56 protein-coding genes, 2 tRNA genes and 1 other RNA gene (1 of these 59 running past the window's edge) are annotated in these 55,568 nt (G+C 60.4%); 38 read left to right on the plus strand and 21 right to left on the minus strand.

What is annotated here, in order from left to right; all coding sequences use genetic code 11:
* Nucleotides 1-201: hypothetical protein (locus O4H31_RS07005; RefSeq protein WP_269344160.1), on the plus strand; the 201-nt coding region annotated here is incomplete at its 5' end.
* Nucleotides 202-320: 119 nt separating this feature from the next.
* Here O4H31_RS07005 and O4H31_RS07010 read toward each other — a convergent pair.
* A complete protein-coding gene (locus O4H31_RS07010) occupies nt 321-623 on the minus strand; it encodes a helix-turn-helix domain-containing protein (protein WP_269344162.1) in 303 nt (100 codons plus the stop codon).
* Between the two features lie 577 nt (nt 624-1,200).
* Between O4H31_RS07010 and O4H31_RS07015 the strand changes: the two genes are divergently transcribed.
* Nucleotides 1,201-1,425 (plus strand): hypothetical protein, encoded by a 225-nt coding sequence (locus tag O4H31_RS07015; protein WP_269344164.1) that lies wholly within the window; start codon nt 1,201-1,203, stop codon nt 1,423-1,425.
* A gap of 333 nt (nt 1,426-1,758) precedes the next feature.
* Here O4H31_RS07015 and O4H31_RS07020 read toward each other — a convergent pair.
* Nucleotides 1,759-1,835, minus strand: a tRNA-Ile gene (locus O4H31_RS07020).
* Between the two features lie 128 nt (nt 1,836-1,963).
* Between O4H31_RS07020 and purM the strand changes: the two genes are divergently transcribed.
* From purM to rnd, 3 genes are all read left to right on the plus strand, one after another.
* On the plus strand, nt 1,964-3,010 hold the full coding sequence (gene purM, locus O4H31_RS07025; protein ID WP_259985528.1) for a phosphoribosylformylglycinamidine cyclo-ligase: 1,047 nt from the start codon (nt 1,964-1,966) through the stop codon (nt 3,008-3,010).
* Entirely contained in the window at nt 3,007-3,603 is a 597-nt protein-coding gene (purN, locus tag O4H31_RS07030) for a phosphoribosylglycinamide formyltransferase (RefSeq protein WP_269344168.1), read from the plus strand. Before purM ends, purN begins: the two co-directional genes overlap by 4 nt.
* Nucleotides 3,604-3,682: 79 nt before the next feature.
* On the plus strand, nt 3,683-4,840 hold the full coding sequence (gene rnd, locus O4H31_RS07035) for a ribonuclease D (RefSeq protein ID WP_269344169.1): 1,158 nt from the start codon (nt 3,683-3,685) through the stop codon (nt 4,838-4,840).
* 57 nt (nt 4,841-4,897) lie between these two features.
* Here rnd and O4H31_RS07040 read toward each other — a convergent pair whose 3' ends face one another.
* Nucleotides 4,898-5,416: a hypothetical protein gene (locus tag O4H31_RS07040; protein ID WP_269344170.1), complete on the minus strand. Its 519-nt coding sequence runs from the start codon at nt 5,414-5,416 to the stop codon at nt 4,898-4,900.
* A 126-nt stretch (nt 5,417-5,542) separates the two neighbouring features.
* Here O4H31_RS07040 and O4H31_RS07045 point away from each other — a divergent pair, with 126 nt between their 5' ends.
* The gene (locus O4H31_RS07045) at nt 5,543-5,953 is read left to right on the plus strand and encodes a SufE family protein (RefSeq protein ID WP_067629069.1); all 411 of its coding nucleotides are present in this window, start codon (nt 5,543-5,545) and stop codon (nt 5,951-5,953) included.
* Nucleotides 5,954-5,956: 3 nt separating this feature from the next.
* Here O4H31_RS07045 and O4H31_RS07050 read toward each other — a convergent pair whose 3' ends face one another.
* Nucleotides 5,957-6,601, minus strand: coding sequence for a DUF1638 domain-containing protein (locus O4H31_RS07050; RefSeq protein ID WP_269344173.1), 645 nt, complete (start codon nt 6,599-6,601; stop codon nt 5,957-5,959).
* Nucleotides 6,602-6,656: 55 nt separating this feature from the next.
* Nucleotides 6,657-7,355, minus strand: a complete 699-nt coding sequence (locus O4H31_RS07055) for a corrinoid protein (RefSeq protein WP_093926142.1) — start codon at nt 7,353-7,355, stop codon at nt 6,657-6,659.
* A gap of 201 nt (nt 7,356-7,556) precedes the next feature.
* On the opposite strand from O4H31_RS07055, the gene O4H31_RS07060 reads away from it, so the two are divergent.
* A complete protein-coding gene (locus O4H31_RS07060) occupies nt 7,557-8,633 on the plus strand; it encodes a PA0069 family radical SAM protein (protein WP_269344178.1) in 1,077 nt (358 codons plus the stop codon).
* Between the two features lie 3 nt (nt 8,634-8,636).
* Here the strand turns inward: O4H31_RS07060 and bmt are convergent, their stop codons facing one another.
* Together bmt and O4H31_RS07070 are read right to left on the minus strand one after the other, a co-directional pair.
* Nucleotides 8,637-9,650: a betaine--homocysteine S-methyltransferase gene (gene bmt / locus O4H31_RS07065; RefSeq protein ID WP_243260555.1), complete on the minus strand. Its 1,014-nt coding sequence runs from the start codon at nt 9,648-9,650 to the stop codon at nt 8,637-8,639.
* A gap of 132 nt (nt 9,651-9,782) precedes the next feature.
* On the minus strand, nt 9,783-10,100 hold the full coding sequence (locus O4H31_RS07070; RefSeq protein WP_269344182.1) for a DUF1476 domain-containing protein: 318 nt from the start codon (nt 10,098-10,100) through the stop codon (nt 9,783-9,785).
* A gap of 167 nt (nt 10,101-10,267) precedes the next feature.
* Here O4H31_RS07070 and purC point away from each other — a divergent pair, with 167 nt between their 5' ends.
* The 5 genes from purC to O4H31_RS07095 all read left to right on the plus strand — a co-directional run bounded on the left by purC (nt 10,268) and on the right by O4H31_RS07095 (nt 15,112).
* On the plus strand, nt 10,268-11,029 hold the full coding sequence (gene purC, locus O4H31_RS07075; protein ID WP_269344183.1) for a phosphoribosylaminoimidazolesuccinocarboxamide synthase: 762 nt from the start codon (nt 10,268-10,270) through the stop codon (nt 11,027-11,029).
* Between the two features lie 48 nt (nt 11,030-11,077).
* A complete protein-coding gene (gene purS, locus O4H31_RS07080) occupies nt 11,078-11,308 on the plus strand; it encodes a phosphoribosylformylglycinamidine synthase subunit PurS (RefSeq protein ID WP_269344186.1) in 231 nt (76 codons plus the stop codon).
* Nucleotides 11,308-11,976, plus strand: coding sequence for a phosphoribosylformylglycinamidine synthase subunit PurQ (gene purQ / locus O4H31_RS07085; protein WP_269344188.1), 669 nt, complete (start codon nt 11,308-11,310; stop codon nt 11,974-11,976). Before purS ends, purQ begins: the two co-directional genes overlap by 1 nt.
* Before the next feature lie 69 nt (nt 11,977-12,045).
* Nucleotides 12,046-13,773 (plus strand): sensor histidine kinase, encoded by a 1,728-nt coding sequence (locus tag O4H31_RS07090; protein ID WP_269344190.1) that lies wholly within the window; start codon nt 12,046-12,048, stop codon nt 13,771-13,773.
* Nucleotides 13,774-13,777: 4 nt separating this feature from the next.
* Complete coding sequence (locus O4H31_RS07095; protein WP_067624654.1) at nt 13,778-15,112, plus strand: sigma-54-dependent transcriptional regulator; 1,335 nt, start codon at nt 13,778-13,780, stop codon at nt 15,110-15,112.
* 23 nt (nt 15,113-15,135) lie between these two features.
* On the opposite strand, the gene O4H31_RS07100 is transcribed toward O4H31_RS07095, so the two are convergent.
* Entirely contained in the window at nt 15,136-15,426 is a 291-nt protein-coding gene (locus O4H31_RS07100; protein ID WP_269344196.1) for a hypothetical protein, read from the minus strand.
* A 547-nt stretch (nt 15,427-15,973) separates the two neighbouring features.
* On the opposite strand from O4H31_RS07100, the gene O4H31_RS07105 reads away from it, so the two are divergent.
* Entirely contained in the window at nt 15,974-18,868 is a 2,895-nt protein-coding gene (locus O4H31_RS07105) for an Rne/Rng family ribonuclease (protein ID WP_269344197.1), read from the plus strand.
* A 92-nt stretch (nt 18,869-18,960) separates the two neighbouring features.
* On the opposite strand, the gene O4H31_RS07110 is transcribed toward O4H31_RS07105, so the two are convergent.
* Nucleotides 18,961-19,188 carry a sulfurtransferase TusA family protein gene (locus tag O4H31_RS07110; protein ID WP_067624663.1) on the minus strand — a complete coding sequence of 76 codons (228 nt, stop codon included), beginning with the start codon at nt 19,186-19,188 and terminating at the stop codon, nt 18,961-18,963.
* 91 nt (nt 19,189-19,279) lie between these two features.
* Here O4H31_RS07110 and O4H31_RS07115 point away from each other — a divergent pair, with 91 nt between their 5' ends.
* From O4H31_RS07115 to O4H31_RS07130, 4 genes are all read left to right on the plus strand, one after another.
* Nucleotides 19,280-20,032 (plus strand): cytochrome c biogenesis CcdA family protein, encoded by a 753-nt coding sequence (locus tag O4H31_RS07115; RefSeq protein WP_269344201.1) that lies wholly within the window; start codon nt 19,280-19,282, stop codon nt 20,030-20,032.
* A 53-nt stretch (nt 20,033-20,085) separates the two neighbouring features.
* Nucleotides 20,086-21,315, plus strand: coding sequence for a hypothetical protein (locus O4H31_RS07120; protein WP_269344203.1), 1,230 nt, complete (start codon nt 20,086-20,088; stop codon nt 21,313-21,315).
* Nucleotides 21,312-22,664, plus strand: coding sequence for a cytochrome P450 (locus O4H31_RS07125; protein WP_269344205.1), 1,353 nt, complete (start codon nt 21,312-21,314; stop codon nt 22,662-22,664). Before O4H31_RS07120 ends, O4H31_RS07125 begins: the two co-directional genes overlap by 4 nt.
* 68 nt (nt 22,665-22,732) lie before the next feature.
* Nucleotides 22,733-23,626, plus strand: a complete 894-nt coding sequence (locus O4H31_RS07130) for a fructose bisphosphate aldolase (protein ID WP_269344207.1) — start codon at nt 22,733-22,735, stop codon at nt 23,624-23,626.
* 285 nt (nt 23,627-23,911) lie between these two features.
* Here O4H31_RS07130 and O4H31_RS07140 read toward each other — a convergent pair whose 3' ends face one another.
* The 7 genes from O4H31_RS07140 to O4H31_RS07170 all read right to left on the minus strand — a co-directional run bounded on the left by O4H31_RS07140 (nt 23,912) and on the right by O4H31_RS07170 (nt 28,884).
* Nucleotides 23,912-24,145, minus strand: a complete 234-nt coding sequence (locus O4H31_RS07140; protein WP_093926155.1) for a ribbon-helix-helix domain-containing protein — start codon at nt 24,143-24,145, stop codon at nt 23,912-23,914.
* Nucleotides 24,142-24,318, minus strand: coding sequence for a DUF4169 family protein (locus tag O4H31_RS07145; RefSeq protein ID WP_269344213.1), 177 nt, complete (start codon nt 24,316-24,318; stop codon nt 24,142-24,144). Before O4H31_RS07145 ends, O4H31_RS07140 begins: the two co-directional genes overlap by 4 nt.
* Nucleotides 24,315-25,706 carry a class II fumarate hydratase gene (gene fumC, locus O4H31_RS07150; protein ID WP_269344215.1) on the minus strand — a complete coding sequence of 464 codons (1,392 nt, stop codon included), beginning with the start codon at nt 25,704-25,706 and terminating at the stop codon, nt 24,315-24,317. The genes O4H31_RS07145 and fumC overlap by 4 nt, the downstream gene beginning before the upstream one ends.
* A 95-nt stretch (nt 25,707-25,801) precedes the next feature.
* The gene (locus O4H31_RS07155) at nt 25,802-26,281 is read right to left on the minus strand and encodes an SspB family protein (RefSeq protein ID WP_269344217.1); all 480 of its coding nucleotides are present in this window, start codon (nt 26,279-26,281) and stop codon (nt 25,802-25,804) included.
* A gap of 73 nt (nt 26,282-26,354) precedes the next feature.
* Nucleotides 26,355-27,599: a chromate efflux transporter gene (gene chrA, locus O4H31_RS07160; protein WP_269344220.1), complete on the minus strand. Its 1,245-nt coding sequence runs from the start codon at nt 27,597-27,599 to the stop codon at nt 26,355-26,357.
* A gap of 119 nt (nt 27,600-27,718) precedes the next feature.
* Nucleotides 27,719-28,066, minus strand: a transfer-messenger RNA (tmRNA) gene (ssrA, locus tag O4H31_RS07165).
* Between the two features lie 71 nt (nt 28,067-28,137).
* Nucleotides 28,138-28,884, minus strand: a complete 747-nt coding sequence (locus O4H31_RS07170) for a FadR/GntR family transcriptional regulator (RefSeq protein WP_269344222.1) — start codon at nt 28,882-28,884, stop codon at nt 28,138-28,140.
* 77 nt (nt 28,885-28,961) lie between these two features.
* Here O4H31_RS07170 and O4H31_RS07175 point away from each other — a divergent pair, with 77 nt between their 5' ends.
* The 16 genes from O4H31_RS07175 (at nt 28,962) to O4H31_RS07250 (ending at nt 45,299) form a co-directional block, all read left to right on the plus strand.
* Nucleotides 28,962-29,750 (plus strand): DUF2182 domain-containing protein, encoded by a 789-nt coding sequence (locus tag O4H31_RS07175; RefSeq protein ID WP_269344248.1) that lies wholly within the window; start codon nt 28,962-28,964, stop codon nt 29,748-29,750.
* 1 nt (nt 29,751) lies between these two features.
* Nucleotides 29,752-30,384, plus strand: a complete 633-nt coding sequence (locus tag O4H31_RS07180) for a DUF1326 domain-containing protein (RefSeq protein WP_269344250.1) — start codon at nt 29,752-29,754, stop codon at nt 30,382-30,384.
* Nucleotides 30,381-30,881 (plus strand): DinB family protein, encoded by a 501-nt coding sequence (locus tag O4H31_RS07185; protein WP_269344252.1) that lies wholly within the window; start codon nt 30,381-30,383, stop codon nt 30,879-30,881. The genes O4H31_RS07180 and O4H31_RS07185 overlap by 4 nt, the downstream gene beginning before the upstream one ends.
* Nucleotides 30,881-31,984 (plus strand): dimethylsulfoniopropionate demethylase, encoded by a 1,104-nt coding sequence (locus O4H31_RS07190; protein WP_269344254.1) that lies wholly within the window; start codon nt 30,881-30,883, stop codon nt 31,982-31,984. The genes O4H31_RS07185 and O4H31_RS07190 overlap by 1 nt, the downstream gene beginning before the upstream one ends.
* A 36-nt stretch (nt 31,985-32,020) precedes the next feature.
* Nucleotides 32,021-33,007, plus strand: a complete 987-nt coding sequence (acuI, locus tag O4H31_RS07195; RefSeq protein WP_269344257.1) for an acryloyl-CoA reductase — start codon at nt 32,021-32,023, stop codon at nt 33,005-33,007.
* A gap of 67 nt (nt 33,008-33,074) precedes the next feature.
* On the plus strand, nt 33,075-33,500 hold the full coding sequence (locus O4H31_RS07200; RefSeq protein WP_269344259.1) for an HIT family protein: 426 nt from the start codon (nt 33,075-33,077) through the stop codon (nt 33,498-33,500).
* Nucleotides 33,501-33,675: 175 nt separating this feature from the next.
* The gene (locus tag O4H31_RS07205) at nt 33,676-35,313 is read left to right on the plus strand and encodes a BCCT family transporter (RefSeq protein ID WP_206054257.1); all 1,638 of its coding nucleotides are present in this window, start codon (nt 33,676-33,678) and stop codon (nt 35,311-35,313) included.
* Between the two features lie 98 nt (nt 35,314-35,411).
* Nucleotides 35,412-36,635 (plus strand): aminotransferase class V-fold PLP-dependent enzyme, encoded by a 1,224-nt coding sequence (locus O4H31_RS07210; protein WP_269344262.1) that lies wholly within the window; start codon nt 35,412-35,414, stop codon nt 36,633-36,635.
* A 61-nt stretch (nt 36,636-36,696) separates the two neighbouring features.
* Nucleotides 36,697-38,118, plus strand: coding sequence for a cryptochrome/photolyase family protein (locus O4H31_RS07215; protein WP_269344263.1), 1,422 nt, complete (start codon nt 36,697-36,699; stop codon nt 38,116-38,118).
* 62 nt (nt 38,119-38,180) lie between these two features.
* Nucleotides 38,181-39,392, plus strand: coding sequence for an SAM-dependent methyltransferase (locus tag O4H31_RS07220; protein WP_269344264.1), 1,212 nt, complete (start codon nt 38,181-38,183; stop codon nt 39,390-39,392).
* A 35-nt stretch (nt 39,393-39,427) separates the two neighbouring features.
* A complete protein-coding gene (locus O4H31_RS07225; RefSeq protein ID WP_269344266.1) occupies nt 39,428-39,868 on the plus strand; it encodes a TrgA family protein in 441 nt (146 codons plus the stop codon).
* 5 nt (nt 39,869-39,873) lie between these two features.
* Nucleotides 39,874-41,007, plus strand: coding sequence for an NUDIX domain-containing protein (locus O4H31_RS07230; protein WP_269344268.1), 1,134 nt, complete (start codon nt 39,874-39,876; stop codon nt 41,005-41,007).
* Nucleotides 41,008-41,020: 13 nt separating this feature from the next.
* On the plus strand, nt 41,021-42,055 hold the full coding sequence (locus O4H31_RS07235) for a cysteine synthase A (protein WP_269344270.1): 1,035 nt from the start codon (nt 41,021-41,023) through the stop codon (nt 42,053-42,055).
* Nucleotides 42,052-44,418: a DUF3772 domain-containing protein gene (locus tag O4H31_RS07240; RefSeq protein WP_269344272.1), complete on the plus strand. Its 2,367-nt coding sequence runs from the start codon at nt 42,052-42,054 to the stop codon at nt 44,416-44,418. Before O4H31_RS07235 ends, O4H31_RS07240 begins: the two co-directional genes overlap by 4 nt.
* A complete protein-coding gene (locus tag O4H31_RS07245) occupies nt 44,415-45,137 on the plus strand; it encodes an alanyl-tRNA editing protein (RefSeq protein WP_269344276.1) in 723 nt (240 codons plus the stop codon). The genes O4H31_RS07240 and O4H31_RS07245 overlap by 4 nt, the downstream gene beginning before the upstream one ends.
* Before the next feature lie 72 nt (nt 45,138-45,209).
* A tRNA-Ser gene (locus tag O4H31_RS07250) sits at nt 45,210-45,299 on the plus strand.
* Between the two features lie 113 nt (nt 45,300-45,412).
* Here the strand turns inward: O4H31_RS07250 and O4H31_RS07255 are convergent.
* The 4 genes from O4H31_RS07255 to O4H31_RS07270 form a co-directional block, all read right to left on the minus strand.
* Nucleotides 45,413-45,703 (minus strand): hypothetical protein, encoded by a 291-nt coding sequence (locus O4H31_RS07255; protein WP_269344278.1) that lies wholly within the window; start codon nt 45,701-45,703, stop codon nt 45,413-45,415.
* 436 nt (nt 45,704-46,139) lie between these two features.
* Nucleotides 46,140-46,736 (minus strand): L,D-transpeptidase, encoded by a 597-nt coding sequence (locus O4H31_RS07260; RefSeq protein ID WP_416153209.1) that lies wholly within the window; start codon nt 46,734-46,736, stop codon nt 46,140-46,142.
* A gap of 111 nt (nt 46,737-46,847) precedes the next feature.
* Nucleotides 46,848-48,485 (minus strand): FAD/NAD(P)-binding protein, encoded by a 1,638-nt coding sequence (locus O4H31_RS07265; protein ID WP_269344280.1) that lies wholly within the window; start codon nt 48,483-48,485, stop codon nt 46,848-46,850.
* Between the two features lie 140 nt (nt 48,486-48,625).
* Complete coding sequence (locus O4H31_RS07270) at nt 48,626-49,195, minus strand: YcbK family protein (RefSeq protein WP_120351067.1); 570 nt, start codon at nt 49,193-49,195, stop codon at nt 48,626-48,628.
* Between the two features lie 331 nt (nt 49,196-49,526).
* Here O4H31_RS07270 and O4H31_RS07275 point away from each other — a divergent pair, with 331 nt between their 5' ends.
* Genes O4H31_RS07275 through O4H31_RS07290 form a run of 4 tightly spaced genes read left to right on the plus strand, consistent with a single transcriptional unit; the run spans nt 49,527 to nt 53,772 of the window.
* On the plus strand, nt 49,527-51,143 hold the full coding sequence (locus tag O4H31_RS07275) for a L,D-transpeptidase family protein (protein WP_269344285.1): 1,617 nt from the start codon (nt 49,527-49,529) through the stop codon (nt 51,141-51,143).
* 34 nt (nt 51,144-51,177) lie between these two features.
* A complete protein-coding gene (gene lpxD / locus O4H31_RS07280) occupies nt 51,178-52,269 on the plus strand; it encodes a UDP-3-O-(3-hydroxymyristoyl)glucosamine N-acyltransferase (protein ID WP_269344287.1) in 1,092 nt (363 codons plus the stop codon).
* A 32-nt stretch (nt 52,270-52,301) separates the two neighbouring features.
* Nucleotides 52,302-52,559 (plus strand): acyl carrier protein, encoded by a 258-nt coding sequence (locus O4H31_RS07285; RefSeq protein ID WP_067628645.1) that lies wholly within the window; start codon nt 52,302-52,304, stop codon nt 52,557-52,559.
* Between the two features lie 4 nt (nt 52,560-52,563).
* Nucleotides 52,564-53,772, plus strand: a complete 1,209-nt coding sequence (locus tag O4H31_RS07290; protein WP_269344290.1) for a beta-ketoacyl-[acyl-carrier-protein] synthase family protein — start codon at nt 52,564-52,566, stop codon at nt 53,770-53,772.
* 74 nt (nt 53,773-53,846) lie between these two features.
* Here O4H31_RS07290 and O4H31_RS07295 read toward each other — a convergent pair whose 3' ends face one another.
* The gene (locus O4H31_RS07295) at nt 53,847-54,497 is read right to left on the minus strand and encodes an invasion associated locus B family protein (protein ID WP_269344292.1); all 651 of its coding nucleotides are present in this window, start codon (nt 54,495-54,497) and stop codon (nt 53,847-53,849) included.
* Between the two features lie 467 nt (nt 54,498-54,964).
* Here O4H31_RS07295 and O4H31_RS07300 point away from each other — a divergent pair, with 467 nt between their 5' ends.
* Nucleotides 54,965-55,568: the 5' portion of a helicase HerA-like domain-containing protein gene (locus tag O4H31_RS07300; RefSeq protein WP_269344294.1), read on the plus strand. The gene runs 938 nt beyond the window's last position; the window shows 604 of its 1,542 coding nt (coding positions 1-604); its start codon is at nt 54,965-54,967; its stop codon lies beyond the right edge, outside the window.

Here is a 55,568-nt window from a genome sequence, read left to right on the forward strand (position 1 = left end):
CGCGCCGAGCCCTGCCTGGTGCTCCTTCAGGATGCCAATAATCTGTTCTTCGCTGAAACGGCTTCTCTTCATCTTTTGTCTCCTCAATTGGAGAACAGGCTAACCTCAAATCGAGGACATTTCAGGGGAGCAGGTCATTGTTTCTATCCGAGCATGGCTTTTACGGTAACGAACCGCATGCAATTGGCCGTCTCGAATTAGTTTTCGTATTGTGTTGGGTGAACAGCACCAACGCCTCCCGAGTTGCGCTGGTGTAATCGACGAAGGTGTATTGACGTCGCCAGGTCTTGGGTTGCTCGGTCTGCTCAAATCACGAATTTTCATTTATTCGGCATGAAACGTCGCTCAAAATTATCAACAGAATGTTGTGGAATTCGCAGAAGGCGACCGACGCGAAAGGCCTGTAGCTCTCCAGAAATGATAGCGTTTCTAATGGTGTTGCTACAGCAGTTCCAACGCTCAGCAAGCTGTTTGGGAGTGTAAATAACCATTCTAAATTCTCCTTTTAATTCCGTACATCTTTGGTGGTATGAGGGATTGGGGCTCAAGGATCTGTTGCCTTGATTTTTTCGAAGAACTGGTTCTTCAGCTTCAAAAATAGCCTTAAATTTACGACCAGCCATCTATTCCGGCCAGGCAACCCGATTATGCTATTTCCCAGTAATTTTGCTTGTGGGTACTTTGCCTAACTTTTCCCATCTCGATCTGACGTTATGAAGAAATTACAATCATATATTTTTCAATTCAAGATTTTTATTGTGAAAAATCAATAGTTTATTTACTTTGGTTTTGCGAGAAACGGCCAATATGGATAGATTTGCCATGTTTTGAATAGGATTTTTAGGACTGATAAAGGCCTTGGCGCGGGTAGACGTGGAATCTTAAGCAATGCCTGATTTTGAAACTTCAAACGCTTAAGCTTGCTGGCACAAGCCCCAGGACTCCTGCGTATGGTTCTTCGTGATCTCAAGCTCTCTGCCTAAGGCCCTCGTATCGATTATTGCGCCTAACGAAATTTTTTTCTGGTAAAATCGATTTCGCCATTTGAAGAAAGCGCCAATATCTACCTTGGATGTGGTTGGATACGAGGATACTCAATCCGCCGTCTTTTTTCTTGTCAGCCGTGGCGACGCCAGTTGTCGCCCAATCCGACGCGGCTATCGAGCATAGTGCTCCGGACTCTCAAATTCGAGGTTCGCAATGAACTTAACGACCATCATACATCCTGAATTATCCGTGACGTCCTTTTCTCATACTGAAAACGCACTTTACAGACTGAGCGTATGGCTTGATTGTGAGCGCGAGTTGCTTGGACGCGTAATCACTAATTTGGAGCTGCGGCAGGCTCTCGGCGCACTTGCTGCGCTTGATCAGTTACATATCGAGCCTGATGCGACGGATCAGGACCTGATCGACTTTTTTTAGCATGCTCAAAGCTACCTGAAGACCATTCTTGATGCTCTGCTTGCATTGCCATTCGCCTGTCAGGTTTTAAAGCCGTCTTACCAATCAGGTTCAGCGCCTATTGAAACGCAAGTGTTGTGGAGCTCGGCTCGTATTCACGAGGTTCTTTTTTCCGTTAAAAGTGCTGTAACGCTTTAGAATCGGTAGGATGTGGACCAAAAAACTAAGGTCCACATCTTATACGTAAGGTGTATCCTGACTTTACGAACTCCCAGATTCGAGCGCTAAAACTTAGAACTGGTTCAATGAACCAAATTCCAGTTTCGGGAGTTTAGGCTAAGTCATTGAAAAGTATGGTAGGCCCGGCAGGACTTGAACCCGCAACCAAAGCGTTATGAGCGCTCTGCTCTAACCAATTGAGCTACAGGCCCGCCATGGGCGTTTGGGTATGACGCCGCAGCCCGAGCGTCAAGACATTAGCTGCACCAAATGATTGCAGTGACCCGCACAATACTCTAACTCCGCGCGCAAGGGAAAATGCGCGCCGGGGGCCATGACCATGACAAAATCCGACAACGGAATCACCTATGCCGAAGCAGGCGTGGATATTGACGCAGGCAACGCGCTTGTAGAGCGGATCAAACCGGCGGCGAAATCCACCGCCCGGCCCGGCGTTATGTCTGGCCTCGGCGGCTTTGGCGCGCTGTTCGATCTGAAAGGCGCAGGTTTCACCGATCCGGTGCTGGTTGCCGCGACGGACGGCGTAGGCACCAAGCTGCGCATTGCCATCGACACCGGCAATGTGGACAGCATCGGCATTGATCTGGTCGCTATGTGCGTCAACGATCTGGTTTGTCAGGGGGCCGAGCCGCTTTTCTTCCTCGATTACTTCGCCACCGGAAAGCTGGAGCTCGACAGTGCCGCGCGGATCATCGAAGGCATCGCCAAGGGCTGCGCCGATTCCGGTTGCGCCTTGATCGGCGGCGAGACGGCTGAAATGCCGGGCATGTATCACGCGGGTGATTTTGACCTCGCCGGTTTCTCGGTCGGCGCGATGGAGCGCGGGACCGAGCTGCCGCGCGATGTGAAAGAGGGCGACGTGCTCTTGGGCCTGCCGAGCGATGGGGTGCATTCCAACGGCTATAGCCTCGTGCGCAAGATCGTTGAGCGCAGCGGTCTGGGCTGGGGCGACGATTGCCCATGGGGCGAAGGTGATCTGGGCAGTGCACTGCTGACGCCCACGAAGCTCTACGTCAAAGGCGCTGTGGCGGCCCTGCGTGCCGATGCCGTGTCGGCGCTGGCGCATATCACGGGCGGTGGCCTCACTGAAAACCTGCCGCGCGTATTGCCCGTGGGGCTGGCGGCCGAGATTGACCTCAACGCATGGGACCTGCCGCCGGTCTTCAAATGGCTGGCCGCCGAAGGGGGCATGGCCGAGGCCGAGATGCTCAAGACCTTCAACGCCGGGATTGGCATGGTTGCCGTCGTCTCTGCTGATAAGGTCGAGGCTGCGAAGGCCGCCTTTGCCGAGGATGGCCACGCCGCCATCGAGATCGGGCGCATCACCACCGGCAATGGCGTCACCTACTCAGGCGCGCTGCTTTGACCAAGCGGGTTGCGATTTTCGTCTCGGGCGGTGGCTCCAACATGCGGGCGCTGGTCGAGGATATGACCGGCGACCATGCAGGCCGCCCCTGTTTGGTGCTGTCCAACAACGCAGACGCGGGCGGAATCGCTTGGGCGCAGGGGCAGGGGATCGCGACCGAAGTGGTCGATCACCGCCCCTTCGGCAAGGACCGCCCGGCGTTTGAGGCGGCGCTCACTGCCGCGCTTGAGGCCCATGCGCCCGACATCATCTGCCTTGCCGGATTCATGCGCAAACTGACCGAAGGATTCACCGATGCTTGGGCCGGGCGGATGATCAACATCCACCCCTCGCTACTGCCGAAATACCGCGGGCTGCACACCCATGCCCGCGCGCTGGAGGCGGGCGATACCGAACACGGCTGTACCGTGCATGAAGTCACTGCGGCTTTGGATGATGGTCCGATCCTTGGCCAAGCGCGCATTCCGGTTCTGCCGGACGACACGGCAGAGACCTTGGCCCAACGGGTGCTGGTGCAAGAACATCGCCTTTATCCCGCCGTGCTGCGCCGTTTCGCCGCCGGTGAGCGTCAGCCGGTCATGCTGACGGGCTGACGCTGGTCAAAGCTTCCCTTGTGATGTACCTCTTTGACAAAGCCCGATGACCGGGCGTGCAACTTGTCAAAGAGCATTTATGAAAACCATCACCACGACCGCCGACCTCGCGCAATTCTGTGAAGAGGCTGCGCGCCATGATTACGTGACCGTCGACACGGAATTCCTGCGTGAGCGGACCTATTATTCCAAGCTCTGCCTCGTCCAACTTGCCATGCCCGGAACCGACGACAGCAACGCCGTGCTGGTCGATCCCTTAGCCGAAGGCATCTCGCTTGAGCCGCTCTATGATCTGTTCCGCGACACATCGGTGATCAAAGTGTTCCACGCGGCACGGCAGGATCTTGAGATCTTCTACGTCGATGCCAAGGTCTTTCCTGAGCCGCTGTTCGACACTCAGGTGGCCGCGATGGTCTGCGGCTTTGGCGAACAGGTGGGCTATGAGACCTTAGTGCGCAAGATCGCGCATGAGTCGTTGGACAAGACCTCGCGCTTTACCGATTGGTCCCGCCGTCCGTTGACCGACGCACAGAAGACCTATGCGCTGGCCGACGTAACCCATCTGCGGCAGATTTACGAATTTCTGGCGCGCAAGCTTGAACAGACTGGCCGCGCCCGTTGGGTGGCCGAGGAGCTTGAGACACTGCTCAGCCCCGATACCTATGTAACCCAACCGCAGGATGCCTGGAAGCGAGTGAAGACCCGGACCAATTCGCCGAAGTTTCTGGCGATCGTCCGCGAATTGGCCGCCTTTCGTGAGGATTACGCCCGCACCCGCAACATCCCGCGCAATCGCGTATTCAAGGATGACGCGCTGGTCGAATTGGCGAGCCTTAAGCCGTCAAATGGCGAGGAGCTGAACCGCGCCCGTCTATTGCTGCGCGAAGCCCGCAAGGGGGAAATCGCCGAAGGCATTTTGAAAGCCGTGGCCGCAGGCGTGGCTTGCAAAGCCGCCGACATGCCGCAACCCGACCGCAAGCGCGACAAGCTGCAGGTGAACCCTGCGCTGGCCGATCTCCTGCGGGTTTTGCTCAAGGCCAAGACCGAAAGCGCAGGCGTCGCGGCCAAGCTCATCGCCTCGGCCAGTGATCTGGATATGTTGTCGGCGGGAGAGCGCGACGTGCCGGCCCTGCGCGGCTGGCGGCATGAGGTCTTTGGCGCCGATGCGCTGCTGCTCTGCGAGGGCAAGATTGCTTTGGCCGCCGATGGGACGGATGTGAAAGCAGTTAAAGTCTGAAACGAAAAGAGCCGCCCGATTGGGGCGGCTCTTTCTTATGGTGCGTGGCTTGGCCGCTTAGCGGCGAGAGACCAGCGCATTCATCTGCCCTTCGACGCGAATCTCGCGCACCCCGGCCAGCATTTGATCTGTCAGACGACGGCCCGCGATGACCTCACGGGTGGGGCGGCTGCCTTGCGGGGTCGCTTTGTCGGGGCGTACCCCTTCCAGACGGTAAGTCAGAACTCCGTCAACAGGCGTCTCATCAATCGTCGCTGGGGTTAGCTGCACTGCATATATGCCCTGCCGCGCGGCAAGGCCCGTGGCGCGTAGGATCGCACCGCCCGGCACAGGCTCAATCGTCAGGTCGGTGATCTGCTCGAAAGGGCGCCCCTCATAAGTGTCGACCTCAACCGCGCGCCGGGCGAACAGCCCGCTCCGCTGTGGAATCAACGGGTTGTTGCTCTCTTCCGACGCGGACGGGGCCGAACGCGCGGGGCCGAACCAATTCAGCGGGTTGATGCGGCTGTCACGGACCGTGCCACAGGCGGATACCAAAAGGGTCGAGGCCAAAAGAGCGAGGAGTGTCTTGCGCATGGGATCCGCCGTTAAGTTAACTTGTCTTGTGCTACCCCATCACGCCACCCATGGGAAGGGGGTGGACCTTTGCCCATCGGCATCCTACCTGTCAGGCAATGGAATTCACCCGAAGAGAGTGCACAGATGGCCACGCCTGCCTTTGAAGAACTGGTCGAGGATTTCGAGTTTCTGGATGATTGGGAAGACCGCTATCGCCATGTGATCGACCTTGGCAAAGCGATGGACCCGCTCCCCGAGCCGCTGCGCGTGCCGGCCACCAAGGTCGACGGCTGCGCCTCTCAGGTCTGGCTTCATGCACAGTTTGACGGCGGCAAGTTGCATTTTGACGGCGCAAGCGACGCGATGATCGTGTCTGGGCTGATTGCGGTTTTGCGTAAGCTTTACAACGGTTTGACGCCAGTCGAAGTGGGCGCTGTCGATGCCAAGGCGGAACTGGCGCGGCTGGGATTGAATGACCACCTCTCGGCGCAACGCTCCAACGGGTTGCGCGCGATGATCGAGCGGGTGCGCGAGACGGCCGCTCAGGAAGCCTGACGGTTAAAGGTCGCGCAAGGCGGTCTGCAAATCCCCGTAGCCCGTGAAGCGCCGCTCGAACGTAAGTCCGAGCCGGGCGGCGCAATCCCGCGCCTTTTCGGTCAGCGCCGGGTCGTCAGTCTGCGCCTGATAGACGAGTTTTTCATAATTGCCGAAATACATATCGCGCAGCTCTGGATGCCGGTCGAGGCCCATGGGCTTGATGATGAACGCCTCAAACTGCCGCACCAGAAAATCGGTGAGGTAGAAGGTGGTGATCTCATCTTCCGAGGTTTTGGCGAAACTCTCGTTGCCCTGAAAAAAGCTGTAGCAATGCGGCCCGGCCACCATCTGAACGCCCATCTCATCGCAGGCCCGTTCGAGCCCGCCGCCCGTCCCGCAATCGGCGTAAACGACGAAAAAATCGTCATAGTCCGCACGGTGTTTGGCGACCGTGTCGCACACCGCTTGGGTGATCTTTTCCGGGTAGAGGTGATATTTCGCGGGCAGGCAGGTGAGATCCAGATGGCTCCAGCCGTTCGCGGCCTTCAGATCCAGTATCTCACGGGCCAGCGCGCCACAGGCGATCAGCAGAATGCGGCCCGCGCGGGTGGGCGCGAGCCCCTCTTGGGTGAGGGTCCGATCATCTGGCAGATTGCTGTCGCTCATGGCGTCACCATCGCATGTCACCGATGCCAAAGCCAAGTGGAGCGGTGCCAGCAGCCTAGGCGTTGGCGGAGTTATGTTTCCGACCCATCCAGTCTTTGGCCGTTTCCACTGCTACGGCGGCATCGCGGCAATAGGCGTCGGCCCCAATGGCCTTGCCGAACTCTTCGTTCAGCGGCGCGCCACCGACCAGAACGATATAGTCATCGCGCTTGCCCTGTTCGATCAATGTGTCGATCACGACCTTCATATAGGGCATGGTCGTGGTCAGCAGAGCGGACATGCCCAAGATGTCGGCTTTTTCCGCTTCCAATGCTTCGAGATAGGCTTCGACCGCGTTGTTGATCCCAAGGTCTACGACTTCGAAACCCGCGCCTTCCATCATCATCCCGACGAGGTTTTTGCCGATGTCGTGAATGTCGCCTTTGACGGTGCCGATCACCATCTTGCCCACACGCGGCGCGCCGGTTTCAGCAAGCAGCGGCTTGAGAATGGCCATGCCGCCCTTCATCGCATTGGCGGCCAGCAGCACTTCGGGCACAAAGAGGATACCGTCGCGGAAATCCGCGCCCACGATGGTCATCCCGCCGACCAGCGCTTTGGTCAGAACCTCATAGGGTTCCCAACCGCGGTCGAGCAGGATTTGCACCCCTTCTTCGATCTCTTCCTTAAGACCGTCATAGAGGTCATCGAACATCTGCTGGACCAGTTCTTCGTCGTCCAACTCGGCCAGGATGATATCGTCTTCTTCTGACATGGTGTTTCCTTCTGCTGGGCGTGCAGGTGCATGACACTTGGGCCCTTGTCTCACGGAATGTTAGCGCCGAGGTCGCGGTTTGCGACATCGGGCGCGCCTTGCGCGACGCCTTGGGGGCAAACTACTGCTTTTTGCGGTGTAAGGACAAGGGTTTGCGCAAGTTTACTTGCTGATGTTCGCGCAATGTTCTAACCTTCTTTCATGGATAGGGAAGACCAGCGATTCCGCGTGCTTGGCCGCGCGGCAGGCAGCAATGATGCAGGCCGGTTTGAGCGTCACGCCCGCGTGGCCGAAGATGACGGATGGGCCCGGGAAGAAGTGCTTCCGGTGCTGCGAACCAGCACAAGCATCGAAGTGCCGCGCCGGGTGATTACCTACAACCGCTCGCCGGATTTGCCCTTTGACCGGTCGATCAACCCGTACCGCGGCTGCGAACATGGATGCGTCTATTGTTTCGCGCGGCCCAGTCACGCTTACCTTGGCCTGTCGCCGGGGCTGGATTTTGAAACGCAGTTGATCGCCCGCCCCGAAGCGCCGCAGGTGCTGGCGCGAGAACTGCGCGCGAAACGCTATGAGGTCGCCCCCATCGCCATCGGAACCAACACCGACCCGTATCAGCCAATCGAAAACACCCACGGCATCATGCGCGAGTGTCTTGAGGTGCTGTCTGAATTCAATCACCCGGTGGCAATCGTGACCAAGGGCAGCCTGATCGAGCGGGACATTGATATTTTAAGCGACATGGCCAAACGCAGCCTCGCCGCAGTGGGAATTTCGGTGACAACGCTCGACGCCCGCCTCAGCCGATTGATGGAGCCGCGCGCGCCAGCGCCGCAGCGGCGATTGCAGGTGATCCGGAAGCTTTCAGAGGCCGGAATTCCGGTGCGGATCATGGCGTCCCCGATGGTTCCGGCGCTGACCGACCCGGAGTTGGAGGCGATCCTGACCGCAGGGCGCGATGCTGGGGCGCGGCACGCCAGTTGGATCATGCTGCGCCTGCCGCGCGAGGTTTCGCCGCTGGTGCAGGAGTGGCTCGCCACCCATTATCCCGACCGGGCCGAGCGGATCATGGCGCGCTTGCGCGATATGCATGGCGGCAAAGAATATGACGCAGGCTGGCACAAACGGATGCGGGGCGAGGGGCCCTATGCGCAGATGGTGGCGCAGCGCTTTGATCTGGCAGCCAAACGTCTGGGGCTGACCCGCGCGGGCGTGCCGCTGCGCTGCGATCTGTTTCGACCGCCCCCCGAAAGGGGCGATCAATTGAGCTTGCTTTGAGGCTCAGCCCCGGCGGCGGCCGCGGCGCGGCGCGCGCACCGGACCTTGACCATCGGTGCCGTCGCTTTCGGACGAGAAATCACCGATCTCTTCGCGGATCTGCTCAAGCGTCGGGGCCGGGCCTTTCTCCGTGCTGTCGAGCGCTTCGCGCATCGCCACCAAATGCTCGGGAAGGGTGCCACAGCAGCCACCGATGATGCTCGCACCGGCGTCCCGCGCCATGGTCGCATAACGCGCCATCAACTCGGGCGTGCCGTCGTAGTGGATATGGCCTTCGACGTATTTTGGGATGCCCGCATTGCCTTTGGAGATAATCGGCAGCGTGCCGTTCTTTGCGGCGAAGCCAAGCACGGTGCGCAGCAGGTCAGACGCACCTGTGCCGCAGTTGGCACCATAAGCCAGCGGCGTGTTGTCCAGCCCATGCACCATATCGACCATCCCTTCGGAGGTCAGGCCCATCATCGTGCGGCCCGCGGTGTCGAAGCTCATCGTGCCGCACCACGGCAGGCCCGCCAGCGCGAAGCCTTCAGCAGCGGCGCGGTATTCTTCGGGGGCGCTGATCGTCTCCAGCCAGCCGATGTCGGCGCCACCGGCCTTTAGGCCATCGGCGGTCTCATGGAACATCTCAACGGCGAGGGAGTGGGTCAGGGTGCCCACCGGCTCCATAATCTCACCCGTAGGGCCGACAGAGCCCGCGACGATGACTTTCCGCTCAGCGGTATCGGCCACCTCACGCGCTAGTTCGGCAGAAACACGGCTCAGCTCATGCACCCGCTTTTCGGCACCGTGCAGTTTAAGCCGCGAGGCATTGGCCCCAAAAGAGTTGGTCAGGAACAGATCACTGCCCGAATCCACTGCAAACCGGTAAAGCTTGATGATCTTCTTAGGCTCATCGGTGTTCCACATCTCAGGCGCGTCGCCCGACATCAGCCCCATGTTGAACAGATTGGTGCCCGTGGCCCCATCCGCGAGCAATGTGCCCTTTTCAGCCAAAAGATCGGTGAATGCGTTGCTCATGAGGGCTCCTGTAGGGTCTGGGAATTTCGCCTGATGTCATGATGGGTTCATGGGGGCAATCTCATAATATTCATCTTCATTATGAGGGCAGGCGGGGAGGGTCACCCCGGCGCGTGGCCGGGGTGGAATGGGTCAGGTGGTCTCGTTCAGCAGTTGTGCTTTGGCTTCGGCCATCAGGGTCTGCATCTTGCCGCGGATCGTCGCTTCATCAGCGCGGTCGCCCAAGTCGCCAGAGACTTTGCGGTAAACATCCTCTTCGCCCGCCTCTTCGAAGTCGGATTTCACGACCTCTTTGGCATAATCGTCGGCGTCGCTGCCCGATTTGCCTAAAAGTTCAGCAGCCCAGAGGCCCAACAGTTTGTTTCGGCGCGCCTCGGCGCGGAATTGCATCTCTGCATCGTGGGCGAACTTGCTTTCAAAGGCATTGGCACGGTCGTCGAACTTGCTCATAGCGGGTCTCCGATTGCTGGTGTTACCCTATTCATATGCGGTCGCCCCCGCCTTCCCACAAGTGGCGCGTCAAAGGTGACGGGCCATGCTTGCAGCAGCGGGGTGGTTGCACTAAGAGAAGCGCAAGCGGCGGGGATGTTCCCGGCCCCCTGTTGGAAAGGATGCCCATGGCCCGGCGCAACAAGATCTACGAAGGCAAGGCAAAGATCCTCTATGAAGGTCCTGAGCCCGGCACCATCGTGCAATATTTCAAAGACGATGCGACGGCCTTTAACGCCGAAAAAAAAGCCACGATCGAAGGCAAGGGCGTGTTGAACAACCGCCTGTCTGAGTTCTTTATGACCGGGCTGAACAACATCGGCGTACCGACGCATTTCATCAAACGCCTGAACATGCGCGAACAGCTCGTGCGGCAGGTTGAGATCATTCCGTTGGAAGTGATCGTGCGCAACTATGCGGCGGGCTCCATGTCCAAGCGTCTTGGCATCGAAGAAGGCACGCAACTGCCGCGCCCGATTGTCGAATATTGCTACAAAGACGACGCACTTGGTGATCCGCTGGTCACCGAAGAGCATATCGCCGCCTTTGGCTGGGCAACTCAGCAAGATATGGACGATATCCTGAGCCTCGCGCTGCGGGTCAATGACTTCATGTCGGGCGTGATGATGGCCGTCGGTATCAAGCTGGTGGACTTCAAGATCGAGATTGGCCGCGTTTACGATGGTGACTTCCAGCGTCTGATCGTCGCCGATGAGATCAGCCCCGACAGCTGCCGCCTGTGGGACATCGAGACGGGCAAGAAGCTCGATAAAGACGTGTTCCGCCGCGATCTGGGCTCGCTCACCGATGCCTATACCGAAGTGGCCAAACGTCTCGGCGTCATGCCCAAGAACAATGCGCCGGTGTCCAAGCCGACGTTGATCAACTAACGCGGCTTCGCCGTTCAATTTGCAGATGTTACAGAGGGGTGTCGCGCCATGAAAGCACGGGTGCATGTGATGCTGAAGAACGGGGTTCTCGACCCTCAGGGCGAAGCTGTCCGCCACGCGCTCGGAGCCTTGGGCTTTGACGGGGTGAACGGCGTGCGTCAGGGCAAGGTGATCGAGCTTGACCTCGCCGAGGGCACGACCGAGGCCGAGGTGACCGCCATGTGCGAAAAGCTCTTGGCCAATACGGTGATCGAATCCTATTCGGTGGAGCTGGCCTGATGCACGCAGCGGTAGTCGTCTTTCCCGGGTCCAATTGCGACCGCGACCTTGCCGTGGCTTTTAAAGCTGCGGGCGCCCAGGTTTCCTTGGTCTGGCACAAGGACAGCGAACTGCCGCAAGGCGTTGATATCGTGGGTATCCCCGGCGGGTTCTCCTATGGGGATTACCTGCGCTGTGGGGCCATTGCCGCAAATTCGCCGATCTGCCGCTCTGTGGCGGCCCATGCAGAGCGCGGCGGCTATGTGCTGGGCATTTGCAACGGTTTTCAGGTGCTGACCGAAACCGGCCTGCTGCCCGGCGCGCTGTTGCGCAATGCAGGGCTGAAGTACATCTGCAAGACTGTGGGCCTCAAGGTCGAGACCACGGCCAGCGACTACACCAACGGCTACAGCGCCGGTCAGGTGATCAACATTCCGATCGCGCACCACGATGGCAATTACTTTGCCGACGATGAGACCATCGCGAAACTGCGCGGCGAAGATCGTGTGGCTTTCAGCTATGCCGAGAACCCAAACGGGGCGCGCGACGATATTGCGGGCATTCTGTCGGAAAACCGCCGTGTGCTGGGCATGATGCCGCATCCTGAGCGGGCGGCGGAAGCGGCTCATGGCAATACGGATGGGGCGGCGCTCTTCCGCGCATTGACCGGCGCGCTGCAGACCGCTTGACTTGAGTGCATCGCACGTAGCGCGTAGATTGCCGCGATGAGTGATGCATCCGGTTCCGAAGGCAATAGCATGGCCGTATCCTGGCGGGTGCGGTTTGCCATTGCATTGCTGATGATCCTCGCCGTGGTGACGATCTCGATCACCAACAAGCTGCTGACCGACCGTTTTACCGAAAGCACCCGCAATCGCGCTGAACTGCGCATCGCGCTTTACAGCGGCAATCTGCTGGCCGAGTTGCGGCAAAACGCGATTGTGCCACAGCTTTTGGCGCGCGACCCCACGTTGATCGGTGCGCTGCAATCGGCGGACTATTCCTTTTCGACACAGCGGCTTATCTCTTTCGTTGAGGAAATCGGCGCGGCCTCTTTGATGCTTTATGACATCGACGGGCGCACGGTGGCGGCGACAGACCGTAACCGCCTCGGCTCCGCGCATAAGTCTGAACCCTATTTCGTCGATGCCATCCGCTCAAACGCGACGATCTTTTCGACCATTGAGCGTGAGCAGGGCGGCTATCGCTTCCTCTATTCACGGCGCATGCAGTCTGGTGGGACCACGCTTGGGGTGATCGCCGTTGAGGTTGATCTGCAAAAGTTTGAACGGGCTTGGGCCGGGATCTCGGACGCGGTCATCGTGATGGACAGCACGGGCGAGATTATCCTCGCCACCGAGTCGCGTTGGCGCGGGCTGACAGAGCCTGAAGCGTTGGCCAACCACACGCCCCAAAGCGCCATTGAACGCGCCATTCAGGCCACCACCGATTGGACCGCGCTGCCGCCCGATGCCTATCTGCAGGGCGAGGCGGTGATGCGGCTGGAAAACCGGATACCGTTCCGCGGCTGGCGAATGAGCAGCTACACCACCTATGCCTCGGTCCGCGAAAAGGTGAACGGGGTGCTGGCCTTGGAAGTGATGGGCTTTGCGATCCTGCTGGCGCTGGCCTTCTATTTCCTCAGCCGCCGCACGGCGGGGCGGCTCGCGATCTTCCAGCGGGAATCGGCCAAGCTCAGGGCGTTGAACCTCGCACTTCAACGGGAGATCGCTGAGCGCAAACGGGTGCAACAGACCCTCGCCGTCGCCGAACAAACCCTTGAACAATCGTCAAAGCTTGCTGCCTTGGGCGAAATGTCCGCCGCCGTCAGCCATGAGTTGAACCAACCGCTTGCTGCTATGAAGACCTATCTGGCAGGCGCGCGGCTGCTTTTGAAACGAAACCGGCAGGATGAGGCGCTTTCCTCCTTCGGGCGCATTGACGATCTGATTGAACGGATGGGCGCAATCACCCGGCAGCTTAAATCTTATGCCCGCAAGGGGCAGGAGGCTTTCTCTCCGGTTGATATGGGCGCGGCGCTGGCATCCTCTCTGTCGATGATGGAGCCGCAGTTGCGCCAGCGACAGGTCCAGATCAGCCGCATCCTGCCCGATAATCCCGTCATGGTGATGGGAGATCGTATGCGGATCGAACAAGTTATGGTAAACCTGTTAAGAAACGCATTGGACGCAACAAAATCGGAACGAAACCCTCAGGTGGACATTATACTATCAGCGGGGGAGACGGCGACATTAACCGTGCGCGACAATGGCCCGGGGATTGAGGACTTGGACGCGCTGTTCGAACCTTTCTACACGACCAAACAGCCCGGCGATGGTGTTGGACTGGGTCTTGCCATTTCATCAGGGATCGTCAACGACCTTGGGGGACGGCTTATGGCGCGCAACGGACAAAACGGTGGCGCTGTATTTGAGATGCAACTGCCTATATTGGCAGATGAAACGAAGATTGAAGCGGCGGAGTGAACGCATGGCTCAGGCAATGAAAATCGCAATTGTAGACGACGAACAGGACATGCGGCAGTCGATCAGCCAGTGGCTGGCCCTTTCGGGGTATGACACGGAAACCTTCGGCAGCGCCGAAGACGCGCTGAAGACTTTGGGGCCGGATTATCCGGGCATCGTCATCTCCGACATCAAGATGCCGGGCATGGACGGGATGCAATTCTTGAAAAAGCTGATGGGCAGCGACTCGGCTTTGCCGGTCATCATGATCACCGGTCATGGCGACGTGCCGATGGCGGTTGAGGCGATGCGCGTCGGCGCGTTCGACTTTCTTGAAAAACCTTTTAACCCCGACCGGATGAGCGAACTGGCTAAAAAGGCCACCAATGCGCGGCGGCTGGTGATGGACAACCGCGCCCTGCGGCGTGAGCTGTCGGACGGCGGCCAGCTGATGAAAAAGCTCATCGGCCAATCGCCCGTCATGGAACGCCTGCGCGAAGATATCCTCGATCTGGGGCAGGCCGATGGGCATGTGCTGATCGACGGAGAAACCGGGACCGGTAAGACCCTCGTGGCCCATGCGCTGCACGCGGTCGGCAGCCGCGCGGGCAAGAAATTTGTCCTCGTCTCCTGTGGTGCTCTGGAGGAAGACGCGCTCGCCAAGCGGTTGTTCGGCCCGATGCAGCCCGAAGACGCGCAACTGCCCGCCATCGAAGAGGCGCGCGGCGGGACACTGGTGCTGGAAGACATCGAAGCCCTGTCCGAAAGCCTGCAGGCGCGGTTGTTGAGCGCCATCAACGAACAAGGCACCCCGGCAGAGACACGAATCGTCGCCATCTCGAACCTGCAAGAAGCTGGGCGCACCTCGGAAGATGCGCTGCGCTCGGACCTGTTTTATCGTTTGGCAGCGCTCCGTATCACCGTACCGCCGCTGCGCCAACGTGGTGAGGATATTCTGACGCTCTTCACCCGTCTGAGCGATCAGTTCGCGGATGAATACGGCTGCGAGGCGCCTCAGGTCAGTGCACAAGAGGCGGCACAGTTGTTGCAAGCGCCATGGCCCGGTAACGTGCGCCAACTCATTAACGTGGCCGAACGCGCCGTGCTGCAATCGCGCCGCGGCTCGGGCACCATCGCCTCCCTCTTAATGAGCGACCATGACGAGATGCAGCCGGTGATGACCACCGAAGGCAAACCGCTCAAGGAATATGTCGAGGCGTTCGAGCGCATGTTGATCGACAACACCATGCGCCGCCACAAGGGCTCTATTGCCAGCGTGATGGACGAGCTTTGCCTGCCGCGCCGGACGCTGAACGAGAAGATGGCGAAATACGGGTTGCAGCGGTCAGATTACCTCTGACCACGCCCCTTAAGCAGCGCGGCTTAACCGCTGCGCTGCTCTGCAATCTCGACCGCTTTGCCATCCGGATCGGTGATACAGGACCAACTCGCGCCGCCGGGTACGTCAACGATATGGCGATAAAGCTCCACCACAGGGCGTGTCGTATTGACGGCGACACCCGCCTCGCCGGTTTGCTGGGTCACCGCGGCCACACAGCTTTTCTGCCCGCGCAACTCGGCCAGCGCCGCCGGATTATCGGCCACGGCGATCTCATCACAGGCGGCGAGACCCAGTAGGGTCAGACACAGCGCGGGGCGCAGGAATATTTGCATGAAGCGGTCCTTTGAAACTCTGGGCCGCGGGGGCGGCAAAGCAATTCTATGGTGCCGCCCAGCGATCCTTGCGGCGACAGTCTGAATGTTTCCAAGCCCATGCGCCTTGTCAACCGACCCGAGTTAAACCGCATTTGACTGTTGCTCATTCGATTGACCATTGTGTTTCACCCCTTAAAGCCCTTAACTAGCCGGATAAGTCCTGTAACGCCCGACTGGCGTATGGTGACTTTTGACAGTTTCGCTGCTGCGCCAGCCCGACACCGGGGGGTCAGCAGACCGATTGGGCCGGAAACGGCCGAAGAACCGCTGATATTCGCGAGGGTTAGCCCAACCGAAGCACAGCTAATTAATGGATGGGAGAGGCGCAAAGGCCCTCGCATCGGAGAAGAACCGCGATGACGCGCGCAGATGCTCAGAGCAGACAGATGGGGGCCATTCGTGGCCCTGCTGTTGCCGCGTCCTCCATCGCCCTGACAAGTCACACCTCCCAGCCCGATGCCCCGCCAGGGGCCTTCCGTGCGCGGGTGCTGTGCATAATGGATCTATGTCTAAGAAAATGCTTATCGATGCCACCCACGCCGAGGAAACTCGCGTTGTGGTCGTGGACGGAAACAAGGTCGAAGAATTCGATTTTGAATCAGAAAACAAACGCCAGCTTGCCGGCAATATTTATCTAGCCAAAGTTACACGGGTCGAACCGTCGCTTCAGGCGGCCTTTGTAGATTATGGCGGCAACCGTCATGGCTTCCTCGCTTTCTCGGAAATTCACCCCGATTATTACCAGATTCCCGTGGCCGACCGTCAGGCGCTGCTGGAGGAAGAACGCGCCTATGCCGAAGCGCAGGCCGCCAAAGACGACGAAGACGAAAAGCCCAAGCGGACCCGCTCCCGGTCGCGCAGCCGGTCGAAAAGCCAAGCGGCTGAGACCAACAGTGATGATGCCGTGGTCACAGCAGAAGTCGCTGACGACAACAGCGATCAAATCGCGGGTATGGAAACCGTCGATCTCGACAGCGAAGAGGGCAGCTCGCCCATGGAGCGAGTCGCGGAAACGCCGGTCGAAGAGCCTGAGAACGGCGAAGCCGATACCGAGGTTGCCAAGGACGATGAAACGGCTGTGGCTACGTCCGATGACGCTGACGCCAGCGACGCCCAGGCCGACGATGCCGACAGCGAAGACGACAAAGGCAGCGATGCCACGGCGAAAGACGATTCCATCGAATCCGTCGCCGACGAAGATGACAGCGAAGACATTCGCCCCGTGCGCAAACCGCGCCCGCGCCGCTACAAGATTCAAGAGGTCATCAAGGTCCGCCAGATCCTGCTGGTGCAGGTCGTCAAAGAAGAGCGCGGCAACAAGGGTGCTGCGCTGACCACCTACCTCAGCCTTGCAGGTCGCTACTGCGTGCTGATGCCCAACACCGCCCGTGGCGGAGGCATCTCGCGCAAGATCACCAATGCGGCTGACCGTAAGAAACTTAAAGAAATCGCGACTGAGATCGAAGTGCCCAAGGGTGCTGGTCTGATTGTCCGGACTGCGGGCGCGAAACGCACCAAGGCCGAGATCAAGCGCGATTACGAATACCTCCAGCGCCTCTGGGAACAGATCCGCGAGCTGACGCTGAAGTCCATCGCGCCCGCCAAGATCTACGAGGAAGGCGACCTGATCAAACGCTCGATCCGCGACCTCTATAACCGCGAGATTGACGAGATTCACGTTGAGGGCGAGCGCGGCTACCGCATTGCCAAGGACTTCATGAAAATGATCATGCCGTCCCACGCCAAAAACGTGAAGCTCTACAACGAAAGCCTGCCGCTCTTCGCGCGCTATCAGGTCGAAAGCTACCTCTCGGGCATGTTCAACCCCACGGTTCAATTGCCCTCGGGTGGCTATATCGTGATCGGCGTGACCGAAGCGCTGGTGGCCATCGACGTGAACTCGGGCCGGGCGACCAAAGAAGGCTCGATCGAGCAGACGGCGACCAAGACCAACCTTGAGGCCGCCGCCGAAGTGGCGCGTCAGTTGCGTCTGCGTGACCTTGCGGGCCTCATCGTGATCGATTTCATCGACATGGACGAGCGGAAGAACAACGCCGCCGTCGAAAAGATGATGAAAGACAAGCTCAAGACCGACCGTGCGCGCATTCAGGTGGGCCGCATCTCGGGCTTTGGCCTGATGGAGATGAGCCGCCAGCGCCTGCGTCCGGGCATGATCGAGGCGACGACCCAGCCGTGCCACGCTTGCCACGGCACCGGTCTGGTGCGCTCTGACGACAACCTCGCGCTGTCGATTATCCGCCAGATCGAAGAAGAGGGCACCCGACGCCGTTCGCGCGAAGTGCTGGTGCGTGCGCCCGTGGGCATCGCCAACTTCCTGATGAACCAAAAGCGTGAGCATATCGCCAATATCGAGATGCGTTACGGCATGTCGGTGCGGATCGAAGGCGACCCAACCTTGGTCAGCCCCGATTTCCACATCGAAAAGTTCAAGACCGCCACCCGCACCGTGCCGCCCGTGTCAGATCACGTCGTTTCGGTCGATACATCGCTGATGGATCAGATCGACGAGGACGAGAGCGCCGCAGAGGCCGAAGTGGAAGAGGCACCCGCCGCACAGGAAGCCGCCCAGTCCGAGAACGGAAACGGGAATGGCAACGGCAATGGTGAAGAGGGTGAAGGCAAATCCAAACGCCGCCGCCGCCGTCGTCGCAGCCGGGGTGGCCGGGGCCGCAATGGCAATGGCGATCAACAAAATGGTGCCGACGATCAGAACGGTGGTCAGCAACAGGAAGAGGCGAAGTCGGACGAAGGCGACAAAGCGCAACCGGTAGAAGCGGAGGCAGCGCAGGCCGACACCGACGCCGGCCCCGCCGCCGAGGAAAAGCCTAAGCCCAAAAGCCGCAGCCGGTCGCGCAAGCCCAAGGCCGAACTGGCCCCCGAAGCGGAACCCGCGCCCGAGGCGCTTGCTGCCGCAGAAGGCGAAACGCCACAGGTCAGTGCCGAGGCTGAAGGTGAAGAGACGCCCAAGCCCAAGGCCAAGCGCAGCCGCCGAACCAAGAAACCCGTGGCGGAAGCGGCGGAAGAGACGGTGACAACAGACGCCGTGGCGACCGAGGAAGAGGCCGCACCCGCGCCGAAACCCAAGCGCCGCAGCCGCGCCAAAGCCAAGCCGGTCGAGCCGGTTGCCGAAGCCACGCCCGAGGCGATGGCCGAAGCACTGCCGACCGAAGCGCCCATCGCAGCCCCGTCGCCGGAAACGGCCACACCTGTCGCGGAAGCACCGCAACCTGAGCCGCAGCCCGAACCCACGGCCCAGCCGGTGGAAGCCGAAGCGCCCGCTGCCGAAACGGCTCCTGAGCCGGTGGCCGAAAAGGTGGAAGAGCAACCCGCCGAAAAGCCCAAGCCCAAACGCCGGGGCTGGTGGTCGCTGGGCAGCTAAGCCACGACATATAAAAGAAAACGGCGGGCTTTCGGGCCCGCCGTTTTCGTTTCGACTGTAGGGTTGAAACGCGCGTTCCGCCCGGGTCCGGCTCAGCCGCCCTTGGTGATGATATAAAGCTCTGCCGCGCCCTCGGTCCGGGTTTCGGTCAGCGCATGACCGGCTTCCACGCAGAAATGTGGCACGTCGATCACCGCGGCCGGATCATCGGCTGTCATATGAAGCTGATCGCCCGGCGCGAGGGCCGCCAGTCGTTTGCGTGCTTTCAGCACGGGCAGGGGGCACAGAAGCCCCGTGGCATCTAGTTTTTCGATCTTCATATGATCAGTTAATCCAAGCCAATCCCGAGGTCCACGATCTTGTGACAATATGACAGGTGACGCCGGGGCGTTGTCGGTCTAGGAGTCGGTCATGTTTGATATAAGCCTCATCGACGCCGGGATCCTGCCGGCCATGATCATCGCTCTGGTTGCCGGGATTTTCAGTTTCCTGTCGCCCTGCGTGCTGCCCATCGTGCCACCCTATCTGGCCTATATGGGGGGCGTCTCGATCAATGACATGTCCAGCCAATCCAGCGCACGGCGGCGGGCGGTCGTGGCGGCGTTGTTCTTTGTGCTGGGGCTGAGCACTGTGTTCATCCTACTGGGCTTCACCGCCTCGGCCTTTGGGATGTTCTTTTTACAGAATCAGGCGCTTCTCGCTAAAGTTTCCGGCGTGGTGATCATTGTGTTCGGCCTGCATTTCATCGGGCTCTTTCGCATTCCGTTTCTCGATCAGGAGGCGCGGATGGACGCGGGCGACAAGGGCGGGTCGAGTTTCGGCGCCTATGTCTTGGGGCTGGCCTTTGCCTTTGGTTGGACCCCCTGCATCGGGCCACAGCTGGGCGCGATCTTGTCACTGGCAGCAAGCGAGGCCTCCGTCTCCCGCGGGACGCTTTTGCTGGGCGTCTATGCGGCGGGGCTTGGCATTCCCTTCCTGCTGGCCGCGATGTTCATCACCCGCGCGATGACGCTGATGAACCGGATCAAACCGCATATGAAGCTGATCGAGCGGATCATGGGAGGCCTGTTGGTGATTGTCGGTCTAGCGCTGCTGACCGGCGCATTCACCGCCTTTTCCTTTTGGCTGCTTGAGACCTTCCCGATCCTCGCAACCGTAGGTTAAGCCTTAATTTTGCCCCGAATTGTGGCTAGACTGTGCCGAAGAAGAGGGCGGGCATGGTGAGCACAGGGCAGGCAGAGACGGTGAAAACGCGGCGGGTGTTCTACATCCCCGGCTACGATCCGATTCACCCGCGCCGCTACCGTGAGCTTTACCGCAAGGAGGGCGCGGCGCAGGCCGCGATCTCGGGCTATGAGATTGCGCTGAAACCAAAAGCGGGCAAGGGCAATTACGGCTGGCGCGTTAACGCTGGGATCGACGGTCATCAGGTGACCTCTCAGGTCGAAGTGCTGGTCTGGTCCGACATCGTGCGCGAAAGCATGAGCAATTCGATCCCCGCGACCTATTGGCAGTTGCTGCGCACCGCTTGGGTCTACATCGGCTCCGGCGCGCTTTGGCGGCTGATGCGGCTGCGCAGGGGGCCAGTGATTGCGGCGCTTTATCCGGTGGGAATGTTGATTGTGCAGGCGCTGCTGGCTGTCGGGCTTGGCCTGCTGACCTATCGCGCCCTTGGATTGGTGACGGGCCATTGGGCGGCGCGGCTCGCCTTCGCGGTAGTAGGCATCGGGATGGGTATCGCGCTGCTGCGCTGGTTCAAGAAAAAGGACGGCAAGTTTTTCGCCTATTACCTGATGCACGACTACGCCTATTCCGCCGCCACGCGGGGCGCGAACCCGCCGGAGTTGGAAGCCCGCATGGCACAGTTTGGCAATGACATCGCCGCTGCTCTGACCGAGGATGTCGACGAGGTGCTGGTTGTCGGCCACTCATCCGGGGCGCATCTGGGCGTCTCGGTACTGGCCGATCTGATCCGCGCGGGCAGGGTGCCCGAGCGCGGGCCTGCCTTGGGTTTTCTCTCGCTCGGGCAGGTGGTGCCAATGGCATCCTTCTTGCCCCGGGCCGAGCGTTTGCGAGGCGACCTGCGCTATCTCTCAACCCGCGATGAACTGGCGTGGGTCGACGTGACGGCCCCCGGCGATGGCTGCGCCTTTGCGCTTTGCGATCCGGTATCGGTCTCCGGCGTGGCGCCGGAGGGGAAACGCTGGCCGCTGGTCTTTTCGGCTGCCTTCACCCAAACGCTCAGCCCCGCACGCTGGAAGGCGCTGCGCTGGCGGTTCTTTCGACTGCATTTTCAGTATCTCTGCGCCTTTGACCGCCCGCGCGACTATGACTATTTCCAGATCACCGCCGGGCCACAGACCTTGGCCGCGCGCTATGACGGGCGGCCCGCGTCGAAATCCCGGATCGACCACGCGGTCAGCAAATACACCTCTGTCGCCGCATGACAAAACCGCCCAAGCCCCCCGCGCGGCCCGACCGTGTGTCGCTCTGGCGCTATGCCAAACTGTTTCGCGCCGATATCCTCTCGGCCCAGCCCGCGCGGCTTTACCGAGCGTGGATGGCCGAGTTCAAAACGCCGTTCTTTCGCAGCTACCTGATGAACCAGCCCGAACTGGTGAAGACCGTTTTGAAAGACCGCCCCGAGGATTTTCCGAAATCCGACCGGATCGGCGAGGGGCTGCGCCCGCTCTTGGGCGACTCTGTTTTTCTGACCAACGGCGAGACATGGAAACGCCAGCGCCGGATCATCGACCCCGCCTTTGAGGGCGGCCGGCTGCGCGAGACCTTTCCAGCGATGTGGGACGCGGCAGAGGCCGCCGCCGCGCGGCTGGGAGGCAAGGCGGGGCAGGTGATCGAGATCGAAGCCGAGACCAGCCACGCCGCAGCCGATGTAATCTTTCGCACGCTGTTTTCCCTGCCGATCGAACATGAGGTTGCCCGGGCGGTCTTTGATGAGTTTCGCAATTACCAGCGCAGCCAACCGATCCTGAACCTTGGGGCGCTTCTGCCGCTGCCGCGCTGGATGCCGCGCCTGTTTCGGCGCGACACGCGGGCCAGCGCCGCGCGGATCAGGGCGTTGATCACGGACCTGACCAAAGAGCGGATGAGGCAGATCAAAGCGGGCACCGCGCCCGACGACCTAGCCACCAAGATCATGACCCAAGCCGACCCCGAAACAGGCGAGACCTTCGATACGGAGGAGATGGTCGATCAAGTCGCGATCTTCTTCCTCGCGGGGCATGAAACCAGCGCCTCGGCTCTGGCTTGGGCGCTCTATCTCATGGCGACCCATCCCGAATGGCAAGAGCGGCTGGCGGAAGAGGCACAGGCGCTTGAGACTTGCGATTTCTCGGTGATGTCCAAGCTCAAACTCAGCCGGGATGTCTTTCGCGAGACGCTGCGCCTTTATCCGCCCGTGCCGATGATGGTGCGCGAGAACAGCTGCCCTGAACGCTTTCGGGATCGGGATGTGAAGAAGGGCGCGCAACTGGTGCTCAGCCCGTGGCATCTGCATCGGCACGAACGGCTTTGGGACAACCCCGACGGTTTTGACCCGACCCGCTGGCAAACCGAGAACGGCAAGCAATGCCAGCGCGACGCCTTCATCCCATTCTCTGCCGGGCCGCGGGTCTGTACCGGGGCCGGGTTCGCGATGGTCGAAGGGCCACTGATCCTGTCGCGCATCCTGCGCGACTTCCGCGTGACGGCGCAGCCCAACCGCGTACCGGTGCCTGTCGCACATTTGACCGTCCGTTCAGATAAGGGCATTTGGTTAGCGCTATCAAGGCGCTAGCTTCTATCATCGGCTTTGCGTTTCAATTAGAAACGCAGCGAACGGAATCAAAATAGGACGTGGGTGACATGGGCTACGACAAGGCGCAACTTGAGCAAATGAACAGCGGCAAAGGCTTCATCGCGGCGCTCGATCAATCGGGTGGTTCGACCCCCAAGGCGCTGAGCCTCTATGGCGTGGAACCGTCGGATTACAACGGCGACGAAGAAATGTTCAAAGCCGTCCACGACATGCGCGCGCGAATTATTCTGGCCGAGGATTTCACCTCTGACAAAGTGATCGGCGCAATCCTTTTTGAGCGCACGATGGATGACGTGATCAATGGCAAGCCCGTCGCGCAGTTGCTCTGGGAAGACCGGGGCGTGGTGCCTTTCCTAAAGATCGACAAGGGGTTGGAAGAAACCGACAACGGCGTGCAGATGATGAAGCCGATTATGGAGATCGACGACCTGCTGGCCCGCGCGGTGAAACATGGCATCTTCGGCACCAAGGAACGCTCGGTCATTCACGAGGCCAATGAGAACGGCATCGCCGCCGTGGTGGCGCAACAGTTCGAACTGGCCAAACAGGTTTGCGCGGCTGGTCTGGTACCGGTCATCGAGCCTGAGGTGAACATCAACTCCGACACGAAGGCAGAGGCCGAAGAGATCCTGCGCGGAGAGATCGAAAAGCACCTGAACACGCTGCCTGAGGGCGAAATGGTCATGCTGAAGCTGACGATCCCAGAAAAGGCCGGTCTCTACGACGGTCTGGCGGGTCACGCCAACGTTCTGCGCGTTGTGGCGCTGTCGGGTGGGTATTCCACGGCTGAAGCCTGCGAACGGCTGGGCAAGAACCGCACCATGATTGCCAGCTTCTCGCGCGCTTTGACAGAAGGGCTCAACGTCAAAATGACAGATGCGGAGTTCAACGAGGCGCTTGGGCATAACATCGAGAAGATTTACCAAGCGTCAATCTGCTAAAAGGAATTTTTTGACAATTCCGGGGCCGTTTTCTTTAAAAGAAAACGGCTAGGCAATCCGCCGGATGGGTTCTCTATTGCAAAATATGATGACCTGTCCGGCGTTCTCAACCGCTTGGAAACCCCGACGTTTCAATTCGCTTTCAAATTCTTGGAGTCCGACAAACTTCTCAATATCGCGCGCTTTCCGTCGAATAACCTGACCGCGGATTGCCGCCTTAGTGGCGAATATATCATCCAGCCAAGCGGCGGGTGAGAGAGGGGATGCGAGGGCCATGGCCCGACGCTAATCTGCCTTTGGTAAACGTTCTTTTAACGCGCGCAACACGAACAACCGGATTGCCCCGGCAAGCCCGATGTCCAGCCCACGCGCCGCGTCGATTTCAGTCACCAGCGCATTGATCGGAAGCCCCCGCGCGGCCGCAATGGCGCGGAACTCATCCCAGAATTCATCTTCGAGAGAGATTGATGTCCGGTGACCCCGAAGGGTCACCGAATGTTTGCGGGGCCGCGCGCTCATGTCTCGCGCTTATGCGCTTCCAGATTGCGGGCGATCTGTTCGGCGCGGGCCTTCAGCGCTTCTTTCTGCGCTTTGGTCTGGCCAAAACCCACGGCGTTTTCGCTCGCGCGGGCCTTGCGGGACGAACGGTCCCGCTCTTTCTTCACCTTGTTAAGGTTGATGGGCGCACTCATTTTGGTCCGATCATGTTCTCGGGCCGCACGACCCGTTCAAAGGTTTTGGCGTCCACAAAGCCCAGTGCGATGGCTTCTTCTTTCAATGTGGTGCCGTTCTTATGCGCGGTCTTGGCGACCTTGGTGGCATTGTCATAGCCGATCTCGGGGGCCAGCGCGGTTACCAGCATCAGCGACTCGCGCATCAGCTTTTCGATCCGGTCCGCATCGGCCTTGAGGTCGACCACCAGATTATCGGTGAAGGCAGAGGCCGCGTCACCCAAAAGCTGCATGGATTGCAGAACGTTATAGGCCATCATTGGCTTGTAGACGTTCAATTCGAAATGCCCTTGGCTGCCTGCGAAACCCACAGCGGCATCATTGCCCATCACGTGGATGCAGACCTGCGTCAGCGCTTCGCATTGGGTCGGGTTTACCTTGCCCGGCATGATGGATGAACCCGGCTCGTTTTCCGGCAGGATCAACTCGCCCAACCCGCAACGCGGGCCGGACCCCAGCAGGCGGATGTCATTGGCGATTTTGAACAGGCTGGCGGAGACGGTTTTCAGCGCGCCAGAGATTTCGACCATTGCGTCATGGGCGGCAAGTGCCTCGAACTTGTTCGGCGCGGTGACGAAGGGCAGGCCGGTGATCTCGGCCATGTTATGCGCCACGGTCTCGGCCCAGCCCTGTTTGGTGTTCAGCCCCGTGCCAACGGCGGTGCCGCCTTGCGCCAACTCATAAATGCGGCCCAGAGCGTCACGCACACGGGCGATGCTCATAGCGACCTGATGGGTATAGCCCGAGAACTCTTGGCTCAGCGTCAGCGGCGTCGCGTCCTGCGTGTGGGTCCGGCCAATCTTGATGATGCCGTCGAATTCTTCGACCTTCTTCTGCAATGCGCCGTGCAGCTTCTCCAACCCCGGCAGCAGCACGTCACGCGCGGTCATCGCCGTGGCGATATGCATGGCGGTGGGGAAAGTGTCGTTTGACGACTGGCCCATGTTGCAATGATCGTTCGGGTGCACCGGGTCTTTGGACCCGATGGTGCCGCCCATAAGCTCAATCGCGCGGTTGGCGATGACCTCATTGGCGTTCATGTTCGACTGGGTGCCAGAGCCGGTCTGCCAAACCACCAGCGGGAAGTTGTCGTCGAACTTACCCTCAAAGACTTCGCCAGCGGCCTGAACGATCGCCTTACCGCGCTCTGCGTCGAGCGAACCCTGTGCCACATTGGCCTGCGCGCAGGCCTTCTTAATCACGCCAAGCGCGCGCACGATGGCGATGGGCTGCTTCTCCCAGCCGATTGGGAAGTTGATGATCGAGCGCTGCGTCTGCGCGCCCCAATATTTATCGGAAGGAACTTCGAGCGGACCAAAGCTGTCGGTTTCGGTGCGGGTATCGGCCATTGTGCGGCTCCTGCTGTGACTTATCGTTGCCCAGCGGTGTACCTGCGCCTTACGGTCTGCGCAATGCAGGGATGGCGCTAACGGCCAATCCTGCGCTACTTCCGAAAGGAATCGAGCGAGACGATCTCCGCGTGCTTGGCGGGCTCTTCCGCGACCTCAAGCTCTTCCTCATCGGTTTGGTTAAGCGTGGCCTCGTCGCGATCTTCGTCTTCTTCTTCGGTTTCCTGCTGTTCGAACCGCAGGCCGAACTCAACCGACGGGTCCACAAAGGTGCGGATCGCGTCGTAGGGAATATAAAGCGGCTCGGGCGCATCGCCGAAGTTTAGCGTGATGGCAAAGCCATCTGCGCCAACATCAAGCCCATCGTACCAATGCTGCATCACCACGGTCATCTCATCGGGATAACGGTCAGAGAGCCAATCGGCCAATTCCGCATCCGGATGCGAGGTGTCGAAGGTGATGAAAAAGTGGTGATTCCCCGGCAGCCCTTGGTCCGATACATCCTGCAAGACCCTGCGGATCAAACCCCGCATGGCTTCGTGCATCAGGTTGCCGTAATCAATGCTGCGGCTCATTCTTCTCTCCGGTCCGGGCGATGGGCAGGGGTCAGCATACCCCATTCACAGGCGAGTGAAAGGGGGCGTAGCGCTAAATCGCGCGAAGGAGCAGAGCAAGCACCGCGAGCAGGATCATGGTGACGACAAAACCACGCTTGAGCGCAAGCATCAGTACAGCGGACAACAGGGTGAGCGTGGCGGCCAGCGAATTGAAGCTTTCCCAAACCGGCGCGGGCAGGGCGAGGGTGGTTCCGGGGGCGACCCGGTCAAACAGCACATGTAGCGCAAACCAGACCGAGAGATTGGCAATCACCCCCACCACTGCCGCCGTTATGGCCCGCAGCGCCCCCGCGATACGCGGCTGTTCAGAAAGTGCCTCAAGATACGGGCCGGCAAGGAAAATCCACAAAAAGCACGGCGTGAAAGTCACCCAAAGCGCCAGCAGCCCGGCAGCGAGCGCGCCCGAAGGGCCGCTTTGGGCAAAGCCTGCCAGCATCCCGACAAATTGCGTAACAAGGATCAACGGCCCGGGCGTCGTCTCGGCCAAGCCGAGTGCGTCAATCATTTGGTCCGTGTTTAACCAACCGAAATCCTGAACCACTGTCTGGGTCATATAGGCCAGCACGGCATAGGCGCCGCCAAAGGTCACCACAGCGAGTTTAGAGAAGAACAGGCCGAGTTGCAGCAGAAAATCCTCACCCAGCAGCGCCAACAGCACAAGCGGCGCGGCCCAAAGCCCACCCCAGATCAGCAGGGTGCGCAGACTGCGCGCAGGTGGCAGATTTGCCGGTTCAACCACCGCAGCGGGGCTTTCGGTCAGCATCCCGATGGCACCGGCCAGCAGAATGATCAGCGGAAATGGTGAGCCCAGAACAAAAATGCCGATGAACGACCCAAAGGCCAGCGCCCAGCCAAGACGCCCATGCAACGCCTTCGAAGAAACCTTCAGAAGCGCTTGGAATACCACGATTATGACAGCGGCTTTGATGCCCAGAAAGGCCGTCTGCACCAAAGGCAACTGCCCATACCACGCATATAGCAAAGCCAGCACAGCGATGAATGCCGCCCCCGGCACCACGAAAAGCAATCCGCCGAGCAGCCCGCCAGCCACCCCGCGCTGACGCCAGCCCGCATAGGTCGCCAGCTGCATCGCTTCCGGTCCGGGCAACAGCATACAGAGCGACAGCGCCCGCAGGTAGGTCTGCTCGCTTAGCCACGGGCGGTCCTCAACCAGCTCACGGTGCATCACGGCGATCTGCGCTGCGGGGCCGCCGAATGACATCAGCCCGATGCGTCCGAAGACGCGAAACATTTCGGGCCAGCTGGGCGGGGTCATGCGAACGTCCTGCGCGATAGAAGCCACAGCGGCTTCGTTTCACAACGGATAGGGGCACGGAAGAGCAGGGTCAAGAACACCGCTCAAGCAGTTGAAATCGCCGGGATATGGAGGGGAAAAGTGCAGGTTTCTGTTGCCAGGTACCTGCGAACCCCGCCTTAAGCTGCAAAGCCTAAGGACTTAGATTTCAGTCGCTGAAACCGCTTACGCGGCCATCGCAACTGGAGCACGATTGTCATTTGCAATTGTACAGTTTGAACCGATAACGGTGGTATCTCACCGAAACAAAGCAACCCCTTTAGACGTTCGTCGATCCTATTTCGGCCCCATGATCCCCAAATGAAGGATGTTTGGTGGAGCCGCCGGGTACCGCCCCCGGGTCCGAACCGCTTATTACGAGCGCGTTTATGTCCATAGTCCCGAAGGACAAGATTAAAGTAGGGCCGTCATGGGTGAATTGCAAGGGGTGGGGAGGCGTGAAATTTTGGCTTCAAGATACACCCGCATCCCATTGATTTATATATGATGCCGCAACTTCTCAGCCGGCCTTTCCGGCGTTCCGTGCAGCAAGCGCGGCGAAAACGCTCTGGGCGAGGTCTTGGGTCTCCGCTTCCAGCGCAGTCAAACCTGCCGTTACCGCTTTGCCGTCCTGCGCTTCTGCGGCATTGGCGATCTCTTGGTGCAGGGCAATGATCCGCGCCCGATCTCTTGCGGTGAAGGTGATCATATTCATTAAAGGCTGCATGGCTTCGACCGCGCCCGCGAGTTGATAGCTCAGCACCGGGTTGCCCGCGCCGTCAACCAGCGCCCGGTGGAAGGCGACATCGGACGCGCAGAACGCCTCATCGGTCAGCCCCGCCTGCGCCTGCCGGTGGATTTCAGCGCGCATCGTGGCAAGGTGATCCGCTGTGCGCCGCTCTGCCGATAAGGGTGCACAGGCGCGCTCTAGGGCGAAGCGGGCTTCGCAGGCGGTTTCGAAACTCACCGCGTTCATCGACAATAGCAACGTAGAAGTGGTGATCTGTTGCGCGTAAGCATCTGGAAAGCTGAGGCGATTCACGAAAGCGCCCCCCGTGGGCCCGCGCTGCGTGCGGATCAGCGATTGCGCGGCAAGGCGCTTCAACGCTTCGCGCACCGTGGGGCGAGAGACCTCGAACTGCTCGGCCAATTCCGCCTCAGATGGCAGACGCTGGTCGACGATCAGACGCCCGCCGATAATGGCGTCGCGAATGGCAGTGGCGATTTGAGCCGATAGATCGGCGGGGCTGCTTGGATCGATTTTCATATGTCTTACAATTAGTGTTTGCGAGGAGTTTAATTGTCTGACATTAAATCTACAAGAGCACGCAGGGGAGGGCGGCGATGACGGGCATGGTACGGTCAACACTTTGGCTGGGGTTTTTCGCCCTGATTCTAGCGGCTTGGTGGATGATGTACAGCATGGCGTTGCAGATGGATGTCGATCTGCTGGGTCGTCCGGGCACGATGGGTGAACGGATGCGGCAGATGGATCCGGGCATGGATATGTATATGCCCATGGCGCGCTTCTTTCCGCTTTTCACGATGTGGGGGGCGATGATGGCTGCGATGATGGTCCCGACCATGGTCCCGACGCTGCGCGCTTACGAAGACCTCATGACCTCGGCCAACGGCACCCGCGCGGGCTGGCTGGCAGTGCTTGCAGGCTACTTCGCGGTCTGGCTTGCCTTTGCGGCGGGGATTGCAGGGCTGCAATTGCTCCTCTTGCACGGCGGGGTCATCGACATGCTGGGCATCGCCAAATCGCGCTGGACGGCGGCGGCGCTGCTACTGGGCGTTGGCCTGTACCAATTTACCCGCGCCAAGGAGGTCTGCCACGGCGTCTGCCACTCTCCGATGATGTATTTCATGGGCCATTGGCGCCCCGGTGTCGCAGGCGGTTTCCGCATGGGACTGGGCCTTGGCGCCTTTTGTGCAGGCTGCTGCTGGGGCTTTATGGTGCTGGGCTTTGCCGGTGGGGTGATGAACCTTGCTTGGATGGGGCTGGCGACGCTTTTCATGGTCATCGAAAAGCTGCCCCAAATCGGACATTACGTAACTAAACCAATGGGTTTAACCCTGATCCTCGGCGCTGTCGTCGTGGCGGGTTGGCCCGTGATCACAGGAGGATAAGATGCCAAACAGAGAGATGACACCCGCGAATTGGGCCATAAAAGGCGAGCTTTTCCTCAACTGCTCCTGCGACGTCTTTTGCCCCTGCGTGGTCAGCCTTGGCGCGCATCTGCCGACCGAAGGCCACTGCCATGCGTGGATGGGCATCGTGATCGACGAGGGCCATTTCGAAGGGGAGGATTTGGCCGGGCTGAACGTGGGCCTGTTGGTCGACATCCCGGGCCGTATGGGCGAGGGGAACTGGAAAGTCGCCGCCTATGTAGACGACCGCGCGAGCGAGGCGGCCTATGATGGGCTGTTGAAAATCTTCAGCGGCGCGGCGGGCGGCACGACGGGGCTGTTTACCATGCTGGTGAGCGAGATCATCGGCGCCGAACGTGCTCCGGTTGAGATCATTCGCGACGGCAACCGCCGTGTGATTAACATCGGCCGGAAGATCAACGGCGAGATCGAACTGCTCGCCGGGGCCGAACAGGGTGAGCCGGTGACGATCACCAATTCCAAATATTGGATGGGACCGAACATCGTGGCGGCCCGTGGGGTGAAATCCAAGGTCCGCGACTATGGGCGGGTCTGGGATTTCGGCGGAAAATCGGCTGAGGTCTGCGCGATCGATTGGCAGGGTGCTGCGTGATCACCCCCGGTTACGCTCAGGAAATGGCGCGATATAACGCATGGCAAAACAGTCAGTTGGCAAGCGTTATTGAGGTGATGGACGAGGATGCGTTAACGCAAGATCGCAGGGCGTTTTTCGGCTCGATCTTGGGCACCCTCAACCATCTTCTTTGGTGTGATCAAATCTGGTTGTCCCGTTTTGATCCCGCCTTGCCCAAGCCGGAGGGGCCGGACACCGAACTTTGCCCCACCGGCATGGCTTGGTGCGCCGCGCGGCGCGAGTGCGACGCGGCGATTAAGGATTGGGCCCATGGCCTTCGACAGGAGGCTTTGGACGCCGATTTAACTTGGTATTCCGGCATCGTGCAGCGCGAGGTTACCACTCCCTTGGCGCAAACCGTCGTGCATTTCTTTAACCACCAGACCCACCATCGGGGGCAGGTGCATGCCATGCTGACCAGCGCCGGGTACGATGCGCCCGTGACCGATCTTATCTTAATGCCGGAGGACGTGTGATGGCTGAACTCTCCCCCTCACGCCGGATACGGCGCACGCCCTTTTCCGCCGGGGTAGAGGCAGCGGGCGTGAAGGCCTACACCGTTTATAACCGAATGCTGCTGCCCACTGTCTTTGATAGCACAGAGGCCGATTACCACCACTTGAAGAAAGCCGTGCAAGTCTGGGATGTGGCTTGCGAAAGACAGGTCGAGTTACGGGGGCCGGATGCGTCGCGGTTGATGCAAATGCTGACGCCGCGCGATCTGCGCGATGTGGCGCCGGGGCGCTGCGTCTATGTGCCGATCGTCGATGAGACGGGCGGTATGCTCAATGATCCGGTCGCGGTGAAACTGGCCGAGGATCGCTGGTGGATTTCCATTGCCGATAGCGATTTATTGTTGTGGGCCAAGGGGATATGCAACGGATATCATTTGGATGTGCTGGTGGATGAGCCGGATGTGAACCTGCTCGCGGTGCAGGGACCCAAAGCCGAAGACCTGATGGAACGCCTGTTTGGTGCGGCGGTGCGGGAGGTAAAGTTTTTCCGTTTCGCTGAATTCCACTTCCAAGGGCGCGCCATGAATATCGCGCGGTCTGGATACTCCAAACAGGGCGGCTTTGAGATCTACGCAGAAGGCGCGGATATCGCCATGCCGCTGTGGGATGCTCTGTTCGAGGCAGGGCGCGATTTGGATGTGCGCGCGGGCTGTCCAAATCTGATAGAGCGGATCGAAGGCGGATTGTTGAGTTATGGCAATGACATGACCGATGATAACACCCCGCATGAATGCGGCCTTGGCAAGCTTTGCGACACCCATGCCGCGATGGGCTGTATCGGCAGAGATGCGCTGCTACGGGTGGCCAAGGAAGGCCCGGTGCAACAGATACGACCCCTAGAGATTGCGGGCGATCCGGTGCCGCTTTGTGACCGGGCTTGGCCGTTGATGGCAGGTGACAAGCGCGTGGGGCAGGTGACTTCGACCATTTGGTCGCCCGATTTTGGGGTGAATGTCGCTATTGGAATGGTGCGGATGACCCATTGGGATCCGGGCACGCGGTTGCAGGTTGAGACACCCGAGGGCCTGCGGGATGTGACCGTGCGTGAGAGTTTCTGGGCCTGAGGCCCAGCAAATTGAAACCTGAAAAGGAGATGAAAGATGAGCTTTAATGCATTGATTGTGAACAAGGATGACGAGGGCAAGACTTACGCAGAGGTCACCCAGATCACCGAAGATCAACTGCCCGAGGCCGAGGTGACGGTCGCGGTGGAATATTCGACTGTGAACTACAAAGACGGGCTCTGCATTGGGCCTGGCGGTGGTCTGGTTCGCAACTATCCCCATGTGCCGGGGATCGACTTTGCCGGGACGGTCGAGACATCGAGTGACGAGCGGTACAAACCCGGCGACAAGGTCGTGCTGACCGGCTGGCGCGTGGGCGAGGCGCATTGGGGCGGCTATGCGCAGAAGGCGCGGGTCAAGGCCGACTGGCTGGTGCCGCTGCCCGAAGGGCTGGATACGCGCCAAGCGATGGCCGTGGGCACGGCGGGCTTCACCGCGATGCTGGCGGTGATGGCGTTAGAGGACCACGGGATCAAGAAAGGGCCGGTGCTGGTCACGGGGGCCGCGGGTGGCGTGGGTTCGGTCGCGACCGCGATCCTTGCCAATCTCGGCTATGAGGTGGCAGCCGTTACTGGGCGGCCCGAGACCGAGGACTACCTCAAAAGCCTCGGGGCCAGCCGGATTGTCGCGCGCGATGAGATCAACGAGACGGTCAAACGCCCGCTTGAGGGCGAGACATGGGGCGGCTGTGTTGACGCCGTTGGCGGCGCGATGCTGGCCCGTGTTTTGGGGCAGATGGAATATGGCGCGAGCGTCGCTGCAGTGGGCCTTGCGGGCGGCGCGACACTGCCCGCCACGGTGATCCCCTTCTTGCTGCGCGGCGTAAACCTGTTGGGCATCGACAGCGTCATGCAGCCCTATGACAACCGTCTGTGCGCATGGGAGCGGGTGGCGAAAGACCTGCCGATGGAGAAGCTGGAGGCGATGGTTCAACCCGCGGGTCTCAGCGATTTGCCCCAACTCGGTGCAGACATCCTCAAAGGGCAGGTTAAGGGCCGGGTGGTTGTCGACGTAAACGCTTGATATTGCCTCGGCGCGGGGCGGTGTGGTTAATGGTCCACGCCGCCCCGACCGCCAGAAGGAGAGCATGATGGCCACCTATGACGACGACAATATCTTTGCCAAGATCCTGCGCAAGGAAATCCCCAGCTTCAAGGTCTATGAAGACGACAAGACCTATTGCTTTATGGACATCATGCCCCGCGCCGAGGGGCATTGCTTGGTGATCCCCAAGTCGCCTTGCCGCAATATGCTCGATGCCAGCCAAACGCAGTTGGCCGATTGTCTGGCGACGGTTCAAAAGGTCGGCAATGCCTGCCTGCGGGCCTTTGCTGCTGATGGCATCACGGTGCAGCAATTTAACGAAGCCGCGGGCGGGCAAGAGGTCTTTCACCTGCACTACCATATCTTGCCTCGCCATGAGGGCGACAAGCTGCGCCCGCCCGGCGTCCAAGGTGACATGGACCGGATTCGCGAACAGGCCGATGCGATTGCAGCGGCGCTCGGGACAGGGTAACCCCCCCAAACTTACGTCGCAGCGGACAACGAAAAGGTCGTTTTAGCCAAGTTTCCAAGGGAGCTTGGCCGCAAGAGCTTGCCCAATGGTCGCAAGCCTCTATCCTTTGCGCACGGATGAGAAAAACAGAAGCCGCGCCTTGCGTGGTGATCTGTCATCAAAGAGGGAACAGATTATGAGCGATACAAATTCGCACGGCATCCCCGAGCCTGAGGGCAAGGCGGATGTCATCAATACCGATTATGAAATCGGTCAGGACAATATCGAGCGGCAGATCGGGCCGTTCGGGCTGGATATTCACAACCCGGTCTTTCTGATTTCGGGGATCGCTGTGGTGATCTTCGTCTTTTACACCATTGCATTGCCAGAGCAGGCCGCCGCGATCTTCTCGGCCATGTTCAACTTTACGACCAAGAACTTCGATTGGTTCCTGATCGGCGCTGCCGATTTGGTGGTGATCTTTGCGCTTTTGCTGATTGTCACGCCTTTCGGCAATGTCCGCCTTGGCGGCAATGAGGCGGTCGCGGATTATACCTATCTGGGCTGGTTCGCGATGCTTTTCGCCGCGGGCATGGGCATCGGCCTGATGTTCTACGGCGTGTCTGAGCCGCTCACGCATTTCTCGACCTCCATGGGCGAAATCACGACAGAGAACGGTTTGCGCACCGACTGGGCCCCTCTGGGCGCAGCAACGGGTGATGAGGCCGGTTCGCTCCGCCTTGGCATGGCGGCGACGATCTATCACTGGGGTCTGCACCCTTGGGCGATCTACGCGGTCGTTGCGCTGGCGCTGGCGTTGTTCACATATAACAAAGGTCTGCCGCTGACGATCCGCTCGGCCTTTTATCCGGTTCTGGGCGAACGTGTTTGGGGCTGGCCCGGGCATATCATCGACATCATCGCGGTCTTCGCCACGCTCTTTGGTCTGGCCACCTCGCTGGGTCTGGGTGCGACACAGGCGAACGCGGGCTTGAACGAGTTGTTCGGGATCCCGATTGGCACCACCTCTGAGGTCGTTCTGATCTCGCTCATCACTGCCGTAGCGCTGATTTCGGTGCTGCGCGGTCTGGATGGCGGCGTGAAGGTGCTGAGTGAGATCAACATGGGGCTGGCTGCCTTGCTGGCGCTGTTCACCTTGATCGTCGGGCCAACTGTGTTCCTGCTGACTTTCTTCTGGGACTCGCTGGTGGCTTACATTGAGTATCTGCCCGCGCTGGCAAATCCCTTTGGCCGCGAAGACGTGAACTTCTCCCAAGGGTGGACGGCGTTCTACTGGGCGTGGTGGATCAGCTGGTCACCTTTCGTTGGCATGTTTATCGCCCGCGTCAGCCGGGGCCGTACCGTGCGCGAATTCATCGTTTGCGTGCTGTTGATCCCGTCGCTCGTCTGTGTGCTGTGGATGTCGATCTTTGGCGGCACCGCGATCCATCAGGTGCTGAACGATGGCTACACCGCAGCCCAAGATGCGGGCCTGCCGCTGCAGCTGTTCAAGATGCTGGACGCGCTGCCCTTGGCCTCGATCACCTCTTTCATCGGCATCGTGCTGGTGGTGGTGTTCTTCGTCACCTCGTCCGACTCCGGGTCGCTGGTCATCGACACGATCACCGCAGGCGGCAAGGTCGACGCGCCGGTGCCGCAGCGGGTGTTCTGGTGCATCTTTGAAGGTGCCGTGGCCATCGCTCTGCTAATCGGTGGCGGCTTGGCGGCGCTGCAATCCATGGTGATCTCTACCGGGTTGCTGTTCACGCTGCTGCTGCTCTTCATGTGCTTCTGCATTTTCCGCGGCCTGCAGGACGAGCGCAAAATTCGCTAAGCTCCACAGGCAGTGCGACACCAAAAACGGCGGCTCCTCGGGGCCGCCGTTTTCTTTGGGCGCTTGACCTTGGCCGCGCTGCGGTGGACCTTCGCGCCATGCATATTGATTCCGACTGGGTCCGCGCCCAATTCCCCGCCTTTGCCGAGCCAAGCCTTCAGGGGCAGGCCTTTTTCGAGAACGCCGGTGGGTCTTACACCTGCCGCCAAGTTATCGACCGGTTGCATCGCTTTTACACCCAGCGAAAGGTGCAGCCCTACGCCCCCTACGCGGCCAGCCGCCTTGGCGGAGAGGAGATGGACGAGGCCCGAACCCGCATGGCCGCGATCCTCGGCGTGACACCGGAAGAGCTGAGCTTTGGCCCCTCGACCACGCAGAACACCTATGTGCTGGCACAGGCCTTCGGTCAGATGATGCAGCCCGGTGAGGCGATCGTCGTGACCAACCAAGACCATGAGGCCAACACCGGCCCATGGCGGCGGCTGGCCGCGCGGGGGATCGAAATCCGTGAATGGCAGATCGATCCTGAGACCGGGCATCTGGATCCGGCCAAGCTTGAAGAACTCTTGGACGAGAAAGTCAGGCTGGTCTGCTTTCCCCATTGCTCCAACGTGGTGGGGGAAATCAACCCGGTGACCGAGATCACGGCGCTGGCCCATGCCGCTGGTGCCTTCGTCTGCGTTGACGGTGTGTCTTATGCACCCCACGGCTTTGCCGATGTCGGGGGGCTGGGGCCGGATATCTACCTCTTTTCCGCCTACAAGACCTTTGGGCCGCATCAGGGCGTCATGGTTATCCGCCGGGCGCTGGCGGAACTGCTGCCGAACCAAGCGCATCACTTCAACGGCGATGTGCTTTATAAGCGGTTCACCCCGGCGGGCCCGGATCATGCACAGATCGCGGCCAGCGCAGGCATGGCGGATTACATCGACGCTTTCCACGCCCACCACATCGGCGGCAGCGCCGATGCGACGGCGCGCGGTGTCGCCGTGCATGATGCGATGCGGGCACATGAGACGGCTTTGCTGCAACCGCTGCTGGACGCCATGGCGGCGCGGAATTCCGTGCGGCTGATCGGCCCGAGCAATGCGGAAAAACGTGCGCCGACCGTGGCTCTGGCGCTTGATCGGCCCGGTATTGACGTGGCGCAGGCACTGGCCGAGCGGGGCATCATGGCGGGCGGCGGGACCTTCTACGCGGGCCGCGCTCTTGGCGCGATGGGGGTGGAGGACAGCAAGGGCGTGCTGCGGCTAAGCTTCACCCATTACACCACCAAGGACGAGATGGATAAACTGCTGAACGCACTGGATGATCTGCTCTGAGCCTTGACCCCGGCGCGCGGGCGCTATGTTTCGGGGTCAGGCCAGGAGCAAGACCCCGAACGTGAGTGAAAATTCCCCGATTATCATGTGGTTCCGCCGCGATTTGCGGCTGAGCGACCAACCTGCATTGGCGGCGGCCTGCAAGACGGGCCGCCCGGTGATCCCGCTTTTCATTCATGACGACCAGTCAGACGCTCTGGGCGCTGCACCGAAGTTTCGGCTGGGGCAGGCGCTGGCCTGTCTGGGGGAGACGCTTAAAGAAAAGGGCAGCCGTCTGACCCTGCGGCGCGGGGATGCGCTGGACGTTCTGCGCGATGTGATCAAGCAGACCGGGGCAGGGGCTGTGTACTGGAGCCGCCTTTATGATCCCGCCGCGATCGACCGCGACACTAAGGTCAAAGATGCGCTGAAAGAAGAGGGCATCGAGGCCAGCAGCTTTGCCGGACACCTGATGTTCGAGCCTTGGACTGTCGAGACCAAGACCGGCGGTTTTTACAAGGTCTTCACCCCCTATTGGAAATCCGTCCGTAGCCGCGATGTGGCGGCACCCGTGGCGACCCCGAGCGAAATGGCAGCACCCCAAGATTGGCCCGAGAGTGACGCCTTGGACGATTGGCAGATGGATGCCGAGATGCAGCGCGGGCGTGATATCGTGCGCCCCTTTGTCCGTCTGGGCGAGGCCGCAGCGCAGGCGCGGCTGGGAGCCTTCATCGCGCATATCGTCGAAGGCTATGATGAAAGCCGCGACATGCCGGGCGAAGACGGCACCTCTGCGCTGTCCGAAAACCTCTCTTTAGGCGAAATCAGCCCGGCGCAATGTTGGCACGCAGGTCAGCGGGCGATGCAAGAAGGCAAGCGCGGGGCAGAGACCTTCCTGAAAGAACTCGCTTGGCGCGAGTTTGCTTATCATCTGATGTACCACACGCCACGCATCCTAGATCAAAACTGGCGCGAGGAATGGCAGGCCTTCCCGTGGAACGAGGATGAGCGCCGCGCCGAGGTGCTGGCGTGGAAACAGGGGCGCACCGGCGTGCCCTTTGTCGATGCCGCCATGCGCGAATTGCAGGTCACCGGGCGGATGCACAACCGGGGCCGCATGATCGTGGCGAGCTATCTGACCAAACACCTCATGTGTCACTGGCGGATCGGCCAAAAGTGGTTCGAAGAGCACCTGATCGACTGGGATCCGGCCAATAACGCGATGGGCTGGCAATGGGCCGCGGGCTCTGGCCCCGATGCAACGCCGTTCTTCCGTATTTTCAACCCTGAAACCCAGCTTGATCGGTTCGACAAGGGGCGAGCCTATACCCGCCGCTGGATCGCCGAGGGCCGGGCAAGCCCGAGCAAGGATGCGCTGGCCTATTTCGACGCAGTCCCGCGCCGCTGGGGCCTCAGCCCGGATGACGACTATCCCGACCCGATCGTCGATCTTTCGGAAGGGCGCGAACGGGCGCTAGACGCCTACCGCAATCGTGATTTTTAAATTTTTGCGAAACAGCAGCCTGCGGTTACAGTAGGCGCCAAGAATAAGAACGGAACCGAGGTATGAAGCTGACGACAACCGAGGGGCAGAAGGGTCTGCCGCGCTATTTCCCGCAGGTCTTTGCCATGGCGCAGGCGATGCAGCATGGGCGGGTCGATTTCGTTTTGCCCGATGGTCGCGCGTTCCGGGCCGAAGGGGCCAAACCCGGCCCGGTGGCCGAGGTGCACATCCACAACGATGACCTCTTTGCCCGGTTAATCCGCGAGGGCGATTTGGGCTTTTGTGACGCATACCTTGACGAATGGTGGTCGACGCCCGATTTGCAAGCCTTCATGGATTTGGTGCACGCGGGGAACGAGACGGTGTACGACGGCTTTCCGGGCCAAGGGTTGCTGCGCCAGTTTGAGAAGTTCCGCTTTTGGCTGCAACGCAACAACCGCAGGCAGGCCAAACGCAACATCAGCAAGCATTATGATCTGGGCAATGCGTTCTACGGGCTTTGGCTGGATGAGACGATGACCTATTCCTCGGCCATGTTCGAGGACGGCGCGCAGATGTCGCTAGAGGCCGCGCAGACCGCCAAATACAAATCCATGGTCGATCAGATGGGTGTCCAACCGGGCGACCACGTGCTGGAGATCGGCTGCGGCTGGGGCGGTTTCGCTGAATATGCCGCCGCCGAACGGGGCTTGCACGTCACCGCGCTCACGATCAGTGCTGAGCAATATAAATACGCCGTGGACCGGATCAAAAAAGCCGGGCTGTCAGACCGAGTGACCTTTAAATTGCAGGACTACCGCGATGAGCGCGGGCTCTATGACGGCATCGCCAGTATCGAAATGTTCGAGGCGGTAGGCGAGCAGTATTGGCCGATCTATTTCGACACCGTCCGCCAGAGGCTGAAGCCCGGACGCGCAGCCACGCTACAGATCATCACCGTCGACCACGCCCGCTGGGACGTTTACAAGCGCGGCGTGGATTTCATTCAGAAATACATCTTTCCGGGCGGCATGTTGCCCAGCCCCAAGGTGCTGCGCGAGCAGGTCGAACGCGCCGGTCTTGTGGTCGACCGCTCGGTCGAGTTCGGCAAAAGCTATGACATCACGCTGCGCCGCTGGCATGAGACCTTTAACGCGAAATGGGATCAGATCACCGCGCTTGGCTTTGACGAACGCTTTCGCCGGATGTGGAATTTTTACCTCACTTCCTGCGCTGCGACATTTGACAGTGGAAATTGCGACGTGACGCAGATTACGGTACGGCGACCTGTGTGACCGCCCCTGCGGTCCGACCCCGCTAGGAGCCGAAAATGCCGACTGGTGCACGACTTATGGCAGCGATCTCACTCGCGGTGCTGGCCTTTATCCTGTCTGGAATGATCGTGCCCTTGATGCCGGAAAGCACGGATTTCGGGTACTTCCTGCCGCTCAACATGGTGCTGGGCCTTCTGGTCGGCTGGCGTGTGATGGGCAAGCGCGCCGGCCGTGGCATTACGGCGGCAATCAACAACGGTCTGGCCGGTGTCTTTGTGTTGATGCTCTGGGCGATTTTCTTGCAGGCGGCGAATGAGATGGTACGTCTCGCCTTGCGCAATCGCTATGATGATCCCTTTGAGGCCATCGTCGCCATTTTCCAGATTGGGGCTGAGTTCGGCGTGATGATTGCCACTGTACCCATGGGCGTGGCGCTTGTAGTGGGTGCCGTGATCTCTGGTCTGTTGACCGAATTTGCCTATCATCGGTGGTCCTAACCCCCATGCGACATTTGTTTATCTACGGAACTTTGCGGCATCTGCCGCTGCTGGAGCTTGTACTGGGCCGCCCCGCTAGGGCGATTGATCTTAGCGAGACGAGCTTGTCCGGCTACCGCGTCTCTGCCGCAGCGGAGGGGCCGTTCCCCACAATTGAAGCCTGCGAGGGCGCGCAGGCCGAAGGCTTGTTGGTGCAGGGCCTCAGCGCGGATGATTTTGCCCGGCTCGATTTCTATGAGGGTGCGTTCGATTATGATCTGGTCCCGGTGACGCTGGCAGACGGGCAGGCGGCCGAGGTCTATCTGCCGCAGCCGGGGCGCTGGACGGCGCAGGGGCCGTGGTCGCTCGCACAGTGGGAGGCCGATTGGGCCGCGCTGTCGTGCCACGCGGCGCGCGAAGTCATGAGCTATATGGGCAAGCGCCCCCGTGCTGAAGTCGACGCGATGTTCCCGATGATCCGCCGCCGCGCCCATCAACAGGTGCTGGCAAAGACGGGCGCGCATGATCCGCTGGCCCTCGACGGTAGGATTGAGATTACCGGCCGAGATCGCGTTTACGCAAAGTTCTTTGCCCTTGATGAAATTTCGCTCCGCCACGAGACCTTCGACGGTGCCATGTCCGAGGAGATCGACCGCGCGGTCTTTGTCAGTGCGGATGCGGCGTTGGTGCTGCCTTATGACCCCGCACGCGACCGCGTGCTGCTGGTTGAGCAGATCCGCATGGGCCCTTTGGCGCGGGGCGATCACACCTGCTGGCAGTTAGAGCCCATCGCAGGCCATATTGATCCCGGTGAGACACCGCAGGGCGCCGCACGACGCGAGGCGGTTGAAGAGGCGGGGATCACATTAGGCGCCTTGGAACCCGTAGGAAACGTCTATGCCTCTCCCGGCAATGCGACGGAATTCTTTCACATTTTCGTGGGATTGACGGATTTGCCGGATCATATCATTGGCACGGGCGGTTTGGTCTCAGAGGGCGAGGATATACGGTCGCATTTGATGTCCTTTGACGATCTGATGGCCTTGGCCGATGGGCAGGCGCTCGCCAATGCGCCATTGGTGGCAAGCGTCTATTGGCTGGCCCGTCACCGCGAACGCTTGAGGTCCGAGAGCGCGACAGCTAAACCGGACGGAACATGAACTGGGGGCAAACATGCAGGTTGCAAAAGATCTGGCCGAGGCCATTGGAAACACACCGCTGATCCGGCTGCGCGGCGCGAGCGAAGAGACCGGCTGCGAAATTCTGGGCAAAGCGGAATTCATGAACCCCGGTCAGTCGGTCAAAGACCGCGCGGCGCTGTTTATCATTCGCGATGCCATCGCACGGGGCGAGTTGAAGCCCGGCGGCACCATTGTCGAAGGCACGGCGGGCAACACCGGCATCGGGCTTGCGCTTGTCGGCGCCTCGATGGGGTTCAAAACCGTTATCGTTATTCCTGAGACACAGTCGCAGGAAAAGAAAGACATGTTGCGGCTTGCCGGTGCAGAATTGGTGCAGGTGCCCGCAGCCCCTTACAAAAATCCAAACAACTTTGTCCGCTATTCCGAGCGTTTGGCAAAGGAACTGGCCAAGACCACGCCCGAAGGGGTGATCTGGGCCAACCAGTTCGACAATACCGCCAACCGTCAGGCCCATATCGAAACCACTGGTCCCGAGATCTGGGAACAAACTAACGGCAAAGTGGATGGTTTCTGCTGCGCCGTAGGCTCTGGCGGCACGCTGGTTGGCGTTGCCATGGCACTTCAGCCTAAGGGCGTGAAGATCGCGCTGGCCGATCCCGATGGCGCGGCGCTGCACAACTACTACACCGAAGGCGAGTTGAAAGCCGAGGGCAGTTCCATTGCCGAAGGCATCGGGCAGGGGCGGATCACCGCGAACCTCGAAGGGTTCAAACCGGACTACTCCTACAATATCTCTGACGAAGAAGCCTTGCCGGTGGTCTTTGACCTGCTGGAAAACGAAGGGCTCTGCCTTGGCGCTTCTTCTGGCGTGAACGTCGCAGGCGCCATGCGCATGGCGAAGGACATGGGGCCGGGGCATACGATCGTCACCGTGCTTTGTGACTTTGGCACGCGCTATCAGTCCAAGCTCTTTAACCCAGAGTTCCTGCGCGAGAAGGGGCTGCCGACGCCCGGCTGGCTTGATGCCGCGCCGCAATCCATTCCAGGTGTTTTCGAGGATACATGACCCAAATGCTCCGCTTCGCCCTCGGCCTTACCGCGTTGCTGGTCTGGCTGACCGGCGCTGCAGTCGCTCAAGAACCGGTTCTGCCGGATTTTGACCAATGGGAATCCGTCGCGTCCACCGCTGAAGAGGCAATCGACGCGACGGACACAACCGAGACCATGCTAGAGGTGCAGCGCGCCCGGCTGGTGGATTATCGCACCAAATTCGACGCGGCGCGAAATCTAAACGCGGCGCGGATCAATGCGCTGCGCGAACAAATAGCTGCCCTTGGTACCCCGCCCGAAGGCGAAGGGGCAGAGCCAGAATCGCCCGAGGTCGCCGCCAACCGTGAAGAGCTGAACCGACAGCTTAACACCCTGCTGACGCCGGTTCAGCGGGCCGAAGCGGCGTACCTGCGGGCCGATGCGCTGATCGGTCAAATCGACGTGGCGCTGCGCGAACGTCAGACCGAGCAGTTGATGGAGGTCGTGCCCACGCCGCTCAACCCGGTCCACTGGCGCACGGCAATCGACGATTTGGCCACCGCAGCGGGAGAAATCGCCGCCGAAGCGCCGGATGATGCAGATAGCGCACGTCGCAACCTGAGATCATCGCTCCCTGCGGTACTGGGGCTCACCGTACTCGGCCTGGTGCTGATTTTCCGCGGTCACCACTGGTCGACGACAATCGTCGGGCGGCTCCAACAGTTTGGCGCGCGCGGTTTCGGCATCTGGCGCTTCGTCGTTTCGCTATTGCGGATCATCCTGCCCACGGTCGGTTTGGTCTTGCTGGCCATGGCCGTACTAGCGACCGATTGGCTGGGGCCTCGCGGCTCTGCCTTGGTGCAGCTTCTCCCTGTAATTGGCGGCGCGATGCTCGGCGTTCGCTGGGTGGCCGAGCGGGTGTTTTCACGCGACGAAGACGAGGCGCTGATCCTGCTTCCGCGCCCCGAGCGGAAAGCCGTGCGCTTTTACGTCAGCATCATCACAGTGACCGTCATTCTGGGCGCGATTATCCGTGCGATTTTCGACGGGCAGCAACCGGCTGAGACCACCGAAGCGGTGCTCCGCCTGCCTGTCATGTTGCTCAGCGCCTTTGCCCTGTTCCGCATTGGTCGCATTCTGCACGGTCACAGCGAGCCGGTGCCGGAGGATACACCTGCCTCTGAAGAGCCGCGCGTATCGACCCTGAGCCGCGTGGTGCGCGGCCTAGGCTTGGGCGCGATGATTGTGGCCGTGGTGGCACCGCTCTTGCTGATCAGTGGCTATTACAACGCCGCCGTGTCGCTGCTGCCTCCCTATGTCACCACACTGGTCCTTTTGGGGCTGGTGATGACGCTGCAACGCTTCTTGGCGGATGTCTACGGCGCAATGACCGGGCAGGGCGTTCAGGCACGCGATGCGCTGATGCCGGTGTTCTTTGGCCTGATCCTGCTGCTGCTTTCGCTGCCGGTGATGGCGCTGGCATGGGGCGCGCGGGTCACCGACCTGACCGAGCTTTGGGCGCTGTTCAGCCGGGGATTCGCCTTTGGCGAGACGCGGATCCGTCCGACAGACTTCCTGTCTTTCGCGGTGATTTTCGTGATCGGCTATGCCGCCACCCGTCTTATTCAAGGTGCGCTGCGCAGCAACGTCTTGCCAAAGACGCGGATGGACATCGGCGGACAGAACGCCATCGTCTCGGGGATTGGCTATGTCGGTATTTTCCTCGCCGCGCTGCTGGCCATTACCGGGGCCGGGATCGACCTATCCGCGCTTGCCTATGTCGCCGGTGCGCTGTCGGTCGGTATCGGTTTCGGTCTGCAAAACGTCGTGTCGAACTTCGTGTCGGGCATCATCCTGTTGATCGAACGCCCCATCTCCGAAGGCGATTGGATCGAGGTCGGCGGCCAAATGGGCTATGTGCGTGACATCTCGGTACGCTCGACAAGGATCGAGACCTTTGACCGCACGGATGTGATCGTGCCCAACGCCGATCTTATAAGCGGCACGGTCACCAACTACACCCGGGGCAATACCGTGGGCCGCCTGATCGTGCCCGTGGGCGTGGCCTATGGCACCGATACCAAACGGGTAGAGGGCATCTTGCAAGAGATCGCCCAAGCGCAGCCCATCGTGCTGACCAACCCGCCGCCTGCGGTGCTGTTCCTGAACTTCGGTGCCGATGCGCTGGAATTCGAAGTCCGCTGCTACCTGCGGGATGTCAATTGGATGATGAAGGTCAAGAACGACATCAACCATGCCATCGCCGCGCGCTTCAACGAAGAAGGGATCGAAATTCCCTTTGCCCAGCGTGATCTCTGGCTGCGTAATCCTGAAGCTTTGAAAAGCGATGCCGCGCCCGCGCAGGACGAGGGCGGCAAAACGGCGGAGCCGCAGGCATGACAGGCGAACTGTTTCGGACAGAAGCCTATCTGCGCGACGCGCCGGCCCGCGTGGCGGCCCATACGCCAGAGGGCGGGGTGATCTTGGACAATTCCCTGTTCTACCCCACTGGGGGCGGCCAGCCGGGCGACAGCGGCTGGCTGACATGGGACAAACAGGAACTCTCCATCGCCACCACCGTGCGCGACCGTGACAGTGGCCGTATCGCGCTGGTTCCGGCAGAGCCGCGTGCCCTGCCGCCCGTTGGGGCCTATGTGACCCAAGAGCTCGACTGGGACCGGCGCCATAAACATATGCGCGTGCACACGGCGCTGCATCTGTTGTCAGTGGTGATCCCGCATCCGGTGACGGGGGGGCAGATCTCGGCCAGCCATGGGCGGCTTGATTTCAACATGCCCGATGCGCCCCAAGATCGGGCGGAGTTGGAAGAGGCGCTGAACCACTTCGTCTCTCTCGACGCGCGGGTGAGCGAGGATTGGATCACGGAAGCCGAACTTGATGCGGCCCCGGAACTGGTTAAAACCATGTCCGTCGCGCCCCCACGCGGGCGGGGCGACATTCGTCTGATCCGGATTGGTGACGCGCAAAACCCCATCGACTTGCAGCCCTGTGGCGGCACCCATGTGGCCCGAACCGGCGAAATTGGCGCGCTTCGCCTTGGAAAGATTGAGAAAAAGGGCCGATTAAACCGCCGGGTCTATGTCCATCTGGGTGGTTAGATAAATTTATCTGTCTTGGGGGGATTTCGCTCTTGCAACTCACTGTCCCCCCAAGCTAAACCGCGCATCAACGGAGCGGTGGCCGAGTGGTCGAAGGCGCACGCCTGGAAAGTGTGTAGGCGGGAGACCGTCTCCAGGGTTCGAATCCCTGTCGCTCCGCCATTTTCCCCCTTTTTGAGAATATAGTTTTTCAGCCCGTCTGGGCCGTTCTCTGGTGCATGCAAGAAAGCCCGGCACCTCTCGGTCCGGGCCTTCTCAGTTCTATTCACGTCGACTCAGCGGGAGTCGTTAGCCGCGCCAAAACCGCCATAGGCAAAACCTTCGCCCAAGCTGCTCTGCAGGCCGTTGGTTGAGAAGGTGGCGACAGGCGCACGATCATCCGAGAATGTCTCCAGCCGCAGGTCTGCGGCGCGTTCGTTGGGACGGGTGGCACCGGCCTGCTCAGCGTAGACAACGACAGAGGTCACGGAGGTATCGAGCCGCAGGTCATCGTAGCGGGTCGACTGACCGGCAAAGCTGGCAGTGGCGATCAGAGTGGCGGCGGCGGTTGCGATAAAGAGTTTCATTTTCAGGTCCTTTCAGGTTTGGGAAAGGGCGTCGGCTTACTCGCTCTGGGGAGAGGCGGGGAGGTCGGGAGGCCCGTTCGATACAATCATATTAAAGGGTGAAAGTGGGCTGTTACAAAGCAACTCGGTTCACCGCGCTGTGTTGAAGTGAGACGCCGCGCGATTGAACCGTAACAATTAACAGCAACCACCTAACGAATTGTTTGATATATACTTTTTATGAATCGACACGTTTGATGCGCACTGCAAACAGGGGCAAAATGCCCCCTTTCAAGCCCTGTTACATACCCGTCGCAGGAACGTGTCCCACGCCGCTGCACGGACTGCTCCTCAGCCCGTGTAGAATGTTTCAATCTTTGCGTTTGATTTGGCGGCAAAGAAAAGCCCGAAGCGGATAATCTCCGCTCCGGGCTTTAGGTTTGTACTGTGATATTGCTTAGACAAGTGGCTCGTAAAGCACCACGCGGGTGTTCATCGGTACCCGGTCATAAAGCTCGGCCATCTGGTCGTTCACCAGACGAGCGCAGCCGTTGGAGACGCGCTTGCCTAGCGTGCTGGGATCGTTGGTGCCGTGGATCCGCAGAAAGGTGTCGCCGCGCTCTTCGGTAAAGAGGTAGAGGCCGCGAGACCCCAGCGGATTGTCGAGGCCGCCATCCATACCATCGGCGTATTTCGCGTATTTCTCCGGTTCGCGGTCGATCATATCCGGCGTCGGGGTCCAGCTTGGCCATTCTTTCTTGGCGCCCACGTAGAACTCACCGGACTCGTAAAGACCCGGGCGACCGACGCCCACAGTATAGCGCCATGCCATATTGTCGGGCAGCGTCCAGTAGAGCGCGAAATTATCGGGATCGACGTGGATCTCATAGGGCGGCGCGCCTGCCGCGATCGGCACTTTGCGCGGCATCATCTCTGGCGGCACATCATAGTTCGGCATTTCCTTGGGCGGATGCGCCAATGCGGGCGTGGCGAGGCCGCCGCTGAATGCTGCGCCGCTGGCTGCTATACCGGTGATGAAATGTCGTCTTCTCATTGCGTCTTTCCCCTATTCTTCAATCTCGTGTTGAAGGGGAAACCGTTTCAGGGCCCGGCTGTTCCATCATTATAACGGGATCACAAACTGTTGTAGCTTTTCAACAGCGCTTTAAGCGGACAGTCTTTCAATCACGCCCTGCGCCCAACGGTTGGCGGATTGGCCAAAACAATCATGCAACGAATCCACCGCCGTCACGCTGCCAAACGCCAAACGGCCCAATAGGCAGAGGCCGGGCACGGGGTGTCCGCCTCGGTCACGTAGGGTACCGTCGGGCGCAATCGCCGCGGCCAGATCGGTTGAGACCGGCGCGAGGAAACCCTGCGTGATAAGGTCGGGGAGGGGCGGGCCCTTGATGTTGGAGAGGACCGGCGCAGGAAGCACCGCGTCGATAATAACGGAGACCTTCGCCTCCCGCCCTTGTGAGCGGAGGGTCCAACCTTGCTCTGTCTCCGCAATTTCGGGGTTTGTGGTGAGCGCCAGATCAACCAATCCCGCGTCGATAAGGGCCAGCAGTTCTCGCGCCGAGGACAGGGGCGGCCCGTAAGAATACCGCTTTAACCCCTCGTCGAAGTCTATCAACCGCTTTGCCGTCTCCGGGGTCGCGTGGCCCGGATTGAAGGCCGCGCGCCATTGATCCTGCCATTTGCGCCAAACCTGCCCAAGCGCGTAACCGGGGCTCGGCGCGACCTCTCCGGCGGCCAGGTCTATCCCATAGCGCAGGGCGTCCATTGAGGGCAGACGGTCCTGCGCGCCGGGGTCTGACCATTCCGTTTCCAGCCAGTCCAAGATCTGCGCCTTGCTCACATTCTGCGGTTTAAGGATGCGGGCCACCACGGGCACCAAGGCCCCTGAGATAAGCGAGGGTGCCACCTCAGGCCCCGCGCTGACCGCTGCCGTGGCGGATTGGATGAAGTGGGCGGTTTCCTCCGGTAATGGCTCGAAAAGCGCGTCGAAGGCGCCATCTCCCGGCTTGGGGAAAGGTGGCTGTCCGTTGAGCGAGAAGGGCAGAATGCGGTTCGGCTCCCGGCCCGAGGCGTGATAGCCCGCCGGATCGAAACCGCCGCCTTGCGCCGTGGTCAGGCTGCGCAACACGTCATAGGTCGACAGACCCAAGCCCCGGATGGCGACCTGTTTGCCCTGCCAGCCCGCCGCCTGTTCAGCGAGCGCTGCCGCAGGATAGGCCTGCGCGACCTCCGCCTTAGTCAGCGCCGCGTGATCTTGCCATCCGGCCCATTGCGCGTCCGCCTCTACGGGCGGCTGGCCGAGGGTGAGAAGGACCTCGTTATAGACTGCCTCCGCGCCGGACTTCGATTCGACACGCCAGCCCGGGTCTTTTCGCGAGATCCGCGAGACTTGGGCCGGGATCAGCCTGAGCGTCGCGCCGGTTTTTTTAAAACCCTGCGCAAAAAGATCGTCCCAACGCGCATTAAGGTAGCGGCCCATATCGGCGCGGGATGGGAAACTGTCGGGATCGATGGGCTTGACTTGCCACTCCGCAAAGCGCCCCACGGTCGTTCCTTGCGGCGGCCGGATGGCGATATCGCGGTATGGGATGTTGAGCAGACAATAGGCCGGCTCTGATGGGGCGAAGTTTGGTCCGGCGCCGGGGTAGGGGCCGGGCTCGTAAATATCGATCTGCACGCGGCGGTCGGTGGTCTTGAGGCGCTGTGACAGGGCCTCCAACGCGCCAAGGCCCCGTGGCCCGAATCCGATCACCGCAATTCGCGCTGTACCCTTTGCCTGCATGTCGCTCCCCGGTCTTATTCCAGCGCGACCGTAGAGCCGCGCCATCGCAGGGGAAAGCCCGCGCGCACCAAAAGCGCGCAACAAAAAAGGCACCCGAAGGCGCCCTTAACAAACCACTCATTTCACCGGAGAGGCTGCGATCAGCCGCCCCAGCTGCGCACCGAACCACAGTCCATATGGGTGAAGTTGGAGCCGGAATAGCGCCCAACACCGCCGCCGCCGCAGGCCATCGCCGCACGGGCCACCTGATGCACCGAGCGGGATGCGAGGCGCAGGTCAGCGGCCTGACCTTTGAGGTGCAGCGAGTTCTTGGCCACACCGCTAGAGCGGGAGCGCAACATCGCGTTGGTCTTTGGGCTGCGGTAGCCGGACAGGAGCATATAGGGCTCATTCACATCCAGCAGGTTATGCGACGCGGCCATGATGTCGACGGTACGCAGGTCCATGTTGGTGACCTCATCCGTCCGCCAATCGCGCATAAAGTGGTTGATCTCGGCAAAGGCGTCTTTGATATAGTGACCTTCGATCCAATAGATCATGTCCAGCCGTTCGCCTGTGCGACCGGAGAACATGCGGATGCGGCGAATATCGCCAGCGCCACGCAGAAAACCTGCCGCGTTAGAGAAGGTGGGAGCTGCTGCAACGGTGGTTGCTGCGAATGCACCCAGAAGGGCGCGTCGGGTCATACCCGAGGAGCTTGTGCCTGTCATGTGTCTCTGTCCCGTCGTCTGCCTAAGTTACCCAAGATGTTACATGGGCCATTCATCTCATCCCCAGATGCAACATTGTTATTGCATAGCGGGAAAATCTGACCAAGGGCTGAATCGGAAAGGTTCCCGAGAGGTACAAATTTAGGCAAGTTTTTGCGCAATGTGGTTAAAAAACCCAATGTTTACAGGGAAAACCGATGCCCGATGCGCACAGACCAAAACCAGATTTTCCTGCGAACGGAAATTTGAATGGACTTGCGCGTCTTATTCTTGGCAAACCGGGCAGGCAATAGGGTCGCTCGGCGGCAATGGTAAATTCACGGGGAACGACATGGGATTCAGCGCGACATCTTCACGGCATCTGCCCAATCTAATCGCGGGGCTGGCCCTGATGATCACGGCGTTGATCTTTGCCGGGCCCGCCACGGCGCAGGTCACCGCTTTCAAACAGGCGGTCGCCGAGGCCGCCGCGCAGGACGATGACATCGCTGCCTTCTACCGCGAAAATGACTATGCCGCGATTTGGACCGGCGCCGCCGAGGAACACCGCGCGCGTCGTTCGGAACTGCTGCGGGCGATCACCACGGCGGATGACCACGGCCTGCCGGTGACGCGCTATAACCCCGATGCCGTTTTGGAGATGCTGCGCAACGCGCAGAGCCCGCGCGACCGGGGATTCGCCGAAGTTGAACTGAGCCGCGTCTTCCTGCGCTACGCCCGCGACATACAGACCGGCGTGCTGATCCCTAAGCGGATCATCAGCCAGATCGTGCGTGAAATCCCTTACCGTGACCACAAGACCTATCTGCAAGACCTGCCCAAATCCACTCCCGCCGCTTATTTCCGCGCCCTGCCGCCGCGCAGCCTAGAGTATAATGCGCTGCTCAAGGAGAAGATCGCGATGGAGAAGCTGCTGTCTCAGGGCGGTTGGGGCCCGTCGGTTCCCGCAGGCAAGCTTGAGCCGGGCGATACTGGCAATGATGTGATCGCGCTGCGCAACCGTCTCATCGCCATGGGCTATCTGGAGCGGTCCAATGCCGTTGGCTATGACGCCAGCCTCACCGATGCCGTGCGCCAGTTCCAAGAGGCGCATGGGCTGAACACCGATGGTGTCGCAGGTCCGGCCACGATGAAGCAGATCAACATCGGTGTAGAGCAGCGGCTGCAATCGGTCATGGTGGCACTTGAGCGCGAGCGCTGGTTCAACACCGACCGCGGCAAACGTCATATCCTTGTGAACATCCCCGATTTCTCGGCCAAGATCATCGACGATGGCAAGACCACCTTCCAGACCCGTTCGGTCGTAGGTGCCGCCCGCGAAGACCGCCCGACGCCGGAATTTTCGGATGTGATGGAGCATATGGTGGTGAACCCAAGCTGGTATGTGCCGCGCTCGATCATCGTTGGGGAATACCTGCCGCAGCTCAAGCGCAACTCCTATGCCGTGAACCATATTGAGATCACAGACAGCCGGGGCCGCAAGGTGAACCGGGGTGCGGTGAACTTCAACAAATATACCGCGCGGACCTTCCCCTTTGCCATGCGCCAGCCGCCCAGCAACACCAATGCTCTGGGTCTGGTGAAATTCATGTTCCCCAACAAGTACAACATCTACCTGCATGACACCCCGGCCAAGAGCCTGTTTGACCGCGATGTGCGGGCCTTCAGCCATGGCTGCGTGCGTCTGGCCGAACCGTTTGAGTTTGCCTATGCGCTGTTGGCCCCACAGTCTGCGGATCCCGAGGGCGAGTTCCAAGCCATTCTGCGCAGTGGCCGCGAGACACGGATCGTCTTGGAAGAGCAGGTGCCCGTGCATTTGATCTACCGCACCGCCGTCACCAACGCCCGTGGTCACACCGAATACCGCGATGACGTCTATGGCCGGGATGCGCTGATCTGGAACGCGCTGGCCAAGGCGGGGGTGGCCTTGCGTGGCGTTCAGGGGTAACTCTCGGGCGCGCAACAAGTAAGGGCCGCCCGAAATGACCTATAGTGTTCAGCAAATCGCCAAAGCCGTCGGCGCCAGCGCCGACGGCGACATCGAACTCATGGTCAGCGGCGTCGCCGAACCGGCCAGTGCCAAACAGGGTGAGATGGCGCTGGCGATGGACCCGCGCTATGCCAGCAGGCTTTCTGAGGGTGCCGCCGAGGTGGCGATGCTTTGGGAGGGGGCTGATTGGCGGGCTCTGGGTCTCAAGGCGGCAATCTTGCCCAACCGTCCACGCTATGCACTTTCCGGTGTGACGCGCATGCTCGACACAGGGCAGGGGTTCAAACCGGGCATTCACCCCACCGCCGTGATCGATCCCGAGGCCGTGCTTGGCGATGATGTCTCGGTCGGGCCGCTGGCGGTGATCTCTGCCGGGGCGCGGATTGGCGCGGGCAGCGTGATCGGACCGCTGTGCTTTGTCGGCGTTGATGCATCACTGGGCGAGGGTTCTTTCCTTCGTGAACACGTCAGCATCGGCGCGCGCGTCACCATCGGTTCACGCTTCATCGCGCAATCGGGCGTGCGCTTGGGCGGCGACGGTTTCTCTTTCGTGACGGCTGAGCTTTCTACCGTGGAAAGCGCGCGGCAGACCTTGGGCGATCAGGGCGACGCGGCACCGCAACCTTGGACCCGCATTCATTCGCTTGGCGCTGTGACCATCGGCGCGGATGTTGAGATGGGCATGGGTTCCACCATCGATAACGGCACCATCCGCGACACCCGCGTGGGCGATGGCACGAAAATCGATAACCTTGTCCACATCGGCCATAACGCAGTGATCGGCAAAAACTGCCTGCTTTGCGGGCAGGCCGGGGTCGGTGGTTCGACCCGCGTGGGCGACAACGTCGTGTTGGGCGGGCAGGTCGGTCTGGCCGACAATATCACCATCGGTGACCGGGTGATTGCAGGTGGCGGGACGGTTGTGCTGTCTAACGTGCCCGAGGGCCGGACCATGCTGGGCTACCCCGCCACGCAGATGAGCAAGCAAACCGAAATTTACAAAGCACTGCGCCGTTTGCCCAAACTGCTGCGTGATGTCGCGGCCCTACAAAAGGTGGTTTCCAAAGCCTACAAGGCTGACTAAACCTGCCGCGGACATTGTTGAGGGACGCAGCCATGAGCACTCAGGATCAGGTCATTACCATCCTCGCCGAACAGGCCATGATTGAGCCGGAGGATGTCACGCTCGACAGCACCCTGGAGGATCTGGGCATCGACAGCATGGGGGTCGTCGAATGCATCTTCGCCATAGAAGAAACATTCGACATCAACGTGCCCTTCAATGCCAATAGCCCGAGCGAAAGCGATTTCGACATTTCGACCGTGCGCAGCATCGTCGCCGGGGTGGAACGGCTAAAGGCCGAACAGAGCTGAGCCCATGAAAAGAGTTGTCATCACCGGCGCCGGCACGATCAACGCTCTGGGCCTGTCGGTGCCACAGACACTTGCCGCGATGCGCGAAGGCAAATGCGGCATCGGCCCACTTGAGTTCCGCGATGTGGAGCGGCTGGCCATCCGCATCGGTGGTCAGGTGCGCGGGTTTGAGGCCGAAGGGCGCTACAACCGCCAGCAGATCGCACTTTATGACCGTTTCACCCAATTCACCCTCGCCGCCGCGCGCGAAGCTATCGAGCAGTCGGGGCTGACCTTTACCGATGAGTTGGCCGCCCGCGCCGGGGTGGTGCTGGGCACGGCGGGGGGTGGTGTGTCCACGTGGGACGACAACTACCGCGCCGTCTATGAAGAGGGCAAAAACCGGGTGCATCCCTTCGTGGTACCCAAACTGATGAACAATGCCGCCGCCAGCCATGTCAGCATGGAATGGAACCTACGCGGCCCGTCCTTTACCGTGTCGACCGCCTGCGCATCGTCCAACCACGCCATGGCGCAGGCCTTCGCGATGGTCCGCTCGGGCATGAGCCCGGTGATGGTGACGGGCGGCTCGGAATCGATGCTCTGTTTTGGCGGGGTGAAGGCATGGGAAGGGCTGCGCGTGATGAGCCGCGATGCCTGCAGGCCCTTCTCTGCCAACCGCAACGGAATGGTACAGGGCGAGGGCGCGGGGGTCTTTGTTTTCGAAGACTATGACCACGCGCGGGCACGTGGGGCGGAAATCCTTTGCGAGGTCGCGGGTTTCGCCATGACTTCGGATGCCAGTGATATCGTCATGCCCTCCAAAGCTGGGGCCGCACGGGCCATGCAGGGGGCGCTGGCCGATGCGGGGATCAATCGCGAAGAGGTCGGCTATATCAACGCTCATGGCACCGGGACGGCGGCGAACGACAAGACCGAATGTGCGGCGGTCGCGGATGTGTTTGGCACTCACGCGGATCAACTGATGATCTCTTCGACGAAATCCATGCACGGCCATGTGATCGGCGGCACCGGTGCGGTTGAGCTTTTGGCCTGTATCATGGCGCTGCGCGACGGGGTGATCGCGCCCACCATCGGCTATGAAGAACCCGACCCGGAATGCGCCCTCGACGTGGTGCCGAATGAGGCCCGTGACGCGCAGGTCGATGTGGCGCTCAGCAACGCCTTCGCCTTTGGTGGGATGAACGCCGTTCTGGCCCTGCGCCGAGCCTGAACGATCCTAACGCCGGACGAAAAATGCCGCCCCCGGCAGGGAGCGGCATCAAAATTCGTGAATTTAGGCAGGTCTTACTGCTCGATCACCGACACTTCGTCGTAGCCAGCGGTGAAACCGTCGAGCGAGAGTGTCAGCTTGACCTCTTGATCGGGGGCCAATGCGGGCACGATGGTCAAGACCGCTTCTTTGCCGCGCTTGAAGGCGCCGATATCGGCATCTGTCAGACCCATCCGCACATAGCAGCCCACCGGGTTGCAGAAAGCATAGGGATAGCGGCGGGCTTTGCCACCATCGACCGACAGGGTCAGCTGCGCGGGCAAGGCCGTCTCAAGCGGGACAACAACCGTGGCACCGGCTTTGGCTTGACCACCATCGGGCAGACGGAAAAGCGAAACTTCGGCAACTGGCGCGCCTTCACCATCGGCAAGCAGTTGGTACATCTGGCAGGGGTCGACCTCTTCCTCGGTCTTGATGCAGCGCATCTCCCAAGAGCCAATCTCTTTCTTGGTGTAGGGCTTGCCCAGTTCGGGGTCTTTGTCCGCGTCTTCGCCAAGGCTCAGCTGCTCTTCGATCTGGGCGGCATTGCCGCTGGTGCCGGGCTGGGGCTGCTGCTCTTCGGTCTGTGCTGGCTCTTCTTCCGTGGCAGTCTGGGCGAAAGCCGTCATTGGGGCCGTCAGTGCAAGCGCTGCACAAAGCGGCAGGGCGGTCATAAACTTGCTCATGTCATATCCACATTTGTTGCGTTACCGCCCCTTACCACGCCGCCTTGGGATTGTCAGTGGCCATGGCCGCATTTCAATCATGGTTCGGGCAATTTCATGCCGACCTGCGCGGGGGCGGTTTCCCACGTTCTCAAGGGTTTAGGCGGCACAAATGCAAAAGGGGACGCAGCGCGCCCCCTTTCCGTGTACTTTCTCCCCGTCGGACTGGGCCGACTTATTAATGCCACGTTAGGCAAGCAGGTGATGCCGGTCAACAGGAAAAATGCGACAATCTGTCAGGGGCCCGCGACAGTCCTTGGCAGAAAAAGGGCCGCACCCGAGGGCGCGGCCAAGTCTAACAGGGAGGAAGTACACCCACCCGAAAGAAGGACATGCGGGCGGGGTGCCTTCACTATGGCGCGCAAAGGTTAAGTTTGTATGCTCTAGTGGAACGGACGAATGGCTAAATTTGACAGAAAGGCCCCAACGTGAGCAGTGACATCTTTATCGGCGGCGGCGGTCCCGACCATGCGACCAAGCAATTTCTCGATCTTGGCTATGCCAACCGCCACGGGCTGATCGCAGGGGCGACGGGCACCGGCAAGACGGTGACGCTGCAAATCCTTGCCGAGGGCTTTGCCAATGCCGGGGTGCCGGTGTTTCTGTCGGATGTGAAGGGCGATCTGTCCGGCCTTGCCGTTGCGGGAAGCGAGACCGCCAAACTGCACGGCCCCTTCACCGAACGCGCGGCAAAGATCGGCTTTGACGACTATGCCTATCAATCCTTTCCGGTGACCTTTTGGGATCTCTTTGGGCAGCAGGGCCATCCCGTCCGCACCACCGTTTCCGAGATGGGCCCGCTGCTGATCGCCCAATTACTCAGCCTTTCCGAGGCGCAGGAGGGCATCCTGAACATCGCCTTTCGCGTGGCCGACGAAGAGGGGATGCCGCTTTTGGATCTGAAAGACCTGCAATCCCTGCTGGTCTGGGTGGGCGAGAATGCAAAGGACTTGGCGCTGCGCTATGGCAATGTCTCGACCGCCTCGGTGGGCACGATCCAGCGGCGGTTATTGGTGCTGGAAAACCAAGGCG

Source organism: Sulfitobacter dubius (assembly GCF_027214245.1).
Classification (GTDB): domain Bacteria; phylum Pseudomonadota; class Alphaproteobacteria; order Rhodobacterales; family Rhodobacteraceae; genus Sulfitobacter; species Sulfitobacter dubius_A.

What these genes read in the sequence shown, in the direction of transcription:
- O4H31_RS07010 (WP_269344162.1), bottom strand. Translation starts at nt 623, where the DNA reads ATGGCTGGTCGTAAATTTAAGGCTATTTTTGAAGCTGAAGAACCAGTT.
- O4H31_RS07015 (WP_269344164.1), top strand. Translation starts at nt 1,201, where the DNA reads ATGAACTTAACGACCATCATACATCCTGAATTATCCGTGACGTCCTTT.
- purM (WP_259985528.1), top strand. Translation starts at nt 1,964, where the DNA reads ATGACAAAATCCGACAACGGAATCACCTATGCCGAAGCAGGCGTGGAT.
- rnd (WP_269344169.1), top strand. Translation starts at nt 3,683, where the DNA reads ATGAAAACCATCACCACGACCGCCGACCTCGCGCAATTCTGTGAAGAG.
- O4H31_RS07040 (WP_269344170.1), bottom strand. Translation starts at nt 5,416, where the DNA reads ATGCGCAAGACACTCCTCGCTCTTTTGGCCTCGACCCTTTTGGTATCC.
- O4H31_RS07045 (WP_067629069.1), top strand. Translation starts at nt 5,543, where the DNA reads ATGGCCACGCCTGCCTTTGAAGAACTGGTCGAGGATTTCGAGTTTCTG.
- O4H31_RS07050 (WP_269344173.1), bottom strand. Translation starts at nt 6,601, where the DNA reads ATGAGCGACAGCAATCTGCCAGATGATCGGACCCTCACCCAAGAGGGG.
- O4H31_RS07055 (WP_093926142.1), bottom strand. Translation starts at nt 7,355, where the DNA reads ATGTCAGAAGAAGACGATATCATCCTGGCCGAGTTGGACGACGAAGAA.
- O4H31_RS07060 (WP_269344178.1), top strand. Translation starts at nt 7,557, where the DNA reads ATGGATAGGGAAGACCAGCGATTCCGCGTGCTTGGCCGCGCGGCAGGC.
- bmt (WP_243260555.1), bottom strand. Translation starts at nt 9,650, where the DNA reads ATGAGCAACGCATTCACCGATCTTTTGGCTGAAAAGGGCACATTGCTC.
- O4H31_RS07070 (WP_269344182.1), bottom strand. Translation starts at nt 10,100, where the DNA reads ATGAGCAAGTTCGACGACCGTGCCAATGCCTTTGAAAGCAAGTTCGCC.
- purC (WP_269344183.1), top strand. Translation starts at nt 10,268, where the DNA reads ATGGCCCGGCGCAACAAGATCTACGAAGGCAAGGCAAAGATCCTCTAT.
- purS (WP_269344186.1), top strand. Translation starts at nt 11,078, where the DNA reads ATGAAAGCACGGGTGCATGTGATGCTGAAGAACGGGGTTCTCGACCCT.
- purQ (WP_269344188.1), top strand. Translation starts at nt 11,308, where the DNA reads ATGCACGCAGCGGTAGTCGTCTTTCCCGGGTCCAATTGCGACCGCGAC.
- O4H31_RS07090 (WP_269344190.1), top strand. Translation starts at nt 12,046, where the DNA reads ATGGCCGTATCCTGGCGGGTGCGGTTTGCCATTGCATTGCTGATGATC.
- O4H31_RS07095 (WP_067624654.1), top strand. Translation starts at nt 13,778, where the DNA reads ATGGCTCAGGCAATGAAAATCGCAATTGTAGACGACGAACAGGACATG.
- O4H31_RS07100 (WP_269344196.1), bottom strand. Translation starts at nt 15,426, where the DNA reads ATGCAAATATTCCTGCGCCCCGCGCTGTGTCTGACCCTACTGGGTCTC.
- O4H31_RS07105 (WP_269344197.1), top strand. Translation starts at nt 15,974, where the DNA reads ATGTCTAAGAAAATGCTTATCGATGCCACCCACGCCGAGGAAACTCGC.
- O4H31_RS07110 (WP_067624663.1), bottom strand. Translation starts at nt 19,188, where the DNA reads ATGAAGATCGAAAAACTAGATGCCACGGGGCTTCTGTGCCCCCTGCCC.
- O4H31_RS07115 (WP_269344201.1), top strand. Translation starts at nt 19,280, where the DNA reads ATGTTTGATATAAGCCTCATCGACGCCGGGATCCTGCCGGCCATGATC.
- O4H31_RS07120 (WP_269344203.1), top strand. Translation starts at nt 20,086, where the DNA reads ATGGTGAGCACAGGGCAGGCAGAGACGGTGAAAACGCGGCGGGTGTTC.
- O4H31_RS07125 (WP_269344205.1), top strand. Translation starts at nt 21,312, where the DNA reads ATGACAAAACCGCCCAAGCCCCCCGCGCGGCCCGACCGTGTGTCGCTC.
- O4H31_RS07130 (WP_269344207.1), top strand. Translation starts at nt 22,733, where the DNA reads ATGGGCTACGACAAGGCGCAACTTGAGCAAATGAACAGCGGCAAAGGC.
- O4H31_RS07140 (WP_093926155.1), bottom strand. Translation starts at nt 24,145, where the DNA reads ATGAGCGCGCGGCCCCGCAAACATTCGGTGACCCTTCGGGGTCACCGG.
- O4H31_RS07145 (WP_269344213.1), bottom strand. Translation starts at nt 24,318, where the DNA reads ATGAGTGCGCCCATCAACCTTAACAAGGTGAAGAAAGAGCGGGACCGT.
- fumC (WP_269344215.1), bottom strand. Translation starts at nt 25,706, where the DNA reads ATGGCCGATACCCGCACCGAAACCGACAGCTTTGGTCCGCTCGAAGTT.
- O4H31_RS07155 (WP_269344217.1), bottom strand. Translation starts at nt 26,281, where the DNA reads ATGAGCCGCAGCATTGATTACGGCAACCTGATGCACGAAGCCATGCGG.
- chrA (WP_269344220.1), bottom strand. Translation starts at nt 27,599, where the DNA reads ATGACCCCGCCCAGCTGGCCCGAAATGTTTCGCGTCTTCGGACGCATC.
- O4H31_RS07170 (WP_269344222.1), bottom strand. Translation starts at nt 28,884, where the DNA reads ATGAAAATCGATCCAAGCAGCCCCGCCGATCTATCGGCTCAAATCGCC.
- O4H31_RS07175 (WP_269344248.1), top strand. Translation starts at nt 28,962, where the DNA reads ATGACGGGCATGGTACGGTCAACACTTTGGCTGGGGTTTTTCGCCCTG.
- O4H31_RS07180 (WP_269344250.1), top strand. Translation starts at nt 29,752, where the DNA reads ATGCCAAACAGAGAGATGACACCCGCGAATTGGGCCATAAAAGGCGAG.
- O4H31_RS07190 (WP_269344254.1), top strand. Translation starts at nt 30,881, where the DNA reads ATGGCTGAACTCTCCCCCTCACGCCGGATACGGCGCACGCCCTTTTCC.
- acuI (WP_269344257.1), top strand. Translation starts at nt 32,021, where the DNA reads ATGAGCTTTAATGCATTGATTGTGAACAAGGATGACGAGGGCAAGACT.
- O4H31_RS07200 (WP_269344259.1), top strand. Translation starts at nt 33,075, where the DNA reads ATGGCCACCTATGACGACGACAATATCTTTGCCAAGATCCTGCGCAAG.
- O4H31_RS07205 (WP_206054257.1), top strand. Translation starts at nt 33,676, where the DNA reads ATGAGCGATACAAATTCGCACGGCATCCCCGAGCCTGAGGGCAAGGCG.
- O4H31_RS07210 (WP_269344262.1), top strand. Translation starts at nt 35,412, where the DNA reads ATGCATATTGATTCCGACTGGGTCCGCGCCCAATTCCCCGCCTTTGCC.
- O4H31_RS07220 (WP_269344264.1), top strand. Translation starts at nt 38,181, where the DNA reads ATGAAGCTGACGACAACCGAGGGGCAGAAGGGTCTGCCGCGCTATTTC.
- O4H31_RS07225 (WP_269344266.1), top strand. Translation starts at nt 39,428, where the DNA reads ATGCCGACTGGTGCACGACTTATGGCAGCGATCTCACTCGCGGTGCTG.
- O4H31_RS07230 (WP_269344268.1), top strand. Translation starts at nt 39,874, where the DNA reads ATGCGACATTTGTTTATCTACGGAACTTTGCGGCATCTGCCGCTGCTG.
- O4H31_RS07235 (WP_269344270.1), top strand. Translation starts at nt 41,021, where the DNA reads ATGCAGGTTGCAAAAGATCTGGCCGAGGCCATTGGAAACACACCGCTG.
- O4H31_RS07240 (WP_269344272.1), top strand. Translation starts at nt 42,052, where the DNA reads ATGACCCAAATGCTCCGCTTCGCCCTCGGCCTTACCGCGTTGCTGGTC.
- O4H31_RS07245 (WP_269344276.1), top strand. Translation starts at nt 44,415, where the DNA reads ATGACAGGCGAACTGTTTCGGACAGAAGCCTATCTGCGCGACGCGCCG.
- O4H31_RS07255 (WP_269344278.1), bottom strand. Translation starts at nt 45,703, where the DNA reads ATGAAACTCTTTATCGCAACCGCCGCCGCCACTCTGATCGCCACTGCC.
- O4H31_RS07260 (WP_416153209.1), bottom strand. Translation starts at nt 46,736, where the DNA reads ATGAGAAGACGACATTTCATCACCGGTATAGCAGCCAGCGGCGCAGCA.
- O4H31_RS07265 (WP_269344280.1), bottom strand. Translation starts at nt 48,485, where the DNA reads ATGCAGGCAAAGGGTACAGCGCGAATTGCGGTGATCGGATTCGGGCCA.
- O4H31_RS07270 (WP_120351067.1), bottom strand. Translation starts at nt 49,195, where the DNA reads ATGACAGGCACAAGCTCCTCGGGTATGACCCGACGCGCCCTTCTGGGT.
- O4H31_RS07275 (WP_269344285.1), top strand. Translation starts at nt 49,527, where the DNA reads ATGGGATTCAGCGCGACATCTTCACGGCATCTGCCCAATCTAATCGCG.
- lpxD (WP_269344287.1), top strand. Translation starts at nt 51,178, where the DNA reads ATGACCTATAGTGTTCAGCAAATCGCCAAAGCCGTCGGCGCCAGCGCC.
- O4H31_RS07285 (WP_067628645.1), top strand. Translation starts at nt 52,302, where the DNA reads ATGAGCACTCAGGATCAGGTCATTACCATCCTCGCCGAACAGGCCATG.
- O4H31_RS07290 (WP_269344290.1), top strand. Translation starts at nt 52,564, where the DNA reads ATGAAAAGAGTTGTCATCACCGGCGCCGGCACGATCAACGCTCTGGGC.
- O4H31_RS07295 (WP_269344292.1), bottom strand. Translation starts at nt 54,497, where the DNA reads ATGAGCAAGTTTATGACCGCCCTGCCGCTTTGTGCAGCGCTTGCACTG.